Origin of the sequence: Streptomyces sp. NPDC007907 (assembly GCF_042959365.1) — a bacterium.
GTDB lineage: Bacteria > Actinomycetota > Actinomycetes > Streptomycetales > Streptomycetaceae > Streptomyces > Streptomyces indiaensis.
Map to the genome: position 1 here is coordinate 110629 of NZ_JBIBKR010000007.1, position 56120 is coordinate 166748.

Consider the following 56120-nt stretch of genomic DNA (forward strand, 5'->3'; position numbering starts at 1 on the left):
GCACATCCTCCAGGGGGAGTTCGCCCCGAAACTGCCGATCGTGCCCGGGCACGAGTTCGCCGGCGAGGTCGTCGGGGTGGGCACCCGGGTCACGGAACTCTCGGTGGGTGACCGGGTCGCGGTGGACCCGTCCCTGTACTGCTACGAGTGCCGCTACTGCCGTACCGGCCACAACAACCTCTGTGAACGCTGGGCCGCGATCGGCGTGACCACGGCCGGAGGCGCGGCGCGGTACGCGGTGGCCCCGGTGGCCAACTGCGTGAAGCTCCCCGAGCACGTCCGCACCGAGGACGCGGCGCTCGTCGAGCCCCTGTCCTGCGCGGTGCGCGGCTACGACGTGCTCCGCTCGCGTCTCGGCGCGCACGTGCTGATCTACGGCTCCGGCACCATGGGCCTGATGATGCTGGAGCTGGCCAAGCGCACCGGCGCGGCGAGCGTGGACGTCGTCGACGTGAACCCGGCCCGCCTGGAGACGGCCCGCCGCCTGGGCGTCTCGGCGTCGGCGGCGAACCCCGACGAACTGGACCGCCCGCAGGGCTGGGACCTGGTCGTCGACGCCACCGGCAACGCGGCGGCCATCCAGGACGGTCTGGACCGGGTGGCCAAGGCCGGCACGTTTCTGCAGTTCGGCGTGGCCGACTACGCGACCCGCGTGACGATCGACCCCTACCGCATCTACAACCAGGAGATCACCATCACCGGCTCGATGGCGGTGCTGCACAGCTTCGAGCGGGCGGCGGAGCTGTTCGCGGGCGGTGTCCTCGACCCGGAGATCTTCATCAGTGACCGCATTCCGCTGGAGCGGTACCCGCAGGCGCTGGAGCAGTTCGCGTCAGGGGTGGGCCGGAAGATCGTCGTCGTGCCGTAGAGGGACGGGACACCGCGGGCGGGGGCAGACGAAATTCGCTGGGGCGCCTGCCTCCCGCCTCGTACCCTCCCGTCATGCCGAGACCTCATGGATTCGCCTACGAGCAGCACACGGGCGGAACGATCCGCATCAGCCACCACGGCCGCCCCGCCACCACCCTGAACGGCCCCCGGGCCGCGCAGTTCCTCGCCGAGGTCGAGACCTCCGACCCCCAGCTCGTCATGGCCCGCTGGACCGGCAACTACAAGCGCGGCAACGAACGCACCGCCCGCAACCACCCGCGCAACCGCCGCTGACCCGATTGGCCGCAGGGTAAGGGAACGGCAAAGTCGCCTCGCTCGTTCACCCGGCATGACAGCTATGACCCCCGGCTCGAACATCCCCCTGTCCGCCGCCCGCGTGACGGTGGACGTCGCCGCCCCGGTGCGGCTCGACGTATCGGGCCTGCTGCTCACCGCCGACGGCAAGGTGCGCTCCGACGACGACTTCATCTTCTACAACCAGCCGTCGGGCCCGGGCGTGACGTACCGCTCGGGCGGCGGCAGCGCCCCCGACGCGATCACGGTCGACACCACGGCCCTCCCCCCGGGCATCGAGAAGATCGTCGTCACGGCGAGCCCGGACGCCGTGGGCCAGACCTTCCAGGGCATCGAGCCGACGGCCACCCTCCGCAACGCGGACGACGGCTCCGTCCTGGCCACGTTCACACCGCCGCAGCTCGGCAGCGAGACGGCCCTGGTGATCGTGGAGGTCTACCAGCGAGGCGGCCAGTGGAAGGCCCGCGCCGTCGGCCAGGGGTACTCCAACGGCCTCGCGGGCATCGCCACGGACTTCGGAGTCACGGTGGAGGAGCCGGCCGCCGCCCCGCCCCAGCCGGTGACCCCGCCGGCCCCTGTGCAGCCGCCCGCCCCGCCCGTCTCCGCCCCCGCCGCTCCTCCGGCCCCGGCCACCCCTCCCCCGCCCGCGCCCGGCGCCGGGAAGATCAACCTCGACAAGGGCCGCGTCAGCCTCCAGAAGAACCAGACGGTCTCCCTGATCAAGGGCGGCCGCCCGCTGCTCTCCCAGGTCAGGATGGGTCTCGGCTGGGAGCCGGCGTATCGCGGCAAGGACATCGACCTGGACGCCTCGGTCATCGCCTACGGACCGCAGCGCAACCACATCGACAGCTGCTACTTCGGCAAGCTGCAGATCGTGGGCGGCGCCATCCGCCACTCCGGCGACAACCTCACGGGTGAGGGCGGCGGGGACGACGAGACCATCATGGTCGACCTGGGCCGCCTGCCCCAGGAGGTCACGGGCCTGGTCTTCACGGTCAACTCGTTCTCGGGCCAGAAGTTCACGGAGGTCGCCAAGGCCTACTGCCGCCTCCTGGACGGCACGACCGGCGAGGAGCTGGTCCGTTTCGACCTGACCTCCGCCGAGCCGCAGACGGGCGTCCTGATGGCCAAGCTGATCCGCCAGTTCTCCGGCGAGTGGGAGATGACGGCCATGGGCGACTTCGTGAAGTCCCGCACGGTCAGGGGGATGGTGAAGCCGGCGGCCCAGGCCCTGTAAGCCACCGCACCGGCCTCCGGGGACGCCCCCGCACCAGGGGGCGTCCGGCTCACCGGCTCACCGGCGCCGCTCCCAGCCCCTCCATCAGCAGCGTCAGATACCGCCGGACGTGCCGGTCCTGCCCGTCCGCGAGTTCCGACGCGGTCGCCACGCCGTGGGCCAGCCGCAGCACATCGATCGCCTCGACGTCCGTCCGCAGCGTGCCCTCGGCCTGCGCCGCCCGCACCAGCCGCCCCGCCGCCGCCTTGACCGAGTCGCCGCAGGCCGGGTTCACCAGGGATCCCGCGTCCGTGACGGCCGGGCCCAGCAGCGCCTTCAGACCCCGCATCCGGATCATCCCGACGCCCAGTTCGTACAGCCACTCCCGCAGCGCCGCACCCGGCGGCAGTTCGCTCGCCAGCACCCCGGCCCGGGCCGCGATCGCCTCCACGCGGTCCAGATACGCGGCCTCCAGCAGCGCCTGCCGGGTCGGGAAGTGCCGGTACAGCGTGCCGGATCCGACCCCGGCACGCCTGGCGATGTCATCGAGCGAGGCGCCCTCCCCGTGCTCGGCGAACGCCTCGACGGCCACCCTCAGCAACCGCTCGTGGTTGCGCCGGGCATCCGCCCGCATGGGCCTGACCTGCGCCACGCGCCCCCTCCTCACCGACCGGGTCTCTCCTGCGCACTTTACCGAGACGGCGTCAGGGCCCCGGCGAGCCTCCGCTCAGGCGGAGCCGCGCAGCACGAGCTCGGGTGTCACCCACGCGTCCGCGCCCCGCAGCGGCTCCTCGCCCGCGCGCAGCCGGGCCACCTGTTCCACGGCCAGTCGTCCCAGCTGCCGCTTGTCGATGTGCAGGGTGGTCAGGGCCGGTTCGACCAGCTCGCCCAGCGAGAGACCGTCGAAGCCGATCACGGCCAGGTCGTCCGGAACGCTCCGGCCCCGCCGGCGGGCGGTGCGCATCGCCCCGATCGCGATCAGGTCGTTGAAGCCGAAGACCGCGGTGACCTCGGGCCGCCGGGCCAGCAACCGCTCCATGGCGGCCTCGCCACCCGCGACGCTGTGCTCGGGGCACGTCACGACCCAGTCCTCGTCGACCGCCAGACCGAGCCGCCGCGCCTGATCCAGGAAGGCCTGCCTACGGGATCCGGGGCCGTGCACGCCGTCCAGCATCCCGATCCGACGGTGCCCCGCCCGGAACAGATGGGTCATGCCCTGCTCGACACCGGCACCGGCGTCGATGCCGACGGCGGCGAACCCGGTCTGCTGCGGGCCGCGCTCCAGCAACACCAGCGGCACGCCCCCGAGATGCCGGGTGAGCACGTCGTCCGGGTCCTTGAAGTAGCCCATGACCGCGTCCGCCTGGTGGGAGAGCACGTCGAGCGCCTCCCGCTCCCGCGCCTCGTCGATCCGGGAGTCCCATACGACGACCTGCCAGCCACGCGCCTCGGCCGCCTCCAGCACCCCGGCGGCCACCTCGGGGAAGAAGGGGTTGCGCAGGTCGGGGATGACCAGGCCGGCCGTCACGGCGCCCTTCTGCACGAGCCCCCGCGCGAACCGGCTCGGCCGGTAGTCGAGGAGCCGCGCGGCCTCCAGGACCCGCTCCTTGGTGCCGGGGTCGATCTCACCCTTGTCGTTGACCGCCCGGGAGACCGTCTGCCGTGACACCCCGGCCAGGCGGGCGACGTCGTGGATCGTGGCCCGACGCCGGACACCGTCGGGCCGCTCGGCAGGCTGATTGTCCGTCCGCACGTCCAGCACTGTATCCGGCACGGAAGAGCACGCTGCCGCCCCGCACTCGCCCGAGGCCGGGGCGATGCGCAACTCGGCGCGACGGGGTGCCTCCCCAAGCTCTCGGCTTCGCTCGAGCGGGGACCCCCATCGCCCGCCCGTGCCGCCCCCAGCGGCACATCCATGCCCGCAGCTGGGGGGGGTGAGCCGAGATGCACCCGCAGCCGCCGTCGGACGCAAGGGGACTTGTCGGGGGGTGTCCGCCGCCCGCAGCGGTTGGCGCGTCAACGCCAGTCAGTCGGTACGAAGGCCCGTCGCGCCGTTCCGAGGCCCCCCGACACGTCCCCGACCAACCACCCGGCGTGAGGCGAAGACGCACCCTCTCAGTCACCGAGCTCGGTGAACAGCGTCAGCTGCAACGCACCCGGCGCTTCGAGGCGCGAGTTCAGGGAGTTCCAGGGCGTCCGGGTCGGCTCGGCCACGACCTCCGCCCCCGCTGCGGCCAGCTTCGCCGTCGTGGCGGCGGAGTCGTCCACCTGGAAAGCGACCCGGATGTGCCCGGCCACCCGCCGCCCCACCTCGACCTCGTCGATGAACGCGGCATGGTTCGGATCGGTCAGCTCCAGCGTGGCCCGCCCGGCGTCGAGGATCGTGACCCGCCCGTCCTCCGAGGCGAACGCCCCCTGCTCGGGCAGACCGAGCACGTCCCGGTAGAAGTGCAGCGCGGCGTCGTAGTCCTCGGCGGTCACGACCAGGCGGAGTTCACGGACAGCGGGCTCGTCGGACATGCCGGCACCTCCAGGCCGTCGGTTGTCCGGCACAACCGGCAACCCCGCCGGATGATTCCCGCCCCGCCGACGCATGGACAAGGCCCAGCCCGGCCCCGCCCGGGTGCGCACAAGGCCGTGGCCCGCACTCCCCACGCGGTGCGGGCCACGGTCTCTCAGGCCGCCCAGGGCCAGTCGGCGTCCCGGGAGGCCTCGATCAGCGGAACCATCCGGAACGCCGCGTCCGAGAGCCCTCCGAACGTGTGCCGGTTGCCGGTGCCCGACGGGCCGTGGCCCGCCCGGTACCCGGCGAGGTTCCAGGTGTAGACCGGCACGTCGGCCGGTACCTGCTCGGTCGGGTCGCCCCGGTGGTGGTGCGTGTACTGCTCGTCGGTGACGATCAGCACCCGGTCGTGCTTCTTGTAGTGCCGGCGCACCGCCTCCGTCGTGTCGGTGCCGCCCAGGTCGCCGAAGCGGCCGAGGACCTTCAGCACCGACTCACCGTGGCGGAACGTCACGCGCTCGCTCGTCGAGCCGAACTCGACCAGGTCCGCCCGCTCCGCCCGCAGCGCCAGCGCGGTGCCGAAGATCGCCGCCGCGTCGGCCCGGGTCAGCTCCGAGCGGTCGGACAGCCGCGACCAGAACATCGAGCCGGAGCGGTCCACGAGCACCAGCGTCCGGCCGGGCAGCGCGGGCACGTTGGCCAGCGAGTGGCCGAGTGCCTTCTCCAGCGCGTACGACCAGCGCAGCGACGGCGCGTGCTGGTAGGCGGCGAGGTAGCGGAAGGGGAACTGCCGCGAGCGGGCGACCTCCGCCGGGTCGCTGATCCGCGCGGCGACCCGCTCGGCCACCTCGTCCGAGACCCCGGCCTCGTCGAAGTTCCGCAGGTTGCGCACGAGTGCCATGGTGCCCATGGAGGGGATGACGGCCTCCCAGGCCGCCTTGTCCATCGGCCCCTGCAGCCAGCCCGCCAGCGCCTCCCAGGTCATCCCGGCCGCGGCCAGCCGCTCCGCGCCGCCCTCGGCGGTCACGACCGCGCGCCGGTCCTCCACGGGCAGCGCCATCAGGTCGCGGTGCGCGCTGAGGACGTGGTCGGACGCGGGTGGCACGGCGGTGTCCGGGTGGTGTCGGCGGTCGAGGGCGTACCGGAACAGCTCGCCCTGCCACGGCTTGGCGGGGTCGGGTGCCGCGTGCACGAGGTTGAGGATGTCGCCGAAGCGGTAGCCCTTGGAGGCGGTGTCGTACTTCAGCAGCGCCTTGCCGTGGTACAGGCGGCGCACGGCGTCCGCGACTCCGCGCTTGACGGGCTTCGGCACGTTCCGCCCGTACGTCGCGGTCCAGTACGCGAGCAGCTCGCCGGGCTCGTCGGGCCGCTGCAGGACGGAGGTGATGACCTGCCGGTTGGACGGGCCGTCGGTGGCGTCCGCGTCCAGGCGGGCCTTGACGTACTCGGCGGCACCGACGACCGAGGCCGTGCGCAGATTGCCCGGGCCGCGCAGCCAGCCGAGCAGACCGGCCGTCCACTCCGGGTCGGTCACGGCGAGTTCGCGCACGAGCCGCCGGAACCGGTCGTCGCGGTCGGCGCCGGTCTCGTAGAAGGTCTGCTGGGAGACGAAGTTGGCGACGGCGAGCAGGAAGAGCTCGGAGCGGGCGTCCCGCTCACGGCCCCGGCCGCCCTCGTAGGTGCGCAGCACACGCCCGGTGGACGTCACACGCGAGACGGGACGCGCACGGGCCGCCTTGGAATTGAATCGCGCCATGGTGAATTCCCCCGAATTCATTCGCATTTCGGAGGAGACGCTGCATGCGGAAAGAGGTGGGTGCCCGAGGACAGAAGTCGGCAACGGACTAATTCAGATGCTCTACCCATTGAGCTACAGCGACCCGAAGTCGCTGACGGGACTCGAACCCGCAACCCTCCGATCCCAGGAAGTAACCGTTGCCTGCGCACCGGGCACCCACCACATGCTGCGCCTCCCGAGATCAAGTCGGCGGCGGCGTGGGATTCTTTGGAAGAGAAGTAGCCGCTGCCATCGCACCGGGAGGTGCGTGACGTTGTGATCTCACTGTAGGAGGCGCAACTCGGGAACTGCGAGCGAATTTACGACCGCTTCTGGCGCTTCCAGGGGCCGGTGACGGCGAGCATGATGCCGGGCGTCTGGATGTTGGCGTACAGGGTGCGGCCGTCGGGCGAGAAGGTGACTCCCGTGAACTCGCTGTACTCCGGCTCCTCGGCGGTGCCGATGTTGAGCTCGTTGCGGGCGATCGGGTAGGTGCGTCCGCTGTCGGTGGCGCCGAACAGGTGCTGCACGCCTTCCCCGTCCTCGGCGATGACCAGGCCTCCGTAGGGCGAGACGGTGATGTTGTCGGGGCCGTCGAACGCGCCGTCCTTCGACGGGTCGGGGTTCACACCGAGGAGGACCTTCAGCGTCAGCGTGCGGCGCTTGGGGTCGTAGAACCAGACCTGGCCGTCGTGCTGGACCGGGCTCTCCGCACGGGCGTAGGAGGACACGATGTAGGCACCGCCGTCGCCCCACCACATGCCCTCCAGCTTGCGGGCGCGGGTGACCTCGTCGTCCTTGAACTGCTTGCGCACCGGGGTGGTGCGGGCGTCGCGGTCGGGGACGTCCACCCAGTCGACGCCGTAGACGGTGCCGATCTTGGTGGCGCGGGACAGGTCGTCGACGAACTTGCCGCCGGAGTCGAAGCACTTGGGCGCCTGGAGGACGCCGGCGTCGTCGGCGAGCTTGCGGAACCTGCCGGGGCCGTAGGTGAAGTCCTTGGGCGGGGTCCAGCGGAAGAACAGGCCGTTGGGCCCGGCGGCGTCCTCGGTGAGGTAGGCGTGGCCGCGCTTGGGGTCGATGACGACGGCCTCGTGGTCGTAGCGGCCGAAGAACTTCAGCGGCTTGGGGCTGCGGTTGGCACGCCGGTCGCACGGGTCGACCTCGAACACGTAACCGTGGTCCTTGGTCATGCCGTTGACGCCGGCCTTGTCGGAGTTCTCCTCGCAGGTGAGCCAGGTGCCCCAGGGGGTGCGGCCGCCGGCGCAGTTGGTGGAGGTGCCGGCGATGCCCACCCACTCGGCGACGCGTCCGTCGGGCCGCACCTCGACGACGGTGCAGCCGCCGGCGGCCGCAGGGTCGTAGACGAGGCCCTCGGTGAGCGGCACCGGGTGCTCCCATTTGGCGCGCGGGCCCTTCAGCTCGTGGTTGTTGACGAGCAGGGTGGTGCCGCGGGGGCCGTCGAAGGCGGCGGTGCCGTCGTGGTTGGAGGGTGTGAACTCGCCGGACTCCAGCTTGGTCCGGCCGCTGTAGGTCACGATCTCGTAGGTGAAGCCGGCGGGAAGGGCGAGGATGCCCTCGGGGTCCGCGACGAGCGGCCCGTAGCCGACTCCGTGCCGCGCGTCCGCCGCCCCGTCCGCCGCGCTGACGGTGTCGTCGGAGGCGAGGGCGTTCGGGGCGGTGGCGAGGGCGCCGACGCTGCCCGCCAGCGCGACACCGGCCCCGGTGATCGCGGAGTTTCTGGCGAAGTCCCTGCGGGTGAGCGACATGGTGTTGTCTCCTGAGACGGTGAGTATGCCGTGGGAGGTGGCGGACCTCGTTCGGCGAAACCGTCCCGCTCATCCGTGAACACCAGTTGAACAACACCCCAGGGGCGCGGGGAACTGCGCGACAAGCCGAGACGACGCCCGCGCCCGCGAGACGGGATCAACCGCCCTGCTGGGATCGCGCCTTGAACGCCGCCTTCCGCGCTTCCTTCGCCACCTTCTTGTCGGGATGCAGCCGCCCCATGGCTTCCAGCACATCGGCGGTCGCCGGATGATCGACCCGCCACACGGCCGCGAAGAACCCACTGTGCTGCTGGGCGAGGCCCTGCACCAAAGCCCGCAGTTCCTCCGAGTTGCCCTCGGCTGCGAGCTGCGCGGCCACCGTGTCGATGGTCAGCCAGTACACCATCGCCTCGGACGGCGCGGGCACGTCCGCCGCGCCGTGCTCGGTCAGCCACACCCGGGCGAGCCCGCCCAGCTCGGCATCGTCGAGCACCTCCCGCAGGGCGGGCTCGGCCGAAGCACCGACCAGTGACAGGGCCTGCTGGCACCGCAACCGCCGCAACGGCGCCCCGGCGTCGGCACCTCGGGCGGCCGCCAGCAACTCCCGTGCCGCGCTGAGCGGTTCCCGCCGCCGCAGCCACTGCTCGGTCTCGGCCTGCGCCGCGCCCGGCGGGAACTGCGCCGTGCCGTCGAGCAGTGCGTCGGCCCCCTTGTCCGCGAGGTCCCCGACGGCCGGCGCCTCGAACCCGGCCTCCAGCAGCCGCGCGCGCATGCCGTACAGCCCGAGCGGGGTGAGCCGGACCATGCCGTAGCGGGTGACATCGGTGTCGTCGACGGGCGCCGCGGGCTCCTCGTCGGCGTCGGCCATGAGCGCCTCGTCGACGGGCTGGTACTCGACGAACCCCACGGGCTCCAGCATCCGGAACTGGTCGTCCAGCCGCATCATCGCGTCGGACACCTGTTCCAGGACGTCGTTGGTGGGCTCGCCCATGTCGCTGGGGACGATCACCGAGGCGGCGAGCGCCGGCAGCGGCACCGGGGCGGCGTCGGGCGCGTCCTCGCCGGCCGTCAGCAGGTAGAGGTTGCCGAGCACGCCGTCGAGGAACTCGGCCTCGCCCTCGGGGTCCCAGTCGAGGGCGGAGAGGTCGACCTCGCCGTCCTCGTCCACGAGTCCGTCCAGGTCGGGGACGCTCGCGTCGGCGAGCACGGTCTCCAGGGCGGCGCGCCACACGGCGAGCACGTCCTGCGGCGAACCACCCGTGAGCACGGCCAGGTCCGCACCGGCGGTCACGGTGCCCTCCTGCTCGTCGACGATCTCGACGAGCCCGGCGTCCACGGCGACCCGCCACGCCTCGCTGGCGTCGGCCGCGGCGTCCTCCCCGCTCAGCCCGAGCGCCTGCGCGGCCGCGGGCAGTTGCTCGTCCACGAGCCCTCCCCCGGCGTCGACGCGGGTGTCCGGCCCGGCCCAGCGGGCGAGCCGGGCGGCCCGGGACAGCAACGGCGTGGACAGCGCATCGCGCGCCAGCTCCGCTTCGTTGTGCAGCCGCACCGGCGGCAGGGGGGAGCTGTCTGACATCGGCTGGTTCTCCTAGCGCGCCTCATGTGACTCAACCGCTCAGCCTAGACGGATATCCACCCATGCCGCCCACTTCATCTCCCCGTCGACTGCCGTACATGGCCGAAACCTTGACAAGTGACATGCACAGGCTGGAGATTGACGCGCGTAGAAGTCGGCGGACAGTTGTTCACCGGGCCGGCCCCACCAGGCCCACCCGTCCGGACCTTCTACGCGCGTCACCGCATCCGCCCCACAGGTAGCGACTGTCCAGCCTTTCCACACGTCTCCGCCCTCGTCCCGGCGCCCTGTCACGTCCCCGGAGGGAATCCCGTTGCCGAGCAAGTCGTCCGCGCGTCTCGCCGCGCTCACCGTCGCCGCCGCGTGCTCCGCGGCATCCACGATCGTTCTCACCGGCCCCGCGCACGCGGAGTCGGTCCGCATCCACGACATCCAGGGCAGCACCCGGATTTCCCCGTACGCCGGGAAGCAGGTCACGGACGTGGCCGGAATCGTCACCGGCATCCGGACCTACGGCTCGTCCCGCGGCTTCTGGATCCAGGACCCGACCCCGGACGCCGACCCGGCGACCAGCGAGGGCGTCTTCGTCTTCACCGGCTCCGCGCCGAAGGGGGTCGCCGTGGGCGACTCCGTGACGGTGAGCGGCACGGTCACGGAGTTCGTCCCGGGCGGCGCGAACTCCGGAAACCAGTCCGTCACGGAGATCACCAAGCCGACGACCACCGTCGTCTCCAGCGGCAACGCCCTCCCCGCCGCGACGGCGATCACCTCCCGCTCGGTACCGGCCGCCTACGCACCGGCCGGTGACACCGCAACCGGCGGATCCATCAACGCGCTGCCGCTGAAGCCCGCCGCGTACGCACTCGACCACTACGAGGCGCTGGAGGGCATGTCCGTCCGCGTCACCGACACCCGCGTCGTCGGCGCCACCGACCCGTACACCGAGCTGTGGGTGACGGTGAAGCCGCACGAGAACCGCAACCGCCACGGCGGCACGGTCTACGGCTCCTACGACGACCAGAACACGGGCCGCCTGCAGATCCAGTCCCTCGGCCCGACGGCGGACTTCCCCAAGGCGAACGTGGGCGACACCCTCACCGGCACCACCGCGGGCCCCCTGGACTACAACCAGTTCGGCGGCTACACCCTGGTCGCGAGCGAGCTCGGCACGCTGAAGAGCGCGGGCCTGGAGCGCGAGACGACCCGCGGGCAGCGCTCCTCCGAACTCGCCGTCGCCACCTACAACGTCGAGAACCTCGACCCGTCCGACAACACGTTCGCCGCGCACGCCGCCGCGATCGTGAACAACCTGAAGTCACCGGACATCGTGTCCCTGGAGGAGATCCAGGACAACAACGGCGCGACGAACGACGGCACGGTCGCCGCCGACCAGACCCTCACCAAGCTGATCGACGCGATCGTCGCGGCCGGCGGCCCGAAGTACGACTGGCGCTCGATCGACCCGGCGAACAACACCGACGGCGGCGAGCCGGGCGGCAACATCCGCCAGGCGTTCCTCTTCAACCCCGAGCGCGTCTCCTTCGCGGACCGCGCGGGCGGCGACGCCACGACGGCCACCGCCGTGACGAAGATTCGCGGCAAGGCCCACCTCACCCTCAGCCCCGGCCGCATCGCCCCCGCCGACGAGGCCTGGAAGAACAGCCGCAAGCCGCTGGCCGGCGAGTTCGTCTTCCGCGGCCGCACGGTCTTCGTGATCGCCAACCACTTCAACTCCAAGGGCGGCGACCAGGGGCTGACCGCCCAGTACCAGCCGCCGTCGCGCAGCTCCGAGACACAGCGCCACCAGCAGGCCACCCTGGTGAACGCCTTCGCCAAGGACATCCTCGACACCCAGAAGAACGCGGACGTCATCGCGCTGGGCGACATCAACGACTTCGAGTTCTCGCAGACCGCGAAGCTCCTGGAGGGCCGCGGCGAACTCTGGTCCGCCATCAAGTCGCTGCCGCGCAGCGAGCGTTACTCGTACGTCTACCAGGGCAACAGCCAGGTCCTCGACCAGATCCTGATCAGCCCGTCGATCCGCCGCGACTGCGACTTCGAGTACGACAGCGTGCACGTCAACGCGGAGTTCAACGACCAGATCAGCGACCACGACCCGCAGATCCTGCGCTTCCGCCCGTGACACCCCGTGGGGCCGGCCGGGCGCGGTGCCCGGCCGGCCCCACGCGCACGGTTCAATCCGGCACCAGCCCCAGAGCGTGCTCGTACCGGCTGCCGGTGACCTTCCGCAGCCCCGGATACGTCCGCACCCGCTCCCAGGAGTCCGTCGACGGCGTGGCCATCGCCGCCTCGTAGGCCCCGGTGCTCTCCCACTCGGCGTAGTTCAGCACGTGCCCGCCGTCCGTACTGAGGTGGAAGTGCGCCGACAGCAGCCCCGCGTGCCCCGCCGGATCGTCGCCGAGCCCCTTGACCACGAGGTCGACCCACTCCTCCCGGCGCTCCCGCGCCCCGTCCTCGAAGTCGATCCGCACGGTCACGATCAGACCCGGCACCCGCGCGTCCCCGACGGCACGCTCCCGGCTCCGGTAGCGCCGGTACCGCCCGAGCCCGACCCGCTCGATCCCCGGCACGGCCGTGTCGATCTCATCGACCCGTTCCTGCCGGTGCGTCCGGACGAAGGTCTCGTACGCCTGCTCGCCGGTCCACTGCGAGTAGTGCATCAGGGTGGACCCGTCCTGCCCCGCGTACACGTGATACGCCAGCAGATCCCCGGCGGGCCAGGGCCGCCCCTCCCAGGCCCGCCCGATGGCCTCCACCGCCTGCCGCTGCCGCTCGGGGGTCCCCACGCGCCATGTACTGAAGAGGGGAGCACCGACACGGGGGGCGGTCGGGTCGGGGTGCAGCTCGGTTCGACGGCTCATGAACACTCCAGTCGTAGCGCCGGTCGCGAACACACCCCACTTTTCAACCTCGACCAAGCTTGAGGTCAAGCGACCGGCGTGGTGACTGGGGCCGGGTGGTCCGCATACCCGGCGGGGCGGGGTGCGCCGCGCCGATCCGTGCCGCCCCCAGCGGCACGCATGCCCGCAGGCTGAGTGGACCGGCACCCGCGTACGGCGAGAAGGGGACGTGTCGGGGGGTGTCCGCCCGCAGCAGTTGGCGCGTCGACGAACAGTCAGTCGGCACGCAAGCCCATCGCGCCGTTCCGAGGACGGACACCCCCCGACGCGGCCCCGACCCTCATCCCACGGAAGGCGAAGACGCGCACCCCTGCTCCCCGCACCGGAAACACCACTCAGTGCCCGTGCGCATGCCTCCACCGCAGCACCCCGACCGCCACCACGGCCCCCGCCGCCCCGGCGACCAGCACCGGCTTCGGATGCCGCATCCCGGCCTGCACAACAGTCCGCACCGGCCGAGGCCCCGCGTGCGCCGCCCTGTCCTGCACGGTGTGCCCCGCCTGCGCCGCAGTGCTGCGCAACTGCACCGTCATCGCCCCGGCCTTGTCCCGCAGATCAGCGGCCCGCGCCCGCGCACGCCCCTTCACATCCGCCTTACCGGCCAATTCCTCCACGGTGTTGCCCAGTGCCGTACGGGTCCGCTCGATCTGCCGCCGCAGCTCATCGGGCCCCTTCGCCCCACCCGTCGCGTTCGCGTCCGTCATCGGTGCGCCCTCTCCTTGATCTCCTCCACGTCCGCCCTGACACTGCCGAGAGCCTGCTCGGGTGTGGGCGGAGCGGCCTTCCGCAACTGCGCCCGCCCGGTCGCCGCCAGCACGGCCGCGATCACGAACAGCACTCCCGTGACGATCAGCGCCGCGGCCCACACCGGCAGGACCAGCGAGAGCGCGGCGACACCGGCCCCGGACAGCACGAGCAGCCCGGCGTACGCGACGGCGCCCGCCGCCCCGAGCAACCCGCCGCCGCGCCCCGCACGCCGCCCCTTCTCCGCGAGCTCCTCCTTGGCGAGAGCCACTTCCTGCCGCATGAGCGTGGAGAGCTGCTCCGTGGCCTGCCCGACGAGCTCACCCACGGAACGGCGCTCGTCGTGCACGGCCCGATGATCGATGGTTCCGGTCACGGTGCCTCCTCTCGACGTCAGGGAACACCGGGTACCCGAACGCCCCCGCTGCGAACGCGGCACCGTAAGCCCTGACACTTCGCCACACTGAAGCGTCCCTTACCTGTAATCGGCAGCAAAATTAAGTAGAGCTACACAAATGCGCCACCGACACTACTCCCATGACCCCACAGCCACCCGCACCACGCCACCCGGCATCACCCCACCCGGCGCAACACCACCCGGCATCGCCCCACCCCGCCCCACCCCTGGGCCGCACCCTCTGCGCCATGATCCCCCCCTTCACCCCGTCCGGCACCGTGGACCTCGACGGCGCCCAGCACCTCGCCCGCCACGTCGTGGCGCACGGCTGCGACGGCCTTGTCCTCTCCGGCACCACGGGCGAATCCCCCACCACCTCGGACACCGAGAAGTCCGACCTGGTCCGAGCCGTCCGCGAGGCGGTCGGCGACCGGGCGAAGGTCGTCGCAGGCATCGGCACCCCGAACCCCCCACACCGCCGAACCGGCCAGGGAGGCCCAGAAGGCGGGCGCGGACGGCCTGCTGGTGGTGGCGCCGTACTACAGCAGGCCCCCGCAGGAGGCGATCGAGGCCCACTTCCGGGAGATCGCGGACGCCGGTGACCTCCCGCTCATGGTCTACGACATCCCCGCCCGCACCGGCACCCGCATCGAACCGGAGACGCTGCTCCGCCTAGCCGAGCACCCCGGGATCGTCGCGGTCAAGGACTGCTCCCACGACTTCCTGGGCGCCCAGAAGGTGCTGTCCCGCACGGCCCTGGCGTACTACGCGGGCTGCGACGAGCACAACCTCGCGCTGTACGCCGTCGGCGGCACCGGCTACGTCAGCACGGTCGCGAACGTGATCCCGGACCGTCTGCGCGCGGTCCTGGACGCGTTCGACGCGGGCGACACGGCCCGGACGGCACGCCTCCAGCAGCGTGCCACCCCCCTCATCGAGGCGATCACGGCGGCGGGCCTGCCGGGCACCGTCACGGCGAAGGCGCTCATGAACGCCCTGGGCCTCCCGGCGGGCCCGGTTCGCAGGCCTCTTCAGCCCGTCGGCCGCGGGACGGCCGACGCACTGCTCTCGCTGCCCGCCGACCTGATCAGCACGTGATCACCGCTGGGCGAACACAGGCTCCCACCGCCCCTTGGTGTTGTCCTTGGGCGACCGGAAATCGCTGAGCGGCGTGGTCTTCTCGCCGCCGATGGTCACCAGGACCAGCCGCTGGTGGTACTCGTTGCCGTCCTGCCCGATCTCCCAGGCGACGAGCGAGTTCCCGTCCGCCCAGGCCAGCAGCTGCTGCCCGCGCACCTCGCGCTGCTTCCCGGTGCGGGCGTCGAGGACGAAGGACGACGTCTTCCACTTCCGTCCCGCGAACTGACCGGCGACGAGCCGCCCGTCCGGTGAGACCCCGGCGTCGACGAACCAGTCCCGGTACTTCTCCAGCGACGGGGCGGGGACCTCCTTGCCGGTGAAGTCGTAGAACTTCTTGCCCGGTTCGGTGGGCATCCCGGACCAGGCGAGCCGGCCGTCATGGGTGAACCCGAAGTCCTGGCGGGAGTTGAGGAACGCGTCGGGGTCGTGCGCGCCCCCGCCGAAGTCCACCCCGGCCCACGAACTGCTCCCCGAGGCCACGTCGACGACGTGGAAACCGGTCCGGTCCGACTCCGTGAACGGGGCGTCCCAGCCCTCCGACCCGTCGATCTTCACCCGGCGGTCGGGATTCTCGCTGTACGCCGTCGCGACGAGCTTCCTGCCGTCGGGGGAGAACTCCACTCCCGCCACCGGCCGGTCGACCGGGATCCATCGCTTGACCTGCCCGCTCGCCAGATCGAGCAGCCCGATCCGGGGTACGGGCAGATCCCGCTCCAGGACGGCGGCGGTCCGCAGCCCGGGGGCGACCGCGACGTAGGACCACCGGTCGTCCTTCGCGTACTTCTTCGTGGCGGGGTTCAGCAGCCAGTACGTGCGCTCCGCGACGGCCCGGTCGGCGGACCGCTCGACGTTCCTGGTGGTGTAGTACGCGGCCAGCGCGACCCGTCCGGCCGCGATCAGGTCGCGCGGCGGCGACTGGTCGGGGTGGGCGGTGATGCCGGTCTGCTCCACCCCGCCCGAGGGGCGTACGTCCTGCTTGCCCGAGTCCAGCGTCGGTACGGCCACGGCGACGGCCACCACGGCGACGGCCGCGGCGGCCGCGGTCGCGAGCCGGCGGCTGCGCCGGCGCCGGCGCACGGCCAGCACCTGGTCGGCGAAACCGGGGGCCGTGGGCGGCTGCTCCTCGGCCTGGTCGCGCAGGGCGTCACGCACGAGTTCGTCGACGTTCACGGACGCACCTCCAAGGGCGAGTAGTCACGGGAGGGCCGCTGCTCGGCGGCGGCCGGGCCGAGGGCGGCCAGTTCGGGTGCGAGGGCGCGCAGCCGGGCGAGGGAACGGTGGGTGGCGGAGCGTACGGTGCCGACCGAGCAGCCCAGGATGCGGGCCACTTCGGCCTCGGGGAGGTCCTCGAAGTAGCGGAGGACGAGCACGGAGCGTTGCCGGGCGGTGAGCCGGGCCAGCGCGCCGCGCATCACCAGGCGCAGTTCGGCGGCACCGGAGGCGTCCGGGGCGGTGCCCGTCTCCGGGGGTTCGGCGACGCTCAGTTCGCGCCTCGGCCACTTCAGCCGCCAGCGGCTGACCTGCTGGCGGTAGAGGACCTGCCGTACGTAGGCCTCGGGTTCGTCGATGCGGTGCCAGCGGCCCGCCGCCTTGATCAGCGCGTTCTGGAGCAGGTCCTCGCCCGCGTGCCGGTCGCCGCCGCTGAGCAGGACGGCGGTCTTCAGCAGCGCGGACGACCGGTTCGCCACGAACTCCCGGAAACTCTCCTGCGCTTGGGCATCCATCGTCACCTTCGCTCTCCCCCGGGGGCGGGCCCTGCGCCCGCCCCCCGTACTCCTTGTGACGCGTGCGGGGGCGGCCCGCTATGCCACCCGGGGAGAACAGACGCGGGACGGCCCGCACCGCAGTCCTCTGCGGCACGGGCCGTCCCGTCTGCCCTGCCCGTTCAGTTCCAGGCGTATCCGTCCCCGAACAGCAGCGTGTGCTCCAGCACGTCCTCCGCCGGGTCGTCGATCTGTCCGGCGTTGACGTTGACCAGACCGACCCGGTGGCCGTTGTGGGAGCCGGTGTTGGTCTCGTCGGCGTGTGCGGCCCCCGCCGGCAGCCAGCACACCCCCAGCGCCACGACGGCCCCCACCAGCAAGCGCACCCCGGCCCGCCCTCGCTCGTTCCTCATGCCCCGGTCCTCGTTTCGTCGGTTCGGCGAATGATCGGACACTGCGTCCACCCGTTCATCCGCCGAACCCACCGCGAGGTCACGCCGAGTCATCCGTACGGGATCATGCCGGGACCGCCGGTCGTGGCGTGGGGCGTGCGGTCGTGGCGTGGGGCGTGGTGTCAGTTGTGGCTGTGCAGGATCTCGTTCAGTCCGCCCCACACCGCGTTGTTCGGGCGGGCCTCGACGGTGCCGGTGACCGAGTTGCGGCGGAAGAGGATGTTGGAGGCACCGGACAGCTCGCGGGCCTTGACGATCTGGCCGTCGGGCATGGTGACGCGGGTACCGGCGGTGACGTAGAGGCCGGCCTCGACGACGCACTCGTCGCCGAGAGCGATGCCCACGCCCGCCTCGGCGCCGATCAGGCAGCGCTCGCCGACGGAGATGATGACGTTGCCGCCGCCGGAGAGGGTGCCCATCGTGGAGGCGCCGCCGCCGATGTCCGAGCCGTCGCCGATCACGACACCGGCGGAGATGCGGCCCTCGACCATCGACGTGCCGAGCGTGCCGGCGTTGAAGTTGACGAAGCCCTCGTGCATGACGGTGGTGCCCTCGGCGAGGTGGGCGCCGAGGCGGACCCGGTCGGCGTCGGCGATCCGGACGCCCTTGGGGGCCACGTAGTCCGTCATGCGCGGGAACTTGTCGACGGAGGTCACCTGGAGGTGCAGGCCCTCCGCGCGGGCGTTCAGGCGCACCTTCTCGAGGTCGTCGACGGCGACCGGGCCGAGCGAGGTCCAGGCGACGTTGGCGAGGAAGCCGAAGATGCCGTCCAGGCTCTGGCCGTGCGGCTTGACCAGGCGGTGGGAGAGCAGGTGCAGACGCAGGTAGGCGTCGTGCGCGTCGATCGGCTTCTCGTCGAGCGAGGCGATGACCGTGCGGACCGCGACCACCTCGACGCCGCGGCGGGCGTCGGGGCCGATCGCCGCGGTCGCGCCGCCGCCGAGCAGCTCCGCGGCACGCTCGGCGGACAGCCGCTCGGTGCCGGACGGGCCGGGCTGGTCGGCCAGCTCGGGCGCGGGGAACCAGGTGTCGAGAACGGTGCCGTCGGCGGCGATCGTGGCGAGGCCGGCGGCCACGGCGCCGGTCGTGCGAGGAGCAGTCGTGTCGGTCATGAGGGCAACCTAACCGGCGGACACGGGTGGATGCGAACCGGTACGGGGGCATCTCACGGGGCGGGCGGTATCCGCCCGGCAAAGCCGCCCCTCAGCAGCACGGACGCCACGAGCCCCGCCCCCGCCCGCCTCACCCGCCCGCCCCCGTCGACACCCGCCTCAACACCTCCCGCGCATACCCCTCGTCGTACGGCACTCCCGTCAGCAGCACCTGGAGGCAGATTCCGTCGACGACCGCCACCAGCGCCCGGGCCGTCACCGGATCGGTGCGCCGGGACAGCACCTCGGCGATGCCCGCGGCCCATTCGGCGGCGACGGGGCGCAGCGCGGGACGGCGCAGTGCGGCCAGGTACAGCTCGTACTCCAGCTCCACCCCCGTGCGGTCGCCCGCGAGCCACTCCCCCATCAGAGCGGCGAGTTCGGAGGGGAGGTCGGCGCGGGGGTCCTCCAGGCCGCCGCGTGCGGCGACCACCTTGGCGAAGCCCTCATTGGCCTGCCGCAGCGCGGCGATCAGCAGTTCGTCGAGGGTCTTGAAGTGGTAGGTCGTCGAACCGAGCGGCACGTCGGCTTCCGCGGCGGCGCTGCGGTGGCTCAGCCCGGCGATCCCCTTCGTCCCGACGACCCGGATCGCCGCGTCGATGATCCGCTGCCGCCGCTCGGGGTCGTGGCGCCGGGCCATCAGTGCGCTCCGCCCAGGTTCAGCACCACGACCCCGGCGATGATCAGCGCGATCCCGGTGGCCTTGGCGAGGGTCATCCCCTCCCCCAGGAACGCGATCCCGATCGTGGCGATGGCGGCGGTGCCGACTCCGGCCCAGATCGCGTAGGCCGTGCCGACCGAGACGGTCTTGAGGGTCTGCGCGAGCAGCGCGAAGGAGACGACGTATCCGAGGACCGTGACCAGCGACGGCCCGAGCCTGCTGAAGCCGTCGCTGTACTTCATGGCGGTGGTCGCACCGACTTCGGCGGCTATGGCCCCGGCCAGCAGCAGATATCCCATATGTACGAGCGTACACAACCATCTGTACAATCGTACACAACGGCACCTTGATCACGAGGGGACACCGCTCTCGCAACGGAGAGAAACCGCTCTCATCAAACGCGTCACAGGCGCACCGGACGTCCACTACGGTGTCACCGGTCAAACACCGGGTCACCACAACTGCGCCGCCGTCAAGGGTGCCCCGCCGGAGGAACAGCGCATGGCAGCAGACAAGTCCCGGCCGCCTCAGGACCACCCCTGGGAGAGCGGCTGGGCACCGGACACCACCCGGGCGCCGGGGACACGACGTCTCTGGCTGGCGGGTGCGCTGGCCCTGGCGACGATCACCGCGTGCGTCACGGCCGTCACCGTGATGAACAGCGAGTCCAAGGAGCCGGACCACCGGGCGGCGGAGCCGAACACACTGAGCAGTTCGGCCCCGGGCGGCCTGATCTCCTTCGCGACCCCCTCCAAGGGCGCCGCCGCGAAGCCCGGCGCGGACCGCGCCGAGCCGTCCCCCACGCCCACCTCCGGCACTCCCACGGCCTCACCGAGCCCGAAGAAGCCCCAGACGAAGGCCCCGAAGCCGCCGAAGGGGTCCACGGCCCCGTCGAAGCGCCCGGAGCCCCCCGCCGCCCCCGGCATATCCATACGCGCGGTCAACTTCCAAGACCGCTACTGGCGGGTGCGCGACGGCTATGTGCGCCTCGACCAGATCGGCTCGGGCTCCGAGCAGCGCGAGGACGCCACCTTCAGGCGCGTCGCCGGCCTCGCCGACCCGTCCTGCTACTCCTTCACCACCGCCGACGGCCGCTACCTCCGCCACCGCAGCTTCGTCCTGGTCGCCGACGGCAACGACGGCTCGTCCCTGTTCCGCCAGGACGCCACGTTCTGCCCCCGGGTCTGGTCCCGCTCGGGAACCCTCACGCTGGAGTCGGTCAACTACCCGGGCCGCTTCCTGCGCCACCGCAACTTCCGGCTCCGCCTGGATCCCTTCGAGAACAGTCACCAGTACTACTCGGACGCGTCGTTCCAGATCGTGTCCGGCCTGGGCTGAGCATGCGTGAGGGCGGCACCCGGACAGGGTGCCGCCCTCAGTCGCGTGCAGCGGATCTCAGACGTTGAACCCGAGCGCCCGCAGCTGCTCGCGGCCGTCGTCGGTGATCTTGTCGGGGCCCCACGGGGGCATCCAGACCCAGTTGATGCGCAGTTCGCTCACCAGGCCGTCCGTGGCGGACTTCGCCTGGTCCTCGATGACGTCCGTCAGCGGACAGGCCGCCGAGGTCAGGGTCATGTCGACGGTCGCGATGTTCGACTCGTCGACGTGGATGCCGTAGATCAGGCCGAGGTTGACGACGTCGATGCCCAGCTCGGGGTCGACGACGTCCATCAGGGCCTCGCGGAGTTCCTCCTCCGAAGCCGGCTTCATCTCCACGGTCTCGCTCATGCCGTCGTCTCCTTCTCGGCGTCGGCTCCGCCCAGCACCTGGGCCGTCGCGTCCTTCCAGGCCATCCAGCTCAGCAGGGCGCACTTCACCCGGGCCGGGTACTTGGACACCCCGGCGAACGCGACCGCGTCCTCCAGGATGTCCTCCATCGCGTCGTCGGGTTCGAGCTTTCCCTTGGACTGCATCAGCTCCAGGAAGGTCTCCTGGATCTTCCGCGCGTCGGAGAGGTCCTTGCCGACGAGGAGGTCGTTCAGTACGGACGCACTCGCCTGGCTGATCGAACAGCCCTGGCCCTCGTACGAGACGTCCTCGATCGTGGTGCCGTCGTACTTCACGCGCAGCGTGATCTCGTCACCGCACGTCGGGTTGACGTGGTGCACCTCGGCGTCGCCATCCCGCAAGCCCCGCCCGTGCGGGTTCTTGTAGTGGTCCAGGATGACTTCCTGGTACATGGAGTCCAGTTTCACCGTCTAGCACGCCCCTCAGCCGAAGAAGTTCCGTACGTGCTCCAGGCCGTCGACCAGTGCGTCGATCTCGGCCGGCGTGGAGTACAGATAGAACGACGCTCGCGTGGTCGCAGGAATTCCGTAGCGCAGGCAGACCGGCCGCGCGCAGTGGTGGCCGACCCGGACCGCGATGCCCTGCTCGTCGAGGACCTGGCCCACGTCGTGCGGGTGGATGTCCCCGAGGGTGAAGGAGATCGCCGCGCCGCGCTCCTCGGCCGTGGTCGGGCCGATGATGCGCAGGTCGGGGACCTCCAGCAGCCGCTTGACCGCGTACTCGGTGAGGGCGTGCTCGTGGGCGAGGATCTTGTCCATGCCGATCGAGTTGAGGTAGTCGATCGCCGCGCCGAGTCCGACCGCCTGGGCGATCGGGGGCGTGCCCGCCTCGAACTTGTGGGGCGCCGGGGCGTAGGTCGAGGAGTGCATCGACACCGTCTCGATCATCTCGCCGCCGCCGAGGAACGGGGGCAGGTCCTCCAGCAGCTCCTGGCGGCCCCAGAGGACGCCGATACCGGTCGGGCCGCACATCTTGTGGCCGGTGAAGGCCACGAAGTCGGCCTGCAGGGCCTGTACGTCCAGCGGCATGTGCGGGGCGGCCTGGGAGGCGTCGACGCACACCAGCGCACCGACCTCCTGGGCGCGGCGCACGATCGCCTCGACAGGGTTCTGGGTGCCGAGGATGTTCGAGACCAGGACGAAGGAGACGATCTTCGTCTTCTCGGTGATGATCTGATCGATGTTCGACAGGTCGAGGCGGCCGTCGTCGGTGAGGCCGAACCACTTCAGCTTCGCGCCCGTGCGCTGCGCGAGCAGCTGCCACGGCACGATGTTGGAGTGGTGCTCCATCTCCGTGATGACGATCTCGGTCTCGGAGTCCACGCGGTAGGGCTCGTCGGCCCAGCCCAGCATGTTCGCCACGAGGTTGAGCGACTCCGAGGCGTTCTTGGTGAAGATCACCTCGTCACGGCTGGGCGCGTTGATGAAGTCCGCGACCTTGTCGCGCGCACCCTCGTACAGCGCCGTGGCCTCCTCGGCGAGCACATGCACACCGCGGTGGACGTTGGCGTTGTAGCGCTCGTAGTACTCGCTCAGGGCGTCCAGCACCTGGCGCGGCTTCTGCGAGGTCGCCGCGTTGTCCAGGTACACCAGCTTCCGGCCGTCGTGGACCTGACGGTCCAGGATGGGGAAGTCCTTGCGGATCGCCTCTGTGTCGAGGAGGCCCGGCAACTGCGTCACGCGGATACGCCACCCTTCGTGTATGCCTCGTAGCCCTCGTTCTCCAGCTTGTCGGCGAGCTCGGCACCGCCGGACTCGACGATGCGGCCACCGGAGAAGACGTGCACGTGGTCGGGCTTGATGTAGCGCAGGATGCGCGTGTAGTGGGTGATCAGCAGCGTGCCGACCTCACCCGTCTCGCGGACGCGGTTGACGCCCTCGGAGACGACGCGCAGGGCGTCGACGTCGAGGCCGGAGTCGGTCTCGTCGAGGATCGCCATCTTGGGCTTGAGGAGCTCCAGCTGGAGGATCTCGTGGCGCTTCTTCTCACCGCCGGAGAAGCCCTCGTTGACGTTGCGCTCGGCGAAGGAGGGGTCCATGTTGAGGCGCTCCATGGCCTCCTTGACCTCCTTCACCCAGGTGCGCAGCTTGGGGGCCTCACCGCGGACGGCGGTGGCGGAGGTGCGCAGGAAGTTCGACACGGAGACACCCGGGACCTCGACCGGGTACTGCATGGCGAGGAACAGGCCGGCGCGGGCGCGCTCGTCGACGGACATCTCCAGGACGTCCTCGCCGTCGAGGGTGACGGTGCCGCCGGTGACCGTGTACTTCGGGTGACCCGCGAGGGAGTAGGCGAGGGTCGACTTGCCGGAGCCGTTGGGGCCCATGATGGCGTGCGTCTCGCCCTGCTTCACGGTGAGGTCGACGCCCTTGAGGATCTCCTTCGTGGCGTTGTCGGCCTCGACGGTGACGTGCAGGTCTCGGATTTCAAGCGTTGCCATGGGTGCCTCAGGACTCCTGGGTGAGGGAGACGAGCACGTCGTCCCCTTCGATCTTTACGGGGTATACGGGGACGGGGCGCGTCGCCGGAAGGGCGTCGGGCTTGCCGGAGCGGAGGTCGAAGCGCGAGCCGTGCAGCCAGCACTCGATGTGGCAGTCGTCGACCTCGCCCTCCGACAGGGAGACGTTCGCGTGCGAGCAGATGTCGTGGATAGCGAACACCTCGCCCTCGGTCTGCACGATGGACAGGGGCGTGCCGTCGAGCTCCACCCGTTTCGGGGTGTCCTCCTCCAGCTCGCCCAGTCCACAGGCGCGTACGAAGGTCATGCGACCGCCGCCTCCAGCTCCTCCTCGATCCTGGCGATCAGACGCTCCTCGATGTCGGGGAGGCCGATCTGCTGGACCAGCTCGGCGAAGAAGCCGCGGACCACCAGACGGCGGGCCTCGTGCTCCGGGATGCCGCGGGCCATGAGGTAGAAGAGCTGCTCGTCGTCGAAGCGGCCGGTCGCCGAGGCGTGGCCGGCGCCGACGATCTCGCCGGTCTCGATCTCCAGGTTCGGCACGGAGTCGACCCGGGCGCCGTCGGTGAGGACGAGGTTCCGGTTCATCTCGTAGGTGTCGGTGCCCTCGGCCTTGGCCTCGATGAGCACGTCGCCGATCCACACGGCGTGCGCGTCGTCGCCCTGGAGCGCGCCCTTGTAGACGACGTTGGACTTGCAGTGCGGGACGTTGTGGTCGACCAGGAGGCGGTGCTCCTGGTGCTGGCCCTGGTCGGTGAAGTACAGGCCGAACAGCTCGGCCTCGCCGCCGGGGCCGGCGTACCGAACGCGCGGGTGCAGCCGGACGACGTCGCCGCCGAAGGTGACGACGACCGACTTCAGGGAGGCGTCGCGGCCGACGAGCGCGTTGTGCTGCGCGACGTGGACGGCCTTGTCGTCCCAGTCCTGGACGGAGACGACGGTGAGCTTGGCACCGTCGCCCAGGAGGTAGTCGACGTTGGCGGCGAGCACCGCGTCACCGGTGTGGTCGATGACCACGACGGCCTCGGCGAAGGCGCCCAGCTCGATCACCTGGTGGCCGAAGGCGGTGCCGCCCTCGCCGTGCACCGAGATGCGGACGGGCTCGGTGAGGACGGTCTCCTTGGGGACGGTCACGACCGAGGCCTTCTCGAACGCCGAGTAGGCCTGGGCGGCGACGCGGTCCACCGGGGTGCCGGCCTTGCCTAGCCGCGCGTCGTCGCGGCCGACGGCCTCGACGGTGACGCCCTCGGGGACCTGGACCTCGACCTTCACGCCGTTGCCGGTGGTGACGGCGGTGCCGTCGTGCAGACCGCGCAGGCGCTCCAGCGGGGTGAACCGCCACTCCTCCTCACGGCCGTGCGGGACGGGGAAGTCCGCCACGTCGAAGGAGGGGGGCGCGCTCATGCGGGTGGCGACGGTCGACTCCGCGGCGACCGCGATCGAGCCCGCGGTCGTGGATCCCACGGGGATGTTCTGGGCCTCAGCCATGGCTGTCGTAGTGCTCTCTTTCCTGAATGGACGTCTGCTGTCGAGGGGGGCGGGTCAGCCGACCGCGCCTTCCATCTGCAGCTCGATCAGCCGGTTGAGCTCCAGCGCGTACTCCATCGGGAGCTCCTTGGCGATGGGCTCGACGAAGCCGCGCACGATCATCGCCATGGCCTCGTCCTCGCTCAGGCCGCGGCTCATCAGGTAGAAGAGCTGGTCCTCGGAGACCTTGGAGACGGTCGCCTCGTGTCCCATGGACACGTCGTCCTCGCGGACGTCCACATAGGGGTAGGTGTCCGAGCGGGAGATGGTGTCCACGAGCAGCGCGTCGCAGAGCACGTTCGACTTGGAGCCCGGGGCGCCCTCGCCGATCTCGATCAGACCGCGGTAGGAGGTGCGGCCGCCGCCGCGCGCCACGGACTTCGAGACGATGTTGGACGACGTGTTCGGCGCCATGTGGACCATCTTCGCGCCGGCGTCCTGGTGCTGGCCCTCGCCCGCGAAGGCGATGGACAGGGTCTCGCCCTTGGCGTGCTCGCCCATCAGGTAGACGGCCGGGTACTTCATCGTCACCTTGGAGCCGATGTTGCCGTCGATCCACTCCATGGTCGCGCCCTCGTAGGCGACGGCGCGCTTGGTGACCAGGTTGTAGACGTTGTTCGACCAGTTCTGGATGGTCGTGTAGCGGCAGCGGGCGTTCTTCTTGACGATGATCTCGACGACCGCGGAGTGCAGCGAGTCCGACTTGTAGATCGGGGCGGTGCAGCCCTCGACGTAGTGCACGTAGGCACCCTCGTCGACGATGATCAGGGTCCGCTCGAACTGGCCCATGTTCTCCGTGTTGATGCGGAAGTAGGCCTGGAGCGGGATCTCCACGTGCACGCCCTTCGGCACGTAGATGAAGGAGCCGCCCGACCACACGGCGGTGTTCAGGGCCGCGAACTTGTTGTCACCGGCGGGGATGACGGTCCCGAAGTACTCCTTGAAGAGCTCCGGGTGCTCCTTCAGCGCGGTGTCGGTGTCGAGGAAGATGACGCCCTGCTCCTCCAGGTCCTCGCGGATCTGGTGGTAGACGACCTCGGACTCGTACTGCGCGGCGACACCGGCGACGAGGCGCTGCTTCTCCGCCTCGGGGATGCCGAGCTTGTCGTACGTGTTCTTGATGTCCTCGGGCAGGTCCTCCCAGGACTCCGCCTGCTTCTCCGTGGAGCGCACGAAGTACTTGATGTTGTCGAAGTCGATGCCGGAGAGGTCGGAGCCCCAGTTCGGCATGGGCTTCTTCTCGAACAGGCGCAGGCCCTTGAGACGGAGCTTGGTCATCCACTCCGGCTCGCTCTTCTTGTCGGAGATGTCCCGGACGACGTCCTCGTTGATGCCGCGCTTGGCGGAGGCGCCGGCCGTGTCGGAGTCGGCCCAGCCGTACTCGTACTTGCCCAGGCCCTCCAGCTCGGGGTGGGCAGTCTCCGTGGGGAGAGTCATGCGGGGTTCCTCCCGGCCGTGCTTGCAGATGCGTTGTGGGAAATCTTGGGGATGAACGTCGTGCAGACGCCGTCGCCGTGCGCGATGGTGGCGAGCCGCTGTACGTGCGTACCGAGCAGCTCGGCGAAAAATTCCGTCTCCGCCTCGCACAGTTGCGGAAACTGCTCGGCGACGTGGGCGACCGGGCAGTGGTGCTGGCAGAGCTGCTCACCCTGCTGCGGGTGGGGCGCGCTGCGCGCCGTAGCAGCGTACCCGTCGGCACTCAGGGCCTTGGCCAGCGCTTCGGTCCGCTTCTCGGGCGTGGCGCCCTCGACCGCACGGCGGTAGGCGCCGGCCTGTGCGGCGATCCTGGCGCGGGCGAACGCGGCGATCGCCTCGCTGCCGCCCTCGCGGTCGGCGATCCAGCGCAGGGCGTCGGCGGCGAGCGTGTCGTACGACTGGTCGAAGGCGTCCCGGCCGCAGTCCGTCAGGGCGAACACCTTGGCCGGCCGGCCGCGGGTGCGCGCCCCGTACACGCGGCGCTCGCGCGCCTCCACGACACCGTCGCCCGTGAGGGCGTCGAGGTGCCGGCGTACGGCCGCCTGGGTGAGGCCCAGCCGCTCGGCGAGCTCGGCGACGGTCGAGGGGCCGTGGTCCAGGATGGACCGGGCGACACGGTTGCGGGTGGACCGCTCCCCGGTCGCCAGCTCCTCGTGGGGTGCCTCGCCGACGTTTTTCACAACGCCATTGTTGCGTAATTCATCCGGACCGGGCAAGCCGCGCCCGCGGCAGCGACGGTGCCCTACGTCACTTAGGTAAACCTAATCTGACCTGCGGAAACGATCTCTGATCGATCAAACGGGTGGCAGGCGGCAGCCGTATCGGGGACACTCCACAACCATGCCCACACCCCCTCCGACCGGCCCTCTTGTCACCCGCGAGACGCTTCGGACGCAGCTCGAAGAGCTGGGCGTGCGCCCCGGTGAGACCCTCCTCGTGCACTCCTCGCTCAGCGCCCTCGGCTGGGTCAACGGCGGCGCCGTCGCGGTCGTGCAGGGGCTGCTCGACGCGCTCGGCCCGGAGGGCACGCTCGTGGTCCCCACCCAGACCGGCGACCTGTCCGACCCCGCCCTGTGGAGCAACCCGCCCGTACCCCCGGAGTGGTGGGCGGCCATCCGCGCCACCATGCATGCCTACGACCCGCGGATCACGCCCAGCCGCGGGGTCGGCGTCGTCCCGGAGACCGTGCGCACCTGGCCCGGCGCGCTGCGCAGCGCGCATCCGCAGACCTCCTTCGCGGCGCTCGGATCCCGGGCGGCGGAGGTCCTCGACGGACACGCGCCCGACTGCCGGCTCGGTGAGCGCAGCCCGCTGGCGAAGCTGGAGGCGATGGGCGCCCGGGTGCTGCTGCTCGGCGCCGGCTACGCCTCCTGCACGAGCTTCCACCTCGCCGAGTACCGGATCCCGTCCCCGCGCGTCGCCGTCGGCCGGCCGGGGCCGGACGGCTGGGAGACGGTGACCGAGGTGTCGATCAGCTCGGACCGTTTCGACGAGCTGGGCTACGACTTCGAACGGGACCGCCCCGTCGTCCGCGGAAAGGCCGGCGCGGCCGAGGTGCGGCTGTTCCCGGTGGCGGACGCGGTGGCCTACGCCGAGCGGTGGCTGGCGGTCCACCGGCCCCGCGATGAGGAATTCCCGCACCCGCCGGTCTGAGCCCCGACCGGCCTACCTAGACTCTGGAACCATGCGAAGTGAGCCCGTGATCCAGGTCCAGGCCCTGGTGAAGCGGTACGGCACGAAGACCGCGGTGGACGGGCTCGACCTGGTGGCCCGGACGGGCGTGACCGCCGTGCTCGGCCCCAACGGGGCGGGCAAGACGACCACGGTCGAGACCTGCGAGGGGTACCGGAAGCCGGACTCCGGCACGGTGCGCGTCCTGGGCCTCGACCCGGTGGGACAGTCCGCGGACCTGCGGCCCCGCATCGGCGTGATGCTCCAGTCCGGCGGCGTCTACTCGGGCTCCCGGGCCGACGAGATGCTCCGCCACGTGGCGAAACTGCACGCGCACCCCCTGGACGTGGACGCGCTGATCGAGCGCCTGGGCCTCGGCTCCTGCGGCCGTACGACGTACCGGCGGCTGTCCGGCGGGCAGCAGCAGCGGCTGGCGCTGGCCATGGCCGTGGTCGGGCGGCCGGAACTGGTCTTCCTCGACGAGCCGACCGCCGGACTCGACCCGCAGGCCCGCCGCGCCACCTGGGACCTCGTGCGGGACCTGCGCGCCGACGGCGTCTCCGTCGTCCTCACCACCCACTACATGGACGAGGCCGAGCAGCTCGCGGACGACGTGGCGATCATCGACGCGGGCCGGGTCATCGCCCAGGGCTCCCCCGAGGAGCTGTGCCGGGGCGGCGCCGAGAACACGCTGCGCTTCACCGGCCGGCCGGGCCTCGACGTGGGCTCCCTGCTGAAGGCCCTGCCCGCCGACTGCTCGGCCGCCGAGCTGACGCCCGGCTCCTACCGGGTCGTCGGCAAGGTCGACCCCCAGCTGCTCGCGACGGTGACCTCCTGGTGCGCCCAGCACGGCGTGATGCCGGAGAAGATCTCCGTCGAGCGGCACACCCTGGAGGACGTCTTCCTGGAGCTCACCGGTAAGGAGCTGCGTTCATGATTCCGCAGCACATCGAGGCCGGCCGGGGGTCCGGGGGTCGTCCCCCGGCAAAGCACAGCCTGGAGCTCACCGGCAAGGAGTTGCGTTCATGACAGCCACCGGCACCGGGACGTACACGCCGAAGCCCGGCGCGGCGCCCCTCCCCCGCATGATCGCGGCCCAGGCCGCGCTCGAGACGAAGATGCTGCTGCGCAACGGCGAGCAGCTGCTGCTGACCGTCGTCATCCCGACCCTGCTCCTGGTGCTGTTCAGCACCGTGGACATCGTCGACACCGGCGCCGGCGAGGCGGTCGATTTCCTGACGCCCGGCATCCTCGCGCTCGCGGTGATGTCGACCGCGTTCACCGGCCAGGCCATCGCCACCGGCTTCGAACGCCGCTACGGCGTGCTGAAGCGGCTCGCCTCCTCGCCCCTGCCGCGCTGGGGCCTGATGACGGCGAAGACGGTGTCGGTCCTGGTCACCGAGATGCTCCAGGTGATCCTGCTCACGGTGATCGCCTTCGCCCTCGGCTGGTCGCCGCAGGGCAACCCGGTCGCCGTCCTGCTGCTCCTGGTCCTCGGCACGGCCGCCTTCTCGGGCCTGGGTCTGCTGATGGCCGGGACGCTGAAGGCCGAGGCGACGCTGGCCGCGGCCAACCTGGTGTTCCTGCTGCTCCTCGTGGGCGGCGGGGTCATCGTGCCGCTGGACAAGTTCCCCCCGGGCGCGCAGGACGTGCTGGGCCTGCTGCCGATCTCGGCGCTGTCCGACGGGCTGCGGGACGTGCTCCAGCACGGCGCCGGGATGCCCTGGGGCGACCTGGCGATCCTGGCCGTGTGGGCGGTCGTGGGCCTGGCGGCGGCCGGGAAGTTCTTCCGCTGGGAGTAGGGACGGTGCCCTGTGACGGACCCTCGTGAACGGATGCACAAGCAGCGGCCTACGATGGTTCGCGTGCCACACGTGACCCGCGCCGACGCCCAGGCCGTCCTGCGCAACCCGCTCGCCTTCATCGCCGAGCGCTGGACCCCGGAACCCCGGACGGTCCGGCGCGCGGCCCTGACCGCACTGCTGATGTCGGTGATCATCGTCGTCACCGGCGGCGCCGTACGGCTCACCGGCTCGGGCCTGGGCTGCCCGACCTGGCCCAAGTGCACCGACGACTCGCTCACCGCCACCAGCGCGATGGGCTTCCACGGTGCGATCGAGTTCGGCAACCGCATGCTGACGTACGTGCTGTGCGCCGCCGTCGGCTGGGCGATCATCGCCGCGCGCTCGCAGAAGCCGTACCGGCGGGGCCTCGTCCGGCTGGGCTGGGCGCAGTTCTGGATCGTGATGAGCAACGCGATCCTCGGCGGCATCGTGGTGCTGGTGGGTCTCAACCCGTACACGGTCGCGGCCCACTTCGTGGCGACGTCCGCGCTCATCGCGGTCGCCACGGTGATGTGGCAGCGCACCCGTGAGGGCGACGCGGCGCCGCGCCCGCTGGTCGGCAAGGCCGTGCAGCAGCTGGTGTGGTTCCTGGTCGCGGCAGCCGTCCTGCTCATCCTGGTCGGCACGGTCGTCACCGGCGCCGGCCCGCACGCGGGCGACTCCAGCGAGGTCGAGCGGATGCCGGTCGACTGGGAGACGGTCAGCAAGCTGCACGCCGTGCTGGCGTGGATCGTGGTGACGCTGACCTTCGCCCTGTGGTTCGTCCTCAAGGCGGTCGACGCGCCGCGGAACCCGCTGAACCGCACCCGCGAGCTGTTCCTGATCCTCCTCGCGCAGGGCGTCATCGGGTACGTCCAGTACTTCACGGACCTGCCCGAGATCCTGGTCGGTGCGCACATGCTGGGCTCGGCCGTGATGTGGATCTGGGTGCTGCGGGTGGTGCTGTCGCTGCGCGAGCGCCCCGGGGCTGCCGTGGACCTGCCCGGACCCCCCGCCGCGGCCACCCTCACCAAGGCCTAAGGCCTGTCGAGCCCGTACACCCGGCGCGCGTTGCCCGACGCCAGCATCCCGGCGACCCGCTGCGCGTCGGCCAGTGACCAGGCGCCCTCGGCGACCCAGGTGCCCAGCACCCGCCCCAGGGCCTCACGGAACAGGCGGGCGCCCACCACGTGCAGTTCGGGCAGCCCCCGGGCGCCGGTGGAGAAGAGGATCTTGCCGAAGGGGGCCAGTTCCAGGATCTCCGCGAGGACCGTCGCGGCCCGGGCGCCCGTGCGGACCAGGGCGGCGCCGCAGTCCACGTGGACGTGCGGGAAGACGCCGGCGAGATGGGCGGCCTGCCGGTGGTACGGATAGCCGTGCAGCAGGACCAGGTCCGTGCGGAGGCCGGCGGTGGCCCGTACGAAGTCCGTCAGCAGTATCGGGTCCGTACGGTCGTTCCTCAGCCCCGGTGCGCCCAGCCCCGCGTGCAGCTGGAGCGGCAGCCCCGAGGCGACCGCGCTCCACAGCAGGTGCCGCAGCAGCACCGGGTCGCTCAGCTCGGCGCCGACACCGCGCCCGGCGAACCAGCGGTCGGCCGCGCCGCGCACCTCCCCCGGCCCGGGCGGCTCCGGAGCCAGCGCGAGGCCGTGCCGTACGCCGGCGACCGAGGTGAAGGCAACGGCGTGGGCGGCGGCCGCGTGCACCGACTCGGCGAGGTTCGCGAGGAAGGACTCCACGGTCCCGGAGGTGTCGGCGACCTGCTCGGCGAGGAGTTCCAGGCGCACGATCTCGCGGGCCTCGGCGGCTCCCGTACCGGCCATCTCGCCGGGCTGCGTCAGGTCGCCGGGGAGGCCGGTGTCGACCAGGTACGTCGTGATGCCGCTGCCGCGCAGGAGGCGGCGGCCAGACTCCAGGACGCCCAGTTCACGGCGTCGGGCCAGGTAGCGGGCGGGTGCGCAGTGGGGTTCGAGGCCGAGCAGGGGCGGGCACCAGCGCCGCACGGCGAAGCCGGTCTGGGTGTCGAAGAGGGTGGTGCCGGGGGCGGGCGGGCCCTCGGTGTGGCTGAGGTGGGCCTCGAAGGTGCCGAGGCCCAGCTCCGTGCGCAGCACTCCGTGGCAGTACTGGTCCACCAAGGACGGCGTTTCGATCATCCGGGCCTCCCGGTGTGGACCCTGCTGTTCCAAGGGTCCTAACGGGTGAACCGGGGTCGAGGTCGCGGTCCCAGGGGTGGGGGTCCGGGACACGGGGCGGCTGCGGGCCGGTTGTGGCTGGTCGCGCAGTTCTCCGCGCCGCTGGGCCGGCTGCTCAATTGTTCTTGGGGCCGCCTACCTGGATGCCCGCCATCCGCGACCACTCGTAGCGGCCGGTCTTGACCTTCGCCGCGAAGTCGCCGTCGAAGGACTCGTGGCGGGTAATGCCCGACGTGTTCACCGCCTGCTCGGCGATCTCGTAGGAAGGGGCGACCAGGTCGCCCCAGTTGCCGTCCTCGCCGACCAGGACGATGCGGGCGCCGCGCTCGCCGATGTAGGCGACCTGGCCCTCGGCACCGCCGTGGGCCTTGGAGAAGGAGGAGATCTGCTTGGCCAGCCGGGCCACCTTGCGCTCGGCCTTCGGGTCAACCTGCTGCGTGTCTGCCATGACCAGGATGCTACTCACCGGTAGATCGACTGGCGAGGGCAGGGTTCTGTGACGTACGCCCGGGTGTCAGCGCAGGAAGGGGTCGACCGCGACCGCCACGAACAGCAGCGACACGTAGGTGATCGACCAGTGGAACAGGCGCATCTCCTTCAGCTTCGCGCCCGTCACCTCCGCCTTCGCGCGGTTCTGCAGGCCGTGCGCCTCCCAGAGCCAGAAGCCGCCCGCCAGCAGCGCCACCGAGGTGTAGAACCAGCCGGTGTAGCCGAGGGGGGTGAGCAGGAGCGAGACGCCGACCATGACCCAGCTGTAGATCACGATCTGTTTGGCGACCACCTTGTTGGAGGCGACCACCGGCAGCATGGGCACGCCCACGCGCGCGTAGTCCTCCTTGACCTTCATGGACAGCGGCCAGTAGTGCGGCGGCGTCCAGAAGAACATGACCATGAAGAGGATGACCGGCGCCCACGACATCGAGTTCGTGACCGAGGACCAGCCGATCAGCACCGGCAGGCAGCCGGCGATGCCGCCCCACACGATGTTCTGCGAGGTACGCCGCTTGAGGATCATCGTGTAGACGACGACGTAGAAGAGGAGCGCGCCGAGGGCGAGCCACGCGCTCAGCCAGTTGACGGTGAGGCCGAACAGCAGCGTCGAGGCGACGGCCAGCGTGATGCCGAAGGCCAGGCACTCACGCGGGCTGACCATGCCGGTGACCAGCGGACGCTGCGAGGTGCGGTCCATCAGCGCGTCGATGTCGCGGTCGATGTACATGTTGAGCGCGTTGGCGCCGCCCGCGGACATGTAGCCGCCGAGACACGTCAGCAGCACCAGCGTCAGGTCGGGCACGCCCTGCTGCGCCAGGAACATCACCGGCACCGTCGTGATCAGCAGCAGCTCGATGATCCGCGGCTTGGTGAGAGCCACGAAGGCCATCACACGGGCCCCGAACGGCCGGTGGGCCGGGCTCTGGTCCGTCCCGAGCAGACCCGCTGGACGGGATTCAACGGCCGTCACGCACACCCCTACAGAGACATCCCAGCGAGCCTCACCGCTGTGAAGTCCCGGTAAAGGCTCGCGCGTACCACGCCACTTTAGACGTTGCCCAGACTCGGACATTCGCGGGGGTCGGCTCGTGTTGGCGAACGCCTTCGGAAGGGCGCCTCGAAGCTCGATTGAGCACCCGGATGAGCGGCTCCGTATTCACCTGTCGAATGCGGTACGCCCCAGTCAGGAGGCGGATCGGGATCAGCCCCGGCACTCTGGAGTGACTCGAAAAAACGCACGTCCCGCGGGGGTAGGCTCGACTGCGGCCGGTGGGCGCCCCGATACACCGGCATCCGACATGTGGAGAGGAGCCCTGACCCAGGGTGAGCACCAAGCCGACCACCACAGACCTCGAGTGGACCGAGTTGGACCAGCGGTCCGTCGACACCGCGCGTGTCCTGGCCGCCGATGCCGTACAGAAGGTCGGTAACGGCCATCCGGGTACGGCGATGAGCCTGGCGCCTGCCGCCTACACCCTCTTCCAGAAGGTGATGCGCCACGACCCGGCCGACGCCGACTGGGTCGGACGGGACCGCTTCGTGCTGTCCGCCGGCCACTCGTCCCTGACCCTCTACACCCAGCTGTACCTGGCCGGCTTCGGCCTGGAGCTGGACGACCTGAAGTCCTTCCGCACGTGGGGCTCCAAGACCCCCGGTCACCCCGAGTACGGGCACACGACCGGTGTGGAGACCACGACCGGCCCGCTCGGCCAGGGTGTCGCCAACGCGGTCGGCATGGCGATGGCCGCCCGCTACGAGCGCGGCCTGTTCGACCCGGAGGCCCCCGAGGGCGAGTCGCCGTTCGACCACTTCATCTACTGCATCGCCGGTGACGGCTGCCTCCAGGAGGGCATCTCCGCCGAGGCCTCGTCCCTCGCGGGCCACCAGAAGCTCGGCAATCTGATCCTGCTGTGGGACGACAACCACATCTCGATCGAGGGCGACACCGAGACGGCCGTCTCCGAGGACACCGTCAAGCGGTACGAGGCCTACGGCTGGCACGTGCAGCGGGTGGAGCCGAAGGCCGACGGCGACCTGGACCCGGTCGCGATCTTCGAGGCGATCCAGAAGGCCAAGGCCGTCACGGACCGGCCGTCGTTCATCGCGATGCGCTCGATCATCGCCTGGCCGGCGCCGAACGCGCAGAACACCGAGGCCGCGCACGGCTCGGCGCTCGGCGACGACGAGGTCGCGGCGACCAAGCGGGTCCTGGGCTTCGACCCGGAGCAGACCTTCGAGGTCTCCGACGAGGTCATCACGCACACCCGCAGGGCCCTGGAGCGGGGCCAGGCGGCCCGCGCGGTGTGGGAGAAGGCGTACCAGCAGTGGCGGGACAACAACCCCGAGCGCGCCGCCGAGTACGACCGGATCGCCAAGGGTGAGCTGCCCCAGGGCTGGGAGGAGAAGATCCCGGTCTTCGAGGTCGGCAAGGGTGTCGCCACGCGCGCCGCGTCCGGCAAGATCCTCCAGGCGCTCGGCGGGGTCATCCCCGAGCTGTGGGGCGGTTCGGCCGACCTGGCCGGCTCCAACAACACCACGATCGACAAGACCAGCTCCTTCCTCCCGGCGGACAACCCGCTGCCGGAGGCGGACCCGTACGGCCGCACGATCCACTTCGGTATCCGCGAGCACGCGATGGCCGCCGAGATGAACGGCATCGCGCTGCACGGCAACACCCGGATCTACGGCGGCACCTTCCTGGTGTTCTCCGACTACATGCGCAACGCGGTGCGGCTGTCGGCGCTGATGCACCTGCCGGTGACGTACGTGTGGACGCACGACTCCATCGGCCTCGGTGAGGACGGCCCGACGCACCAGCCCGTCGAACACCTCGCGTCGCTGCGCGCGATCCCCGGCCTGAACCTCGTGCGTCCGGCCGACGCCAACGAGACCGCGATCGCCTGGCGCGAGATCCTCAAGCGCTGGACGAAGGAGTTCGGCAAGGGCCAGCCGCACGGTCTGGCGCTGACGCGTCAGGGTGTGCCGACGTACGAGCCCAACGAGGACGCCGCGCGCGGCGGTTACGTCCTGTTCGAGGCCGAGGGCGGCGAGCCCGAGGTCATCCTGATCGCCACCGGCTCGGAGGTGCACGTCGCCGTCGAGGCGCGCGAGCAGCTCCAGGGCGCCGGCGTGCCCACGCGCGTCGTGTCCATGCCGTCGGTGGAGTGGTTCGAGCAGCAGGACCAGGGGTACCGGGACAGCGTCCTGCCGCCGTCCGTCCGGGCCCGTGTCGCGGTGGAGGCCGGTATCGGTCTCACGTGGCACAAGTACGTGGGGGACGCCGGCCGCATCGTTTCCCTGGAGCACTTCGGTGCTTCGGCCGACGGCAAGGTCCTTTTCCGCGAGTTCGGTTTCACTCCCGAGAACGTGGCCGCCGCCGCGCGGGAATCGATCGCCGCAGCTCAGCGCTGACGCTCATATACGACACGTAGGAGATGGAATTTCCATGACAGACGCACTCAAGCGCCTCTCCGAGGAAGGCGTGGCGATCTGGCTGGACGACCTGTCGCGCAAGCGGATCACGTCCGGCAACCTCGCCGAGCTGATCGACCAGCAGCACGTCGTGGGCGTCACCACCAACCCCTCGATCTTCCAGAAGGCGATCTCGCAGGGCGACGGCTACGACACGCAGCTGACCGACCTCGCCGCCCGCAAGGTCACCGTCGAAGAGGCCATCCGCATGATCACGACGGCGGACGTCCGCGACGCCGCCGACATCCTGCGCCCGGTCTTCGACGCCACCGGCGGCAAGGACGGCCGGGTCTCGATCGAGGTCGACCCGCGCCTGGCGCACAACACGCGGGCGACGGTCGCCGAGGCCAAGCAGCTCGCCTGGCTGGTGGACCGGCCCAACACGCTCATCAAGATCCCGGCCACCGAGGCGGGCCTCCCGGCCATCGCCGAGACCATCGGCCTGGGCATCAGCGTCAACGTCACGCTGATCTTCTCCCTGGAGCGCTACCGCCTGGTCATGGACGCGTTCCTGACCGGCCTGGAGAAGGCCAAGGAGCGCGGCCTGGACCTGTCGCAGATCCACTCCGTGGCATCGTTCTTCGTGTCCCGCGTGGACACCGAGATCGACAAGCGGCTCGACGCGCTGGGCACCGACGAGGCCAAGGCCGCGCGCGGCAAGGCCGGCGTCGCCAACGCCCGGCTGGCCTACCAGGCGTACGAGGAGGTCTTCTCCTCGGACCGCTGGAGCGCCCTGGAGAAGGCCGGCGCCAACAAGCAGCGTCCGCTGTGGGCGTCCACCGGCGTCAAGGACAAGGCGTACAAGCCCACCCTGTACGTCGACGAACTGGTGGCGCCCAACACGGTGAACACCATGCCGGAGGCGACCCTGTTCGCCACGGAGGAGCAGGGCGAGATCCGCGGCAACACCATCGCCGGCACGTACGAGCAGGCCCGCGCCGAACTCGACGCGGTCGAGAAGCTCGGGATCAAGTACGACGACGTGGTCCGGCTGCTGGAGGAGGAAGGCGTCCAGAAGTTCGAGGACTCCTGGAACGACCTGCTGAAGTCGACCGAGGCCGAACTTCAGCGCCTCGCCCCCTCGGAGGGCTGAACAGGTGTCGAGCAGCAACCCGCTGCGTGACCCCGCGGACCGACGGCTCCCGCGTATCGCGGGGCCGTCGGGCCTGGTCATCTTCGGCGTCACGGGCGACCTGTCCCGCAAGAAGCTCATGCCCGCCGTGTACGACCTCGCCAACCGGGGTCTGCTGCCGCCGGGCTTCTCCCTGGTGGGCTTCGCCCGCCGTGAGTGGGCGCACGAGGACTTCGCGCAGGAGGTCCACGACGCGGTCAAGGAGCACGCCCGCACGCCCTTCCGCGAGGAGGTCTGGCAGCAGCTCATCCAGGGCATGCGCTTCGTGCAGGGCACGTTCGACGACGACGACGCGTTCGAGCGGCTGCGCTCCACGATCGAGGAGCTCGACAAGGCACAGGGCACGGGCGGCAACTTCGCCTTCTACCTCTCGGTGCCGCCGAAGTCCTTCCCGGTGGTCATCCAGCAGCTGAAGAAGCATCAGCTGGCCGACCAGACGGGCGGCTCGTGGCGGCGCGCGGTCATCGAGAAGCCGTTCGGGCACGACCTGAAGTCGGCCGAGGAGCTCAACAAGGTCGTCCACGAGGTCTTCGCCCCGGACCAGGTCTTCCGCATCGACCACTACCTGGGCAAGGAGACCGTCCAGAACATCCTGGCGCTGCGTTTCGCCAACACGATGTTCGAGCCGATCTGGAACCGGTCCCTCGTGGACCATGTGCAGATCACCATGGCCGAGGACATCGGCATCGGCGGCCGGGCCGGGTACTACGACGGCATCGGCGCCGCCCGTGACGTCATCCAGAACCACCTACTCCAGCTCCTGGCGCTCACCGCCATGGAGGAGCCCTCCTCCTTCGACGCGGACGCGCTGGCCGCCGAGAAGACCAAGGTGCTCGGCGCGGTGAAGCTGCCCAAGGACCTGGGCCGGGACACCGTGCGCGCCCAGTACACGGCCGGGTGGCAGGGCGGTACGAAGGTGCGCGGCTACCTGGAGGAGGACGGCATCAACGCGTCCTCGAAGACCGACACCTACGCCGCGATCAAGCTGGAGATCGACAACCGCCGCTGGGCGGGCGTCCCCTTCTACCTGCGCACCGGCAAGCGTCTGGGCCGCCGCGTGACGGAGATCGCCGTCGTCTTCCAGCGGGCCCCGCACTCCCCCTTCGACTCGACGGCCACCGAGGAGCTCGGCTCCAACGCGATCGTCATCCGCGTCCAGCCGGACGAGGGCGTCACGGTCCGCTTCGGCTCGAAGGTGCCGGGCACGTCGATGGAGATCCGGGACGTGTCGATGGACTTCGCCTACGGCGAGTCCTTCACCGAGTCCAGCCCGGAGGCGTACGAGCGTCTGATCCTGGACGTTCTGCTCGGTGACTCGAACCTCTTCCCGCGTACCGAGGAGGTCGAGCTGTCCTGGAAGATCCTCGACCCGATCGAGGAGTACTGGGACAAGAACGGCAAGCCCGCCCAGTACCCGGCCGGTACCTGGGGGCCCGTCGAGGCGGACGAAATGCTCGAGCGACACGGACGGAGCTGGCGCCGGCCATGAAGACAGACCTGACGGACACCACGGCCAGCAAGGTCAACAAGGCGCTGGTGCAGGGCCGCCGGGCGATCGGCACACCGGCGGTCGGCATGGTGCTCACGCTGGTCATCGTGACGGACGAGGAGAACGCCTACGACGCGCTGAAGGCCGCGAGCGACGCCGCGCACGAGCATCCCTCACGCACGCTCGTCGTCATCAAGCGTGTCTCCCGCTCCCCCCGCGACCGTACGCAGTCCCGTCTGGACGCCGAGGTGCGGGTCGGCGCGGACGCGGGCACCGGCGAGACGGTCGTGCTCCGGCTGTACGGCGAGGTCGCGGACCACGCCCAGTCGGTGGTGCTGCCGCTGCTGCTGCCGGACGCCCCCGTGGTGGTGTGGTGGCCGGTGAACGCGCCGCTCGACCCGGCGAACGACCCTCTGGGTGCCCTCGCGCAGCGGCGTGTCACCGACACGTACGCCTCCGAGCAGCCGGTCCGGGACCTGGCCACCCGGTCGGGGACCTACACCCCCGGCGACACGGACCTGTCATGGACCCGCATCACGCCCTGGCGTTCCATGCTGGCGGCGGCACTCGACCAGGTGGCCTGCGAGGTGCGGGCCGTCGAGGTGGAGGGCGAGGAGTTCAACCCGAGCTGTGAGCTGCTGGCGATGTGGCTCGCGGACCGGCTGGACGTCCCCGTGAAGCGCTCGCTGTCCAGCGGCCCGGGTCTGACGGCGGTCCGCATGGACACCAACTGCGGCCCCATCAAGCTGGACCGGGCCGACGGTTCGCTGGCGACGCTGTCCATCGAGGGCCAGCCGGACCGGGCCGTGGCGCTCAAGCGCAGGGAGACCGCCGAGCTGATGGCGGAGGAGCTGCGGCGTCTCGACCCGGACGACACGTACGCGTCGGCGCTGCGGTACGGGGTGGACCGGCTGAAGTCCGCGTCGTCCGTGCCGTCGGTGCCGTCGGTGCCCAAAAGTGAGGGGCGAGCAGGACTCGCCCTGCCCGCTCCCGCTGAAGCGGCTGCGAAAGCACCCGCTGCGGAAGCGACGGCGCAGGCACCGGTGAGGCAGGAACCGCCGAGGCTGGAGCCCGTACGGAAGGCGACGAAGTGAGTACGGCACCGCAGCTGGTCGTCCACCGCGACAAGGAGCTGATGGCGCAGGCGGCGGCGGCCCGGCTGATCACCAGGATCGTGGACGCGCAGGCCTCCCGGGGCTCGGCGTCCGTGGTCCTGACGGGCGGCCGCAACGGCAACGGCCTGCTGGCGGCGCTGGCCGCGGCTCCCGCCCGGGACGCGATCGACTGGGGCCGGCTCGACCTCTGGTGGGGTGACGAGCGGTTCCTGCCCGAGGGCGACCCGGAGCGCAACGTCACCCAGGCGAGGGAGGCCCTCCTCGACTCGGTGCCGCTCGATCCGAAGCGGGTGCACGCGATGCCCGCGTCGGACGGGCCGCACGGCACCGACGTGGACGCGGCGGCGGCCGCGTACGCGGAGGAACTGGCGCAGGCGGCGGGGCCGGAGAACCACGGGCCGGTGCCCGCGTTCGACGTGCTGATGCTGGGCGTCGGGCCGGACACGCACGTGGCGTCGCTCTTCCCGGAGTTGCCGGCGGTGCGGGAGACGGAGCGGACGGTCGTGGGCGTCCACGGCGCGCCGAAGCCGCCACCGACCCGGGTGACGCTGACACTGCCGGCGATCCGTGCGGCGCGGGAGGTGTGGCTGCTGGCGGCCGGGGAGGACAAGGCGAAGGCTGCGGCGATCGCGTTGTCCGGGGCGGGAGAGATCCAGGCCCCGGCGGCCGGCGCGTACGGCAGGAGCCGGACCCTGTGGCTCCTGGACGGCACGGCGGCCTCCCAACTGCCGCGGTCCTTGTACCCGCCGGCTTCGGCCTAGCCAACCAGGGGGCTCCGCCCCTGGACCCCAGGACCTTCGCCCACCCACCACCCGAAACTGCCCGTGCAAGGGGCAACTGGCGGGTCCAGCCTCCTGGCTGACCGCTTCGGGTGATGGGTGGGCGAAGGAAATGAGGGTCCAGGGGGCGGAGCCCCCTGGTTCAGGCGCTACTTGACCGAGCCGGCCATCACGCCCTGTACGAAGTGCCTCTGGAACGCGAAGAACACGACGACAGGGACGACCAGGGACACGAACGCCCCGGGGGCCAGGACGTCGATGTTGCTGCCGAACTGTCGGATCTGCGACTGGAGTTCCACGGTCAGCGGCTGCGACGTGCTGTCCGCGAACAGCAACGCCACCAGCATGTCGTTCCACACCCACAGGAACTGGAAGATGGCCAGGGAGGCGATCGCCGGCCGCCCCACGGGCAGGACCAGCCGTGTGAAGATACGCCACTCGCTGCCCCCGTCCATGCGCGCCGCCTCCAGCATCTCCTTCGGCATCTCGGCGAAGTAGTTGCGGAGCAGGAACACCGCGAAGGGAAGGCCGTAGGCCACGTGGAAGAGGACGACGCCGGGGATCGTGCCGAACAGGCCCAGCTGGCCGAAGAGTTTGGCGACCGGCAGCAGACCGATCTGCACCGGCACCACCAGCAGCGCGACCACGACCAGGAAGATCGCCTCCCGCCCGGGGAAGTCCAGCCACGCGAAGGCGTACCCGGCGAGGGCCGCGATCACCACGACCAGCGCCGTGGCCGGCACCGATATCAGCACCGTGTTCCAGAACGCCTGCGTGATCCCGGCGTTGCCCAGCAGTTCCGAGTAGTTGTCGAAGGACAGCTGGCCGGGGCTGGAGAACACCGTCCACCAGCCGCCCTTGGCCGTGTCCTCGGCGGACCGCAGCGAGGACAGGAACAGCCCCGCCAGCGGTGTCATCCACACCAGGCCGATCAGGACGAGGAAGGCCTGGACGGCCCCGTTGCCCAGTCCGCGCCGGACCGCGTTCATCGCTGACTCCTTCGGAAACGGCGGACGTTGAACACCATCGCCGGGACGACCAGCAGCAGGAGCAGCACACCGAGCGCGCTGCCGAGCCCCTGGTTGTTGCCGCCGCCGAACGACACCAGCCACATCTGCGTCGCGAGCACGGTCGCGTCCTCCTGCACGGGGCCGGGCGCGATGATGTAGACGAGGTCGAAGACCTTCATCACGTTGATGACGAGGGTGATGAACACGACCGAGAGCACCGGGGCCAGTAGCGGCACCGTGATGCGCCGGAAGATCTGCCACTCGTTCGCGCCGTCCATCCGCGCCGCCTCCAGGGCGTCCCGGGGCAGCGTCGACAGACCGGCCCCGATCAGCACCATGGCGAAGCCGGTCCAGATCCACAGGTACGCGCCGATGATCGCCGGGGTGACCAGTGCCGGCCCGAGCCAGGAGACCCCGTCGTAGGCCTGGGCGAAGTTGGACGACGGCAGCCGCACCTCGTAGGAGCCGGGTTCGAGTTTCCCGAAGCGGAAGGAGCCGTCGGCGGCCGTGGTCGTCGAGGCGACCTGCTCGCCGTCACGGACCGCCTCGACCGTCATCTCCGGCAGCCCGCTCTCCCGCCGGTCGACCTTGCCCTGCTCCCCTCCCCCGCCGGGCGTGAAGTCCAGGTAGACCACGCCGCGCAGTTCGTCGGCGGCGGCTTTCCGTCCGGCCGCCGCGTAGGCCGGCTCGGCGCCGCCCGGCAGGTCGTCGGGCTGCACGCCGACCAGGCCCAGGGCCAGCGCGTCACCGGGCGACACGCTGGTGCTCGTGCGGTACGAGCCGTCCTTCTCCTTCGTCAGCCCCTGGGCGTCACGCGCCCGGGCCGTCGGGTAGGAGGACTCCCCCTCGAAGGCGTCGTGGACGGAGACGACGGCGGCGTTGAGCACGCCCTTGTCCGGGTCCTCGTCGTAGGCGAGCCGGAAGATGATGCCGGCGGCGAGGAAGGAGACCGCCATCGGCATGAAGAGGAGCAGCTTGAAGGCGGTCGCCCAGCGGACCTTCTCCACCAGCACGGCGAGGATCAGTCCGAGGCCGGTGAGCAGGGCCGGGGCGACGACGACCCAGATGGCCGTGTTGCGCACGGCCTTGAGGGTCGCCGGGTCGCGGAACATCTCGGCGTAGTTGTCACCGCCGACGAAGGTCGTCCCGGAGGCGTCGAAGAAGCTGCGGCCGATGCTGAACAGCACGGGGTAGACGACGAGCGCGCCGAGCAGCAGCAGTGCGGGCAGCACGAACAGCAGGGCGATGATCTTCCCGCGCCGGCGCAGTCGCCGGGTGCGGTCGGCGACCGGGCCGGGTGGGGAACTCGTCTCTTTCACGAGGGTCGCTGTCATGGCGTATCAGTCCTGGTACGCCTTGGCCGCCGCGGCCTCCAGCTTCGCCGCGGTGCCCTTCGGGTCGGAGGGGTCGCGCAGGAAGTCCTGCAGCAGCTTCCACTCGCCGGTGCCCTTGGTGCCGCCGAACGCGGCCGGGGCCTGGTCGGACATGTCGAAGCGGACCGAGTCCCCGGCCTCGACGAGGGACTTGGCGGTGGCGCGGGTGACGTCGTCGCCGTAGGAGGCGAGGTCGAGCTTCTTGTTCGGGGAGAGGAAGCCGCCGGCCTCGGCCCACACCGCGGAGGCCTCGGGGGTGGCGAGGTACTCCAGGAGGGCCTGGGCGGCCTTCTGGTTCTTGCCGTCCTTGAGGACGACGGCGGCGTCGCCGCCGCTGACGACGGGGGCCTCGCCGCCGCCGACCGCGGGGAACGGGAAGAAGTTGGCGTCCTCGCCGACCTTCTTGCCGAACTGGTCCTTGGCGACACCGGCGACGAAGTCGCCCTCGTAGACCATGCCGGCCTCGGGCTCCGGGCCGAACACCTTCTCGACCGAGCCGGGGAAGTCGGTGTTCAGGGCGCCCTTCTGGCCGCCGGCGATGAGCTGCTTGTCCTTGAAGAGCTTGCCGAGGGTGGTGAGGGCGTCGACGACGGAGGCGTCGGTCCACTTCAGCTTGTGCGCGGCGAGGGCGTCGTACTTCTCGGGTCCGGCCTGGGAGAGGTAGACGTTCTCGAACCAGTCGGTGAGGGTCCAGCCGTCCTGTCCTGCGACGGAGAACGCGGCGAGCCCGGAGTCGGACACGGTCTGCCCGGCCTTGAGCAGCTCGTCGTAGCTCTTCGGGGGCTTCACGCCGGCCTGTTCGAGGGCCTCGGGGCTGTACCAGACGGTCGACTTGTGTGCGGCCTTGAAGTAGAGGCCGTAGAGGGTGCCGTCGACGCTGCCGTACTTCTTCCAGACGGGGGCGTAGCCCGCGTCGACGGCCTGCTCGGTCTTCTGCGACAGCGGCTTGAGCCAGCCCTTCTGCGCGAACTGCTTGAGCACGCCGACCTGCGGGACCATCACGACGTCGGGGGCGTTGCCGCCTTCGATCTTGCTGCCGACGACGGTGGAGACGTTGTCGCCGGTGGAGACGAACTGCGTCTTGGCGCCGGTCTTCTCGGTGAAGGCGTCGAGCACCTTCTGGAAGTTCTTCTGCTCGGTGCCGGACCAGACGCCGGCGACGGTGATCGACTGGCCGTCGAGCGCCTTGTCGCCGCCGCCGGCCGAGACGGGGCCGCCGCCGCAGGCGGTCGCGCCGAGCGCCAGGACGAGAGCGGTGCAGCCGGTGAGCAGGGTGGTACGTCGTCGCATCATCGTTGATGTCCCTTCGGGGAGTTGACTTGCGAAGCGTTCGCTTGCGGGGCGTTCAGGAACGGATCCACCAGGCGGCCGTCGAGCCGGAGAGGACTCCGGGCGGGCAGGAGCCGCTGGCGAGCAGGGGGGTGCCGGAGACCGGCGCGGGGGTGGGGGCGGTGCCGAAGTTGACGGCGCAGACCAGGTCGTCGCCGCGTTCGAAGGCCAGCACGCCGGGGGGCGCGTCCAGCCAGCGCAGCGTGCCCTCGCCCAGCTGGGGCAGGGCGGCGCGCAGCTGGAGGCCGTCGCGGTACAGGTGCCAGAAGGAGCGGGTGTCGGCGAGGGCGCGGTCGGTGGCGTACTCGGCGAAGTACTCCGGCTGCGGCAGCCACGGCTTGGCGCTCTCCACGCCGGGGGTGAAGCCGAACGGCGAGGCCTGGCCCGACCAGGGCAGGGGCACGCGGCAGCCGTCGCGGATGCGGGCGCGGCTGCCGGTGCGATGGAAGATCGGGTCGGTGAGCACGTCGTCGGGCAGGTCCACGACCTCCGGCAGGCCGAGCTCCTCGCCCTGGTAGATGTAGGCGGCGCCGGGCAGGGCCAGCATCAGGAGCGCGGCGGCGCGGGCGCGGGCGGCGCCGAGGCCGCTGCCCTCGGTGGCGGGTTCGCCGTAGCGGGTGACGGTGCGGACCTGGTCGTGGTTGTTGAGGACCCAGGTGACGGTCGAGCCGGTGCCGGCGATGTCCTGCATGGCCTCCGAGATCACCTTCTGGAAGGCGTCGGCGTCCCAGGAGGCGCTGAGCAGGTCGAAGAAGAAGGCCTGGTGCAGTTCGTCGGGGCGGACGTACCGGGCGTGCTCGCGGGCGGTCGGCACGGAGACCTCGCCGACGAGCAGGCGGTCGAGGCCGTCGCGCTCGGTGTACTCCTCGCATATGGAGCGCCAGCGGCGCCACACGTCGTGCACCTCAGGCTGGTTCCAGGCGAGCGGGTTGACCGAGTCGCGGGTGCGGGCGTCGGCCTCCGGGTCGTCGGAGTCGGGCAGCTCGGGGTGCTTGTAGAGGCCGGCGGCGACGTCGATGCGGAAGCCGTCGACACCCCGGTCCAGCCAGAAGCGCAGCACCCGGTCGAACTCGGCGGCGACCTCCGGCTCGCGCCAGTTCCAGTCGGGCTGCTCGGGGGTGAACATGTGCAGGTACCACTGGCCGGGCCGCCCGTCCGCCTCGGTCACCCGGCTCCACGCCGGGCCGCCGAACATGGCGTGCCAGTTGTTGGGCGGCTCGGAGCCGTCCGGGCCGCGGCCGTCGGCGAAGTGGAAGCGGGCCCGGGCGGGGCTGCCGGCGGGGGCGGCGAGCGCCTCGCGGAACCAGGGGTGCTCGCTGGAGCAGTGGTTCGGGACGATGTCGAGGAGCACCTTGATGCCGAGCCGCCGCGCGGCGCCGACCAGCTGGTCGAACTCGTCGAGGTCACCGAAGAGCGGGTCGACGTCGCAGTAGTCGGCCACGTCGTAGCCGTGGTCGTGCTGCGGCGAGGGATAGAAGGGGCTCAGCCAGATCCCGTCGACGCCGAGCTTCTTCAGGTACGGCAGTCCGGCCCGGACCCCGGCGAGGTCGCCGATGCCGTCGCCGGTGCTGTCGAGGAAGCTGCGGACGTACACCTGATAGATCACTGCGTCACGCCACCAGTGGTGCCTGTTCAACCCATCGACCTGTCTCTGAGGAGGGCAGCGGTTATGCATGCATGTTAAGTAGGCGTGACGAGAGGGTGTCAATGAAAAGGCAGAAGGTATCCAGCGGTTGGCGTGCCGAAATAGGGACATACTCGGGCGATACTCAGCGAGATGAGACGCCCGCGTTACCTAACAAGTAAGTAGGGGAGGGCGCCGAGAGGGCGCGGAAAGTGCTAGCCGCGCGAGATGACGGCGAGCTCGCGCGCCAGCCGCCGGACCGCCGCTGCGGGCGTCTGGCGCCCCGCCATCGCGTCGTTCACGACGGCCTGCACCACCAGGCTGACCTGGTCGTAGCGCGGGCTCTTGGGGCGCGGCGCGGCCGCGAGGACGCTCGTGCGCAGCGTCGGCAGGTAGGGGAACCTGCGGATGAGCGCGGGATCCCGGTAGAGGTCCGCGCGCACGGGCGGCAGCGCACCGCGGGTGAGGACCTGCCGCTGCACGCGCTCACCGGTGAGGTACGCGATCAGGCGGGCCGCCGAGTCAGGGTGCCGCGCGTGCGCGCTGACGGCCAGGTTGGACCCGCCGAGGACACTGGTCCCCGGCCCACCGGGCCCGGGCAGGGGCACGGCGCCGACCTTCCCGGCGACCTTCGAGCCGGGGGCCGAGGCGCCGACGTAGGCGTACGGCCAGTTCCGCAGGAAGAGCAGCCGGCCGTCCTGGAAGGCCTGCTTGGACTCCTCCTCCTTGTACGTCAGCGCTTCCCTCGGGATCCAGCCCTCGCGCACTCCGCGCGCCAGGAACCCGATGCCCTCGCGGGCCGCCGCCGAGTCGACGGTGACGCGCTCGCCCTCGTCGCCCAGGATCGAGCCGCCCGCCGAGTAGACGGCCTCGGCCGCGTTCACGGTGAGGCCTTCGTAGGGCAGGAACTGTCCGGCGTAGCCGCCGAGGCCGTGCTTCGGGGCGATGGTCCTGGCGTACCGCTCCAGCTCCGCCCAGGTGCGCGGCGGATCGACGCCCTCCGCGGCGAGGACGTCCTTGCGGTACAGGAGCAGACCGGCGTTCGTGACGTACGGGACCGCGTAGAGCTGCCCGTCGTAGGTCGCCGTGTCCACGACCGGCTGGAGGAACGTCTTCAGGGGGAAGCGGTCCCGGGGCAGCGGTCTGATCCAGCCCGCCGCGGCGAACTCCGAGGTCCAGTTGACGTCGATGTTGAGCACGTCGAACCGGCTGCGATCACCGTCGCGCAGGTCGGTGATCATCTGGGCCTCGGTCTCGTCGGCCGAGTCCGGCAGCTCGACCAGGGTCACCTTCTCGCCGGGATGGGTACGATTCCAGCCCTCCAGCAGGGGGCCGAGGTAGCCGGTGAGATCGCCGGCGGTGGCCAGGGTGAGCGGCCCGCGGGACCCCGCGGAGGGCTCGCCCGCCTGCGCTCCGGCGGCGACGTAACCGGTCAGGACCACGACCAGAACGAGGAGGCCCCTACCCGCGGCTTGGATCCACCGCATAGGTTCCTCCCTGTACACCGGCGCTGGGCACCTTTGCCCGGAATCAGAGGCCATGTATACCTGTTAGGTATGGGCGATACTAGGGCCTGGAGCACATTGGACCGGACAGGAGGACTGCACGCGTGCGCCTGCCCCTCCTGGCCCTCCTCGCCCGCGGACCCGCCCACGGCTACGAGCTCAAGCAGGACCTTGAGCAACTGCTGGGCTCCGCGTACCCTCAGCCGAACGTCGGCCAGATCTATGTGACCCTCGGCCGCCTCGAGAAGTCGGGACTGATCGAGGGCGAGGACGTGACGCAGTCCAGCCGGCCCAACAAAAAGGTCTACCACCTCACCGACGCCGGGCGGGAGGCGCTGCGCGCCTGGTTCGAGGAGCCCGAGGACGAGCCGCGGGTGCGGGACGAGTTCTTCATGAAACTGGCGCTCGCCCCGCAGACCGGTCTCGCCGAGCAGATCACCCTGATCAACCAGCAGCGCCGCCAGTACCTGAACACCATGCGGCAGCTGTCGAAGCTGGCCGCCGCCGAAGACCGCGACAACCGCGTCGCCCATCTGCTGATCGAGGGCGCGATGCTGCACCTGCAGGCCGACCTCGACTGGCTGGAACGGTGCCAGGAAGAGCTGGAGGAGCTGGAGTGAGCGACGAGCGTCCCGCTCCTGTGCTGCGCGCCGAGGGACTGACCAAGACCCACCACGGCGAGGGCGCCCCGGCCCACGCCGTGCGCGGGGTCGACCTGTGCGTACGGCAGGGCGAGTTCGTGGCGATCACCGGCCCGTCCGGCGCGGGCAAGTCGACGCTGCTGCATCTGCTCGGCGGACTCCAGCGCCCGGACGAGGGCCACATCTGGCTCGACGGCGAGTCCACCGACACCTACAGCGAGGCGCGCTGGGCGGTGGAGCGCAGGAAGCGGATCGGGATCGTCTTCCAGTTCTTCAACCTCGTCTCGAACCTGTCCGTCGCCGACAACGTGGAACTGCCCGCCCTGCTCGCCGGCACCCCGCCCAAGCAGGCGCGCACCGAGCGTGAGGCGCTGCTGGCCGAGCTGGGCCTGACGGGCAAGGAGCGCAGCATGCCGGGCGAGCTGTCCGGCGGTGAGCAGCAGCGCGTCGCCCTGGCCCGGGCGCTGGTCAACCACCCGCCGCTGCTGCTGGCCGACGAGCCCGCGGGCAGCCTCGACAGCAAGGGCACCCGCGAGGTGATGCGGCTGCTGTCCCGCTTCCACCAGCGCGGCCAGACGATCGTGCTGGTCACCCATGACGCCCGGCTGGCGAGCGCCGCGGACCGGGTGATCAGCTTCTTCGACGGCCGGATCGCCGACGACGCGGCACTCGACGGCGGCACCACCCCGCCGCGCCGCGCCGGCATATCCGGTGTGCTGGAGCTGAAGGACTGACATGCGCGGGTACGACGATCCGCGGAGGGGCTGACCCGTATGCGAGCCACCCTGCGCTGGGCGCACTCCGATCTGCGCACGCACCGCGGCGAGGCACTGTTCCTCGTCCTCGCCACCGCGGGCATCGTCGCCTCCCTGCTGCTGGCCACCGCCCTGTTCGGCTACGCGACCAACCCCTGGCAGCGCGTCTTCACCCAGTCGCACGGCGCGCATGTGTGGCTGCACACCGACACGGAGGCCGACCCGGGGAAGCTGGCCCGGCTGGACGGCGTGGAGTCCGTCGTCGGCCCCTACGCCAGTGCCGCCACCACCGTCTCCTCGCGTGGCAGCCGCGCCGCGGTCGAACTGCGCGGCATGCCGCAGAAGCAGTCCGCCGGCCGCCCGCCGGTGGTCTCCGGGCACTGGCTCACCCCGTCGACTCCCGACGGCGTGGTGCTGGAGAGCCGCCTCGCCCGTGCCCTGCTGGCCCAGCCGGGCGACACCCTCGACGTGCCCGGCACCGCCCGCGAGCTGACCGTCGTGGGCCTCGCCGACAGTGCCGAGCCGCGCTACCGGCCCGGTGAGCAGCCGGGCCTGGTGTGGGCGCTTCCGTCGGCCGTGCCGGACCCGGGCGGCCAGGTGATCGGGCTGCGGCTGACCGACCCGGGCGACACGTCCTACATCGTCCAGCGTGCCGTGACCGTGCTGGGCCCGGGCGCGATCGGCGAGGTGTCCACCTGGCAGCAGGCGCAGGCCGAGGCGCAGGGCGACAACCGGCTGCTCGGCCAGGTGCTGGGCCTGTTCGGGCTGGGCGCCCTGGTCGCGGCCGGATTCGCCGTGCACGGGGCGATCGGCACCCGCATCCGAGGACACCTGCGCGACCTGTCCGTTTTGAAGGCCATCGGCTTCACCCCCGGTCAGGTGGTCCGCGTCTTCCTGCTCCAGCACCTCGCCTACGCCCTGCTGGGCGCCCTGGCCGCGGCCGGTCTCGCCGAGGCCCTGGGCAGCCGGATCCCGGGGCGGCTCGGGGACGCGGTCGGCGTGTGGCAGGGGCTGCCCGGCCACACCGTGGCGCTGCTCGTGGTGCCCGTGGGGGCGGTGCTGTTCATCGGCGCCACCACCGGGCTGGCCGCGTGGCGGGCCGGGCGGGTGCCGCCCGTGCCGGTGCCGCGACCGGCCGCGACCTCGGGGGGACGGCTGTCCGGCGTGGCCCGCCGGGCCCTCGGCGTGCGGATCCCGCCCGCGCTGGTGCTGGGTTGGCACAAGGCGTTCACGCGCCACCCCCGGTCCCTGGCCACCGTCGCCCGGCTCACGCTGCCGCTGCTGCTGATCGTCGTGGCGATGAGTGCCTGGACCACCCTCGACCGCTTCCACAGCGAGCCCGAGCGGATCGGCCTGCCGGCCGCGCTCAGTGTCCGCGCCGACTCCGGCCTGGGCGAACAGCGGGTCCGCTCCCTGCTGGAGAAGGACCCGGAGGTGGCCGCGGCCTACCCGGGCGTCGAGACGGCCGCCCTGGGTCCCAGCCAGACCGCGACGATCGCCCTGCGCGGTATCGGCACCCGGGAGGACCCCTACCCGCACACCCTTGCCGAGGGCCGCCCCGCCCGCGGCGTCGACGAGGCGGTGGCCGGGCAGGGGCTGCTCGACCTGCTGGACGTGCGGGTCGGCTCCTGGGTGCGGATGACCGTCGGCGACCGGCCGCAGATCCTGCACATCGTGGGCCGCAGCATCGAGCCGGAGAACGCCGGGCGGGTCATCTCCACCTCCCTCGACACCCTTCGCGAGAACGATCCGGGGCTCCGCCCGACGCTCTACGAGCTCCGCCTGGACCCCGGCGCGGACCCGCGGGAGGTCGCCGACCGGCTCGCCGCCGCGGGGCGCGGCCATCTGGACGTGCACGCGGTGACCAACCCGGCCGACGGGCTCTCCCCCTTGCGCGCGGTGGTCGCCGGGCTGATCGCCGTCCTCGCCCTCATCGGGCTCATCGAACTGCTGACCGCGATCGGCGGCACGGTCCGCGAGAGCGAGCGGGACCTGCTGGCCCTGAAGGCCATCGGGCTGTCCCCCCGGCAGATCACGGCGATCACCGTCACGGCCACCGGCCTCACGGCTCTGGCGGCCGTCCTCGCCGCCCTCGCCCTGGGTCTGCCCCTCGCCCGGTGGCTGATCGACGTCCAGGGCCGCTCCAGCGGCATCGGAGCGGGGATCGCCCAGGGGCCCTCCGCGGTCCTGATGGTGCTGCTGGGCACGGCGGCGGTCCTCTGCGCCGCGGCACTGGCCGCGCTCCCGGCGGCCCGGGCCGCCCGACGGCGCCTCGCGGACACGCTGAGCGCCGTGGCCTGACGCCGGTCCGCCCCGGGGTCAGCGCCCCCGGGTCAGCTCCCGTACGGCTGCTGCGGGTGGTACGGAGGCCGGAGGTGCGGGGCGTGGGGGTGCTGCTCTCCCGGCGTGTAGGGGTGCTGCCCGCTCGGCGCGTAAGGATGCCCGTACGGGTTTCCCTGCGGCGGCAGGTGGGGCGAGCCCGCCGGGGGCATCGGCGGGACCGGCCCGGGCAGGGACGGGTGTGTCGCCGGATGGGCGTTCAGCCGGATTCCGTACCGGCGCTTGAGCCGCCGCATCTCCAGCAGCGCGATGGCGGTGACCGTCACCGGCGCGCCCAGGATGAAGACGATCCCCAGGGTGAGGCTGAGCCCGTGCAGATCACCGGTCACGAGGTCCGGGACGGCCACCAGCCAGCTGGTCACCATGGCGAGCAGCGGCGGCAGGCAGCGGTGCACGGCGGCCGTGCCGAAGAAGTTGCCCGAGACGCGCACGGCTCCGTAGGCCGTGAAGGCGAGCAGCCACAGCATCGTCATGCCGAACCCGATGATCACGGCGACGTTCGCGGACGCGTTCACCGTCCGCACCAGCAGCAGCACGGCGGCCACGCAGCCGACGAACAGCACCAGCAGCGCGAGGGACTTGAGCAGCGGCGTCCGCACCTGCCGCACCGTGCCCCCGCGCCGCCACACCCACAGCATCACGCCGACCGTCAGCGGGGTGAGGAAGAGCAGCACGACGGAGGCCGTCATCGCGTTCTCCAGCAGCTCCGTGAGGTCGAAGCCGCCCTGGACGAAGGTGTAGACACCGAGCGAGGCGACCGCCCCGGCGATGACACGGAACCGCTTCAGTCGCTCCACGGACGGATCGAGGGGCTGCGGGATCCAGGCGGGGTGGAACACCGCCCGGGCCACCTCCTGGGGTTTCAGTACGGACCCCGCCGTCAGCGTGCCGCCGGTCCAACTTCCGCGTGTGCGTGCCACTTCGCGCTCCCCCGAGCACTCGCCGTGATGACGTCGGAGATGATCGTCCGGGCCGTGATGATCGTCCGGGAGTCTACGGGAAGCGGACGGCCCACTGCCGCGCGCTTCCCGCCCGGCGTGCGTCACCGTCGGCCGCGCAGCTCCCGGTATGTGGCGACCAGGGCACGGGTGGAGGCGTCCAGGCCCTCGACCTCGGCGTCCCCGGTCAGCGCGGGCTCGACGCGCTTGGCGAGGACCTTGCCCAGTTCCACGCCCCACTGGTCGAAGGAGTCGATGTTCCACACCGCGCCCTGCACGAACACCTTGTGCTCGTAGAGGGCGACCAGCTGGCCGAGGACGGACGGCGTCAGCTCGGGCGCGAGGATCGTGGTCGTCGGGTGGTCGCCCTTGAACGTCTTGTGCGGCACCAGCTCCTCCGGGACACCCTCGGCCCGCACCTCCTCGGGCGTCTTGCCGAAGGCGAGCGCCTGCGTCTGGGCGAAGAAGTTGGCCATCAGCAGGTCGTGCTGTGCCTTCAGCTGCTCGCTCAGCTCGGCGACGGGCCTCGCGAAGCCGATGAAGTCCGCCGGGATCAGCTTGGTGCCCTGGTGGATCAACTGGTAGTAGGCGTGCTGACCGTTGGTGCCCGGCGTGCCCCACACCACCGGGCCGGTCTGCCACTCGACCTCGCGCCCGTCCCGGCCGACGTACTTGCCGTTGGACTCCATGTCGAGCTGCTGGAGGTAGGCGGTGAACTTCGACAGGTAGTGGCTGTAGGGCAGGACGGCGTGCGACTGGGCGTCGTGGAAGTTGCCGTACCAGATGCCCAGCAGGCCCAGCAGCAGCGGCACGTTGGACTCGGCCGGCGCGGTGCGGAAGTGCTCGTCGACGATGCGGAAGCCGTCGAGCATCTCCCGGAAGCGGTCCGGGCCGATGGCGATCATCAGGGCCAGGCCGATCGCGGAGTCGTAGGAGTAGCGGCCGCCGACCCAGTCCCAGAACTCGAACATGTTGGCCGTGTCGATGCCGAACTCGGCGACCTTCTCGGCGTTCGTCGACAGTGCCACGAAGTGCTTGGCGACGGCGGCCTCGTCACCGAGCGCGTCCAGCAGCCAGGTGCGCGCGGACGTGGCGTTGGTGACCGTCTCGATGGTGGTGAAGGTCTTGGAGGCGATGACGAACAGCGTCTGCGCCGGGTCGAGGTCCCGGACCGCCTCGTGCAGGTCGGCACCGTCCACGTTCGACACGAAACGCACCGTCAGCGAGCGGTCGGTGAAGGCCCGCAGCACCTCGTAGGCCATGGCGGGGCCCAGGTCGGAGCCGCCGATGCCGACGTTGACGATGTTCCGGATCCGCTCGCCGGTGTGGCCGGTCCACTCGCCCGACCGCACCCGGTTCGCGAAGTCCGCCATCTTGTCGAGCACGGCGTGCACATCCGGCACCACGTTCTGACCGTCGACCTCGATCACCGCGTCCCGCGGGGCGCGCAGCGCGGTGTGCAGCACGGCCCGGTTCTCGGTGGTGTTGATCTTCTCGCCGCGGAACATGGCGTCCCGGAGCCCGAAGACGTCGGTGGCGGCGGCCAGTTCGCGCAGCAGCCGCAGGGTGTCGTCGGTGACGAGGTGCTTGGAGTAGTCGACGTACAGGTCGCCGACCCGGAGGGTGTACGCGGTGCCGCGGCCGGAGTCGGCGGCGAACAGCTCGCGCATCCCCACGTCGCCGAGCTCCTCGCGGTGCTTGGCCAGTGCCGTCCACTCAGGCGTCTGGTTGAGTCTGGTACGGCTTTCTGCGTTCATCTCGGACTTCCGCCTTCTTTCCTGTCCTGCCTGCGTACCTTGCCCCGCTGCCGGTCCCAACCTAGTTGATCAGCGCGCGACGTCGGCCGTCGTGGTGGCGTCCTCCGGCTCCACCACGGATACGTCCACCGTGCGCACGGGTATCAACGCGATGACGGCGAGGGCGAAGAAGGCTGCCGTGAGCAGCGGCGGGGTGTTCGGCCCGCGGGCGGCGGCGACGGCTCCGCCCAGCAGGGCACCGAGGGGTACTCCGGCGAAGGCCAGGGTCCGGAAGGCGGAACTGACCCGGCCCAGCAGTCCGGCGGGGCTGCGCTCCTGCATGAGCGTCGTCGTGTTGACGTTCCACACCATGCCGAGGAGCCCGAAGACGGCGAGCGCGCCCACGAGTACGGCGAGGCTGCGCACGGTGCCCATGACGACGAGGAGGGCGGTCTGCACCGCGCCGGCGAGGAGCACCGCCCGCAGACGGCCGAGCCGCGCCACCAGCCGGCCGTTCACCACTCCCCCGGCCAGGCTGCCCAGGGTGAAGGCGGTGCCGGCCGCCGCGTATCCCGCTGGGCCCGCCCGGAGCCAGTCGGTGACGAGGACGACCAGCATCGCGAGCAGGGTGCCCATGCCGATGTTGCACAGGGCCGTGGCCGTGCACAGGGCGCGCAGGGCCCGGTCGCGCCACAGGGTGCGCAGGCCCTCCGCGATCTCACGGCGCAGGGTGCTGCCCGCGGGTCTCCGCTCGCGGTCCGGTCCGGCGGCCGGCAGGGAGGCGATCAGCGCGGCGGCCACGAGGAAGGTCACGGCGTCGGCCGCGAACGGCACGGCGGCCCCCGCTGTCAGCAGCATGGGTACGACGGGGCCGCCGAGCAGGCCTCCGGCGATGCGCTGACCGGTCATCAACCGGGCGTTGGCGCTGCCGAGCGCGTCCCGGTCGACGAGGCCGGGCAGCAGCGCCGTGGCAGCGTTGTCGAAGAGGGTCTGGAGGGTGGTGAGCGCGACGGCCAGTGCGATGAGCAGGCCGATCGAGGCGTGTCCGAGCGCGACGGCCACCGCGAAGGCGGCCACCAGCAGGCCCCGCGCCGCGTCCACCGTCCACATGGCCCGCCGTTGGTCCACGCGGTCGGCCACGGCCCCGCCGAGCAGGCCGAAGACGATCCAGGGCAGATAGCCGCAGGCCGTGACGGAGGCGATGAGCAGCGGGTCGTCGGTCAGGGTGACGGCCAGCAGGGGGAGCGCGGACGTACGCAGTGCGTCACCGAAGCTGGACAGGACGGCGGCGCTCCACAGCCGTCCGAACCCACCGCGCCACGCGGGCGCGCGCACGCCCCCCGCCTCGACCGTCGCCACCGCTCCCCCTCATGGTTCGTCCGATGCACAAACCGTAGAGGGCACCACTGACAATCGGCCGACGGTGACGGCGAGGAGAAACGGAGGCGAGCCGGACACCCGCCGGAGCCGAGAAGCCGAGACGGGCCGGACAAACACTGGCGCCTGGATGCCGAGACCGGCCGGACACCCGTCGGCGTCTGGAAGCCGAGACCTGACTGAGCACCCGCCGAAGCCTGGAAACCGAGACCTGACTGAGCACCCGCCGAAGCCTCGGAAACCGAGACCTGGCTGAGCACCCGCCGAAGCCGAGAAGCCGCGCCGGGCCGGCCACCCGTCGACGCCGAGGCGCCGCGACCGGCCGGGCATCCGCCGATGCCCGGGGAGGCAGTTCCGGCCGGGCACCTGTTGGTGCCCGGCCGGTTTCGACTTCTAGATCTCGCCCCGCAGTTTGGCGAGCGCCTCGGCGAGGATCGCCTCGCCGTCCGCGTCGCTGCGCCGCTCCCGGACGTACGCCAGGTGGGTCTTGTAGGGCTCGGTGCGCGGCGGGTCCGGCGGGTTGTCCCGGTCCTGGCCTGCCGGGAAGCCGCAGCGGGGACAGTCCCAGGTATCGGGCACCTGCGCGTCGCTGGCGAAGCTCGGCTGGGTCTCGTGTCCGTTGGAGCACCAGAAGGAGATGCGCAGCCGCGGCGCGGACTCGCCGCGCTCGGCCTCGCCCATCGGCCCCGCCCCGACCCGGCTTCCCCGGATCGCGTTGCCACTTGCCACGGTCGTAACTCCCTGCGTGATGGTGCCGCGAAGCGAGTCGGCGTTCCGCTTCGCCGCGAGCGCCTCAGTCTACGTAAGGCCCAACGCGCGTCCAGTGATTGGAGTTACAACCCTCACACCTAGACGCAAGCCCCATGATAGGCCGCGCTTTGCTGCGC

The 56120-nt window shown here is 71.2% G+C and carries 52 protein-coding genes and 1 pseudogene (1 of these 53 running past the window's edge); 18 read left to right on the forward strand and 35 right to left on the reverse strand.

What is annotated here, in order from left to right:
• The 3 genes from ACFZDI_RS27780 to ACFZDI_RS27790 all read left to right on the forward strand — a co-directional run.
• A protein-coding gene (locus ACFZDI_RS27780) for a zinc-dependent alcohol dehydrogenase family protein (protein ID WP_234849958.1) crosses the window boundary here: on the forward strand, positions 1-868 show its 3' portion. Its footprint begins 122 nt before the window's first position; 868 of the gene's 990 nt are visible here — the last part of the coding sequence; its start codon lies beyond the left edge, outside the window; it ends in the stop codon at positions 866-868.
• A gap of 74 nt (positions 869-942) precedes the next feature.
• Entirely contained in the window at positions 943-1164 is a 222-nt protein-coding gene (locus tag ACFZDI_RS27785) for a hypothetical protein (RefSeq protein ID WP_234849959.1), read from the forward strand.
• 64 nt (positions 1165-1228) lie between these two features.
• Positions 1229-2422, forward strand: a complete 1194-nt coding sequence (locus ACFZDI_RS27790; protein WP_391254515.1) for a TerD family protein — start codon at positions 1229-1231, stop codon at positions 2420-2422.
• 49 nt (positions 2423-2471) lie between these two features.
• Here ACFZDI_RS27790 and ACFZDI_RS27795 read toward each other — a convergent pair whose 3' ends face one another.
• From ACFZDI_RS27795 to ACFZDI_RS27820, 6 genes are all read right to left on the reverse strand, one after another.
• Entirely contained in the window at positions 2472-3053 is a 582-nt protein-coding gene (locus tag ACFZDI_RS27795) for a TetR/AcrR family transcriptional regulator (RefSeq protein WP_234850471.1), read from the reverse strand.
• A gap of 75 nt (positions 3054-3128) precedes the next feature.
• Positions 3129-4154 (reverse strand): substrate-binding domain-containing protein, encoded by a 1026-nt coding sequence (locus tag ACFZDI_RS27800; RefSeq protein ID WP_391254039.1) that lies wholly within the window; start codon positions 4152-4154, stop codon positions 3129-3131.
• Between the two features lie 362 nt (positions 4155-4516).
• Positions 4517-4921: a VOC family protein gene (locus tag ACFZDI_RS27805; protein WP_234850473.1), complete on the reverse strand. Its 405-nt coding sequence runs from the start codon at positions 4919-4921 to the stop codon at positions 4517-4519.
• A 155-nt stretch (positions 4922-5076) separates the two neighbouring features.
• Complete coding sequence (locus ACFZDI_RS27810; protein WP_391254042.1) at positions 5077-6660, reverse strand: TROVE domain-containing protein; 1584 nt, start codon at positions 6658-6660, stop codon at positions 5077-5079.
• Positions 6661-7001: 341 nt separating this feature from the next.
• Positions 7002-8450: an alkaline phosphatase PhoX gene (locus ACFZDI_RS27815; protein ID WP_391254044.1), complete on the reverse strand. Its 1449-nt coding sequence runs from the start codon at positions 8448-8450 to the stop codon at positions 7002-7004.
• A 157-nt stretch (positions 8451-8607) separates the two neighbouring features.
• Positions 8608-10026, reverse strand: a complete 1419-nt coding sequence (locus tag ACFZDI_RS27820; protein ID WP_391254046.1) for a hypothetical protein — start codon at positions 10024-10026, stop codon at positions 8608-8610.
• A 313-nt stretch (positions 10027-10339) separates the two neighbouring features.
• On the opposite strand from ACFZDI_RS27820, the gene ACFZDI_RS27825 reads away from it, so the two are divergent.
• Complete coding sequence (locus ACFZDI_RS27825) at positions 10340-12169, forward strand: endonuclease/exonuclease/phosphatase family protein (RefSeq protein WP_391254048.1); 1830 nt, start codon at positions 10340-10342, stop codon at positions 12167-12169.
• Between the two features lie 52 nt (positions 12170-12221).
• Here the strand turns inward: ACFZDI_RS27825 and ACFZDI_RS27830 are convergent, their stop codons facing one another.
• The 3 genes from ACFZDI_RS27830 to ACFZDI_RS27840 form a co-directional block, all read right to left on the reverse strand.
• Positions 12222-12908: an antibiotic biosynthesis monooxygenase gene (locus ACFZDI_RS27830; RefSeq protein ID WP_391254049.1), complete on the reverse strand. Its 687-nt coding sequence runs from the start codon at positions 12906-12908 to the stop codon at positions 12222-12224.
• A gap of 374 nt (positions 12909-13282) precedes the next feature.
• Entirely contained in the window at positions 13283-13651 is a 369-nt protein-coding gene (locus tag ACFZDI_RS27835; protein WP_391254051.1) for a DUF3618 domain-containing protein, read from the reverse strand.
• The gene (locus ACFZDI_RS27840; protein WP_234850480.1) at positions 13648-14067 is read right to left on the reverse strand and encodes a phage holin family protein; all 420 of its coding nucleotides are present in this window, start codon (positions 14065-14067) and stop codon (positions 13648-13650) included. The genes ACFZDI_RS27835 and ACFZDI_RS27840 overlap by 4 nt, the downstream gene beginning before the upstream one ends.
• Before the next feature lie 269 nt (positions 14068-14336).
• Here ACFZDI_RS27840 and dapA point away from each other — a divergent pair.
• A pseudogene (dapA, locus tag ACFZDI_RS27845) lies at positions 14337-15186 on the forward strand (4-hydroxy-tetrahydrodipicolinate synthase).
• Here dapA and ACFZDI_RS27850 read toward each other — a convergent pair.
• From ACFZDI_RS27850 to ACFZDI_RS27875, 6 genes are all read right to left on the reverse strand, one after another.
• Positions 15187-16398: a WD40 repeat domain-containing protein gene (locus ACFZDI_RS27850; RefSeq protein WP_391254052.1), complete on the reverse strand. Its 1212-nt coding sequence runs from the start codon at positions 16396-16398 to the stop codon at positions 15187-15189. It abuts the pseudogene before it with no gap.
• Entirely contained in the window at positions 16395-16952 is a 558-nt protein-coding gene (locus tag ACFZDI_RS27855; protein WP_391254054.1) for a SigE family RNA polymerase sigma factor, read from the reverse strand. Before ACFZDI_RS27855 ends, ACFZDI_RS27850 begins: the two co-directional genes overlap by 4 nt.
• A gap of 161 nt (positions 16953-17113) precedes the next feature.
• Positions 17114-17344, reverse strand: coding sequence for a hypothetical protein (locus ACFZDI_RS27860; protein WP_234850926.1), 231 nt, complete (start codon positions 17342-17344; stop codon positions 17114-17116).
• A gap of 161 nt (positions 17345-17505) precedes the next feature.
• Positions 17506-18495: a 2,3,4,5-tetrahydropyridine-2,6-dicarboxylate N-succinyltransferase gene (dapD, locus tag ACFZDI_RS27865; RefSeq protein ID WP_234850925.1), complete on the reverse strand. Its 990-nt coding sequence runs from the start codon at positions 18493-18495 to the stop codon at positions 17506-17508.
• 130 nt (positions 18496-18625) lie between these two features.
• Complete coding sequence (locus ACFZDI_RS27870; protein ID WP_391254057.1) at positions 18626-19174, reverse strand: TetR/AcrR family transcriptional regulator; 549 nt, start codon at positions 19172-19174, stop codon at positions 18626-18628.
• On the reverse strand, positions 19174-19494 hold the full coding sequence (locus ACFZDI_RS27875) for a multidrug efflux SMR transporter (protein WP_234850426.1): 321 nt from the start codon (positions 19492-19494) through the stop codon (positions 19174-19176). The genes ACFZDI_RS27870 and ACFZDI_RS27875 overlap by 1 nt, the downstream gene beginning before the upstream one ends.
• 202 nt (positions 19495-19696) lie before the next feature.
• On the opposite strand from ACFZDI_RS27875, the gene ACFZDI_RS27880 reads away from it, so the two are divergent.
• On the forward strand, positions 19697-20533 hold the full coding sequence (locus ACFZDI_RS27880) for an AbfB domain-containing protein (protein ID WP_391254059.1): 837 nt from the start codon (positions 19697-19699) through the stop codon (positions 20531-20533).
• 57 nt (positions 20534-20590) lie between these two features.
• Here ACFZDI_RS27880 and ACFZDI_RS27885 read toward each other — a convergent pair whose 3' ends face one another.
• From ACFZDI_RS27885 to ACFZDI_RS27920, 8 genes are read right to left on the reverse strand one after another with little or no spacing between them, the layout of a single operon-like run.
• Positions 20591-20923, reverse strand: a complete 333-nt coding sequence (locus tag ACFZDI_RS27885; RefSeq protein ID WP_003989431.1) for a metal-sulfur cluster assembly factor — start codon at positions 20921-20923, stop codon at positions 20591-20593.
• Positions 20920-21390 (reverse strand): Fe-S cluster assembly sulfur transfer protein SufU, encoded by a 471-nt coding sequence (gene sufU, locus ACFZDI_RS27890; RefSeq protein WP_033310795.1) that lies wholly within the window; start codon positions 21388-21390, stop codon positions 20920-20922. Before sufU ends, ACFZDI_RS27885 begins: the two co-directional genes overlap by 4 nt.
• Before the next feature lie 15 nt (positions 21391-21405).
• Positions 21406-22662, reverse strand: a complete 1257-nt coding sequence (locus ACFZDI_RS27895; protein ID WP_234850424.1) for a cysteine desulfurase — start codon at positions 22660-22662, stop codon at positions 21406-21408.
• Positions 22659-23423, reverse strand: coding sequence for a Fe-S cluster assembly ATPase SufC (sufC, locus tag ACFZDI_RS27900; RefSeq protein WP_234850423.1), 765 nt, complete (start codon positions 23421-23423; stop codon positions 22659-22661). Before sufC ends, ACFZDI_RS27895 begins: the two co-directional genes overlap by 4 nt.
• A gap of 7 nt (positions 23424-23430) precedes the next feature.
• Positions 23431-23748, reverse strand: a complete 318-nt coding sequence (locus ACFZDI_RS27905) for a non-heme iron oxygenase ferredoxin subunit (RefSeq protein WP_086561395.1) — start codon at positions 23746-23748, stop codon at positions 23431-23433.
• A complete protein-coding gene (gene sufD, locus ACFZDI_RS27910; protein ID WP_391254060.1) occupies positions 23745-24929 on the reverse strand; it encodes a Fe-S cluster assembly protein SufD in 1185 nt (394 codons plus the stop codon). Before sufD ends, ACFZDI_RS27905 begins: the two co-directional genes overlap by 4 nt.
• 54 nt (positions 24930-24983) lie before the next feature.
• Complete coding sequence (sufB, locus tag ACFZDI_RS27915) at positions 24984-26405, reverse strand: Fe-S cluster assembly protein SufB (protein WP_234850421.1); 1422 nt, start codon at positions 26403-26405, stop codon at positions 24984-24986.
• The gene (locus ACFZDI_RS27920) at positions 26402-27124 is read right to left on the reverse strand and encodes a metalloregulator ArsR/SmtB family transcription factor (protein WP_234850420.1); all 723 of its coding nucleotides are present in this window, start codon (positions 27122-27124) and stop codon (positions 26402-26404) included. The genes sufB and ACFZDI_RS27920 overlap by 4 nt, the downstream gene beginning before the upstream one ends.
• Before the next feature lie 160 nt (positions 27125-27284).
• Here ACFZDI_RS27920 and ACFZDI_RS27925 point away from each other — a divergent pair, with 160 nt between their 5' ends.
• From ACFZDI_RS27925 to ACFZDI_RS27940, 4 genes are all read left to right on the forward strand, one after another.
• Entirely contained in the window at positions 27285-28097 is an 813-nt protein-coding gene (locus ACFZDI_RS27925; protein ID WP_391254063.1) for an AAC(3) family N-acetyltransferase, read from the forward strand.
• A 31-nt stretch (positions 28098-28128) separates the two neighbouring features.
• Entirely contained in the window at positions 28129-29052 is a 924-nt protein-coding gene (locus ACFZDI_RS27930; RefSeq protein ID WP_234850418.1) for an ABC transporter ATP-binding protein, read from the forward strand.
• Positions 29053-29140: 88 nt separating this feature from the next.
• Entirely contained in the window at positions 29141-29917 is a 777-nt protein-coding gene (locus tag ACFZDI_RS27935; protein WP_391254065.1) for an ABC transporter permease, read from the forward strand.
• A 54-nt stretch (positions 29918-29971) separates the two neighbouring features.
• The gene (locus ACFZDI_RS27940; protein ID WP_391254067.1) at positions 29972-30979 is read left to right on the forward strand and encodes a COX15/CtaA family protein; all 1008 of its coding nucleotides are present in this window, start codon (positions 29972-29974) and stop codon (positions 30977-30979) included.
• Here the strand turns inward: ACFZDI_RS27940 and ACFZDI_RS27945 are convergent.
• The 3 genes from ACFZDI_RS27945 to ACFZDI_RS27955 all read right to left on the reverse strand — a co-directional run bounded on the left by ACFZDI_RS27945 (position 30976) and on the right by ACFZDI_RS27955 (position 33595).
• The gene (locus ACFZDI_RS27945) at positions 30976-32088 is read right to left on the reverse strand and encodes an amidohydrolase family protein (protein ID WP_234850415.1); all 1113 of its coding nucleotides are present in this window, start codon (positions 32086-32088) and stop codon (positions 30976-30978) included. The two genes, ACFZDI_RS27940 and ACFZDI_RS27945, sit on opposite strands and share 4 nt — an antisense overlap.
• Positions 32089-32242: 154 nt before the next feature.
• A complete protein-coding gene (locus ACFZDI_RS27950) occupies positions 32243-32575 on the reverse strand; it encodes a hypothetical protein (protein WP_391254069.1) in 333 nt (110 codons plus the stop codon).
• Positions 32576-32641: 66 nt separating this feature from the next.
• The gene (locus ACFZDI_RS27955) at positions 32642-33595 is read right to left on the reverse strand and encodes a heme o synthase (protein WP_234847367.1); all 954 of its coding nucleotides are present in this window, start codon (positions 33593-33595) and stop codon (positions 32642-32644) included.
• A 347-nt stretch (positions 33596-33942) separates the two neighbouring features.
• Here ACFZDI_RS27955 and tkt point away from each other — a divergent pair, with 347 nt between their 5' ends.
• The 5 genes from tkt to pgl are packed head-to-tail and all read left to right on the forward strand — an operon-like array spanning position 33943 to position 40587.
• Positions 33943-36030, forward strand: coding sequence for a transketolase (gene tkt, locus ACFZDI_RS27960; RefSeq protein ID WP_391254071.1), 2088 nt, complete (start codon positions 33943-33945; stop codon positions 36028-36030).
• A 34-nt stretch (positions 36031-36064) separates the two neighbouring features.
• A complete protein-coding gene (gene tal / locus ACFZDI_RS27965; RefSeq protein ID WP_391254072.1) occupies positions 36065-37183 on the forward strand; it encodes a transaldolase in 1119 nt (372 codons plus the stop codon).
• A gap of 4 nt (positions 37184-37187) precedes the next feature.
• Positions 37188-38711, forward strand: a complete 1524-nt coding sequence (gene zwf, locus ACFZDI_RS27970) for a glucose-6-phosphate dehydrogenase (protein WP_234847364.1) — start codon at positions 37188-37190, stop codon at positions 38709-38711.
• A complete protein-coding gene (gene opcA, locus ACFZDI_RS27975) occupies positions 38708-39805 on the forward strand; it encodes a glucose-6-phosphate dehydrogenase assembly protein OpcA (protein WP_391254074.1) in 1098 nt (365 codons plus the stop codon). The genes zwf and opcA overlap by 4 nt, the downstream gene beginning before the upstream one ends.
• A complete protein-coding gene (gene pgl, locus ACFZDI_RS27980; protein WP_308287414.1) occupies positions 39802-40587 on the forward strand; it encodes a 6-phosphogluconolactonase in 786 nt (261 codons plus the stop codon). The genes opcA and pgl overlap by 4 nt, the downstream gene beginning before the upstream one ends.
• A 167-nt stretch (positions 40588-40754) precedes the next feature.
• On the opposite strand, the gene ACFZDI_RS27985 is transcribed toward pgl, so the two are convergent.
• The 5 genes from ACFZDI_RS27985 to ACFZDI_RS28005 form a co-directional block, all read right to left on the reverse strand.
• Positions 40755-41594, reverse strand: coding sequence for an ABC transporter permease subunit (locus tag ACFZDI_RS27985; protein ID WP_391254076.1), 840 nt, complete (start codon positions 41592-41594; stop codon positions 40755-40757).
• Positions 41591-42949: an ABC transporter permease subunit gene (locus tag ACFZDI_RS27990; protein ID WP_234847361.1), complete on the reverse strand. Its 1359-nt coding sequence runs from the start codon at positions 42947-42949 to the stop codon at positions 41591-41593. Before ACFZDI_RS27990 ends, ACFZDI_RS27985 begins: the two co-directional genes overlap by 4 nt.
• Before the next feature lie 6 nt (positions 42950-42955).
• On the reverse strand, positions 42956-44281 hold the full coding sequence (locus tag ACFZDI_RS27995; protein ID WP_234847360.1) for an ABC transporter substrate-binding protein: 1326 nt from the start codon (positions 44279-44281) through the stop codon (positions 42956-42958).
• Between the two features lie 52 nt (positions 44282-44333).
• Entirely contained in the window at positions 44334-45992 is a 1659-nt protein-coding gene (locus tag ACFZDI_RS28000; RefSeq protein ID WP_234847359.1) for a glycoside hydrolase family 13 protein, read from the reverse strand.
• 164 nt (positions 45993-46156) lie between these two features.
• Positions 46157-47428, reverse strand: a complete 1272-nt coding sequence (locus ACFZDI_RS28005; protein WP_391254079.1) for an extracellular solute-binding protein — start codon at positions 47426-47428, stop codon at positions 46157-46159.
• A gap of 122 nt (positions 47429-47550) precedes the next feature.
• On the opposite strand from ACFZDI_RS28005, the gene ACFZDI_RS28010 reads away from it, so the two are divergent.
• The 3 genes from ACFZDI_RS28010 to ACFZDI_RS28020 are packed head-to-tail and all read left to right on the forward strand — an operon-like array spanning position 47551 to position 51143.
• Positions 47551-48066, forward strand: coding sequence for a helix-turn-helix transcriptional regulator (locus ACFZDI_RS28010; protein WP_391254081.1), 516 nt, complete (start codon positions 47551-47553; stop codon positions 48064-48066).
• Positions 48063-48821 (forward strand): ATP-binding cassette domain-containing protein, encoded by a 759-nt coding sequence (locus ACFZDI_RS28015; protein WP_391254082.1) that lies wholly within the window; start codon positions 48063-48065, stop codon positions 48819-48821. Before ACFZDI_RS28010 ends, ACFZDI_RS28015 begins: the two co-directional genes overlap by 4 nt.
• Positions 48822-48860: 39 nt before the next feature.
• On the forward strand, positions 48861-51143 hold the full coding sequence (locus ACFZDI_RS28020) for an FtsX-like permease family protein (RefSeq protein WP_391254084.1): 2283 nt from the start codon (positions 48861-48863) through the stop codon (positions 51141-51143).
• 32 nt (positions 51144-51175) lie between these two features.
• Here the strand turns inward: ACFZDI_RS28020 and ACFZDI_RS28025 are convergent, their stop codons facing one another.
• From ACFZDI_RS28025 to ACFZDI_RS28040, 4 genes are all read right to left on the reverse strand, one after another.
• Positions 51176-52102 carry a hypothetical protein gene (locus tag ACFZDI_RS28025; protein WP_391254086.1) on the reverse strand — a complete coding sequence of 309 codons (927 nt, stop codon included), beginning with the start codon at positions 52100-52102 and terminating at the stop codon, positions 51176-51178.
• Between the two features lie 122 nt (positions 52103-52224).
• On the reverse strand, positions 52225-53877 hold the full coding sequence (gene pgi, locus ACFZDI_RS28030; protein ID WP_234847353.1) for a glucose-6-phosphate isomerase: 1653 nt from the start codon (positions 53875-53877) through the stop codon (positions 52225-52227).
• Positions 53878-53946: 69 nt separating this feature from the next.
• Positions 53947-55215, reverse strand: a complete 1269-nt coding sequence (locus ACFZDI_RS28035; protein WP_391254088.1) for an MFS transporter — start codon at positions 55213-55215, stop codon at positions 53947-53949.
• A 411-nt stretch (positions 55216-55626) separates the two neighbouring features.
• The gene (locus ACFZDI_RS28040) at positions 55627-55962 is read right to left on the reverse strand and encodes an RNA polymerase-binding protein RbpA (protein WP_003957010.1); all 336 of its coding nucleotides are present in this window, start codon (positions 55960-55962) and stop codon (positions 55627-55629) included.
• Between the last annotated feature and the right edge of the window lie 158 nt (positions 55963-56120).

Excerpts from the sequence above, each read along its gene's own strand:
- ACFZDI_RS27785 (WP_234849959.1), top strand. The coding sequence starts at position 943 with ATGCCGAGACCTCATGGATTCGCCTACGAGCAGCACACGGGCGGAACG.
- ACFZDI_RS27790 (WP_391254515.1), top strand. The coding sequence starts at position 1,229 with ATGACCCCCGGCTCGAACATCCCCCTGTCCGCCGCCCGCGTGACGGTG.
- ACFZDI_RS27805 (WP_234850473.1), bottom strand. The coding sequence starts at position 4,921 with ATGTCCGACGAGCCCGCTGTCCGTGAACTCCGCCTGGTCGTGACCGCC.
- ACFZDI_RS27810 (WP_391254042.1), bottom strand. The coding sequence starts at position 6,660 with ATGGCGCGATTCAATTCCAAGGCGGCCCGTGCGCGTCCCGTCTCGCGT.
- ACFZDI_RS27815 (WP_391254044.1), bottom strand. The coding sequence starts at position 8,450 with ATGTCGCTCACCCGCAGGGACTTCGCCAGAAACTCCGCGATCACCGGG.
- ACFZDI_RS27820 (WP_391254046.1), bottom strand. The coding sequence starts at position 10,026 with ATGTCAGACAGCTCCCCCCTGCCGCCGGTGCGGCTGCACAACGAAGCG.
- ACFZDI_RS27830 (WP_391254049.1), bottom strand. The coding sequence starts at position 12,908 with ATGAGCCGTCGAACCGAGCTGCACCCCGACCCGACCGCCCCCCGTGTC.
- ACFZDI_RS27835 (WP_391254051.1), bottom strand. The coding sequence starts at position 13,651 with ATGACGGACGCGAACGCGACGGGTGGGGCGAAGGGGCCCGATGAGCTG.
- ACFZDI_RS27855 (WP_391254054.1), bottom strand. The coding sequence starts at position 16,952 with ATGGATGCCCAAGCGCAGGAGAGTTTCCGGGAGTTCGTGGCGAACCGG.
- ACFZDI_RS27860 (WP_234850926.1), bottom strand. The coding sequence starts at position 17,344 with ATGAGGAACGAGCGAGGGCGGGCCGGGGTGCGCTTGCTGGTGGGGGCC.
- dapD (WP_234850925.1), bottom strand. The coding sequence starts at position 18,495 with ATGACCGACACGACTGCTCCTCGCACGACCGGCGCCGTGGCCGCCGGC.
- ACFZDI_RS27870 (WP_391254057.1), bottom strand. The coding sequence starts at position 19,174 with ATGGCCCGGCGCCACGACCCCGAGCGGCGGCAGCGGATCATCGACGCG.
- ACFZDI_RS27875 (WP_234850426.1), bottom strand. The coding sequence starts at position 19,494 with ATGGGATATCTGCTGCTGGCCGGGGCCATAGCCGCCGAAGTCGGTGCG.
- ACFZDI_RS27880 (WP_391254059.1), top strand. The coding sequence starts at position 19,697 with ATGGCAGCAGACAAGTCCCGGCCGCCTCAGGACCACCCCTGGGAGAGC.
- ACFZDI_RS27885 (WP_003989431.1), bottom strand. The coding sequence starts at position 20,923 with ATGAGCGAGACCGTGGAGATGAAGCCGGCTTCGGAGGAGGAACTCCGC.
- sufC (WP_234850423.1), bottom strand. The coding sequence starts at position 23,423 with ATGGCAACGCTTGAAATCCGAGACCTGCACGTCACCGTCGAGGCCGAC.
- ACFZDI_RS27905 (WP_086561395.1), bottom strand. The coding sequence starts at position 23,748 with ATGACCTTCGTACGCGCCTGTGGACTGGGCGAGCTGGAGGAGGACACC.
- sufD (WP_391254060.1), bottom strand. The coding sequence starts at position 24,929 with ATGGCTGAGGCCCAGAACATCCCCGTGGGATCCACGACCGCGGGCTCG.
- sufB (WP_234850421.1), bottom strand. The coding sequence starts at position 26,405 with ATGACTCTCCCCACGGAGACTGCCCACCCCGAGCTGGAGGGCCTGGGC.
- ACFZDI_RS27925 (WP_391254063.1), top strand. The coding sequence starts at position 27,285 with ATGCCCACACCCCCTCCGACCGGCCCTCTTGTCACCCGCGAGACGCTT.
- ACFZDI_RS27930 (WP_234850418.1), top strand. The coding sequence starts at position 28,129 with ATGCGAAGTGAGCCCGTGATCCAGGTCCAGGCCCTGGTGAAGCGGTAC.
- ACFZDI_RS27935 (WP_391254065.1), top strand. The coding sequence starts at position 29,141 with ATGACAGCCACCGGCACCGGGACGTACACGCCGAAGCCCGGCGCGGCG.
- ACFZDI_RS27940 (WP_391254067.1), top strand. The coding sequence starts at position 29,972 with ATGGTTCGCGTGCCACACGTGACCCGCGCCGACGCCCAGGCCGTCCTG.
- ACFZDI_RS27945 (WP_234850415.1), bottom strand. The coding sequence starts at position 32,088 with ATGATCGAAACGCCGTCCTTGGTGGACCAGTACTGCCACGGAGTGCTG.
- ACFZDI_RS27950 (WP_391254069.1), bottom strand. The coding sequence starts at position 32,575 with ATGGCAGACACGCAGCAGGTTGACCCGAAGGCCGAGCGCAAGGTGGCC.
- tal (WP_391254072.1), top strand. The coding sequence starts at position 36,065 with ATGACAGACGCACTCAAGCGCCTCTCCGAGGAAGGCGTGGCGATCTGG.
- opcA (WP_391254074.1), top strand. The coding sequence starts at position 38,708 with ATGAAGACAGACCTGACGGACACCACGGCCAGCAAGGTCAACAAGGCG.
- ACFZDI_RS27985 (WP_391254076.1), bottom strand. The coding sequence starts at position 41,594 with ATGAACGCGGTCCGGCGCGGACTGGGCAACGGGGCCGTCCAGGCCTTC.
- ACFZDI_RS27990 (WP_234847361.1), bottom strand. The coding sequence starts at position 42,949 with ATGACAGCGACCCTCGTGAAAGAGACGAGTTCCCCACCCGGCCCGGTC.
- ACFZDI_RS27995 (WP_234847360.1), bottom strand. The coding sequence starts at position 44,281 with ATGATGCGACGACGTACCACCCTGCTCACCGGCTGCACCGCTCTCGTC.
- ACFZDI_RS28000 (WP_234847359.1), bottom strand. The coding sequence starts at position 45,992 with ATGCATAACCGCTGCCCTCCTCAGAGACAGGTCGATGGGTTGAACAGG.
- ACFZDI_RS28005 (WP_391254079.1), bottom strand. The coding sequence starts at position 47,428 with ATGCGGTGGATCCAAGCCGCGGGTAGGGGCCTCCTCGTTCTGGTCGTG.
- ACFZDI_RS28020 (WP_391254084.1), top strand. The coding sequence starts at position 48,861 with ATGCGAGCCACCCTGCGCTGGGCGCACTCCGATCTGCGCACGCACCGC.
- pgi (WP_234847353.1), bottom strand. The coding sequence starts at position 53,877 with ATGAACGCAGAAAGCCGTACCAGACTCAACCAGACGCCTGAGTGGACG.